53 protein-coding genes (2 of these 53 running past the window's edge) are annotated in these 57,671 nt (G+C 43.1%); 21 read left to right on the forward strand and 32 right to left on the reverse strand.

Annotated features, from left to right (window positions below; all coding sequences use genetic code 11):
- Positions 1–372, reverse strand: partial view of an aspartate kinase gene (locus AAA970_RS10990; protein ID WP_338237144.1) — the beginning only. It extends 888 nt beyond the left edge of the window; 372 of the gene's 1,260 nt are visible here — the first part of the coding sequence; the start codon lies at positions 370–372; the stop codon falls past the left edge of the window.
- A gap of 251 nt (positions 373–623) precedes the next feature.
- Here AAA970_RS10990 and fbp point away from each other — a divergent pair, with 251 nt between their 5' ends.
- Together fbp and AAA970_RS11000 are read left to right on the forward strand one after the other, a co-directional pair.
- The gene (gene fbp / locus AAA970_RS10995; protein WP_053405651.1) at positions 624–1,628 is read left to right on the forward strand and encodes a class 1 fructose-bisphosphatase; all 1,005 of its coding nucleotides are present in this window, start codon (positions 624–626) and stop codon (positions 1,626–1,628) included.
- A gap of 110 nt (positions 1,629–1,738) precedes the next feature.
- Positions 1,739–2,680 (forward strand): cation diffusion facilitator family transporter, encoded by a 942-nt coding sequence (locus AAA970_RS11000; RefSeq protein ID WP_338237145.1) that lies wholly within the window; start codon positions 1,739–1,741, stop codon positions 2,678–2,680.
- Between the two features lie 5 nt (positions 2,681–2,685).
- On the opposite strand, the gene AAA970_RS11005 is transcribed toward AAA970_RS11000, so the two are convergent.
- Entirely contained in the window at positions 2,686–3,054 is a 369-nt protein-coding gene (locus AAA970_RS11005) for a MotA/TolQ/ExbB proton channel family protein (protein ID WP_338237146.1), read from the reverse strand.
- Between the two features lie 226 nt (positions 3,055–3,280).
- Between AAA970_RS11005 and AAA970_RS11010 the strand changes: the two genes are divergently transcribed.
- Together AAA970_RS11010 and AAA970_RS11015 are read left to right on the forward strand one after the other, a co-directional pair.
- Positions 3,281–4,354, forward strand: coding sequence for a sensor histidine kinase (locus AAA970_RS11010; protein ID WP_338237147.1), 1,074 nt, complete (start codon positions 3,281–3,283; stop codon positions 4,352–4,354).
- Positions 4,335–5,045 carry a LytR/AlgR family response regulator transcription factor gene (locus tag AAA970_RS11015; RefSeq protein ID WP_338237148.1) on the forward strand — a complete coding sequence of 237 codons (711 nt, stop codon included), beginning with the start codon at positions 4,335–4,337 and terminating at the stop codon, positions 5,043–5,045. Before AAA970_RS11010 ends, AAA970_RS11015 begins: the two co-directional genes overlap by 20 nt.
- 147 nt (positions 5,046–5,192) lie before the next feature.
- Here AAA970_RS11015 and AAA970_RS11020 read toward each other — a convergent pair whose 3' ends face one another.
- Both AAA970_RS11020 and xerD read right to left on the reverse strand, forming a co-directional pair.
- Positions 5,193–5,573, reverse strand: coding sequence for a MotA/TolQ/ExbB proton channel family protein (locus AAA970_RS11020; protein ID WP_338237149.1), 381 nt, complete (start codon positions 5,571–5,573; stop codon positions 5,193–5,195).
- Positions 5,574–5,743: 170 nt separating this feature from the next.
- Positions 5,744–6,643 (reverse strand): site-specific tyrosine recombinase XerD, encoded by a 900-nt coding sequence (gene xerD / locus AAA970_RS11025; protein WP_053405657.1) that lies wholly within the window; start codon positions 6,641–6,643, stop codon positions 5,744–5,746.
- Positions 6,644–6,739: 96 nt separating this feature from the next.
- On the opposite strand from xerD, the gene aroQ reads away from it, so the two are divergent.
- Both aroQ and AAA970_RS11035 read left to right on the forward strand, forming a co-directional pair.
- Positions 6,740–7,162, forward strand: a complete 423-nt coding sequence (gene aroQ, locus AAA970_RS11030; RefSeq protein ID WP_338237150.1) for a type II 3-dehydroquinate dehydratase — start codon at positions 6,740–6,742, stop codon at positions 7,160–7,162.
- Positions 7,163–7,318: 156 nt separating this feature from the next.
- Positions 7,319–8,374: an aminotransferase class V-fold PLP-dependent enzyme gene (locus AAA970_RS11035; protein WP_338237151.1), complete on the forward strand. Its 1,056-nt coding sequence runs from the start codon at positions 7,319–7,321 to the stop codon at positions 8,372–8,374.
- Here the strand turns inward: AAA970_RS11035 and AAA970_RS11040 are convergent.
- Positions 8,369–9,505, reverse strand: a complete 1,137-nt coding sequence (locus AAA970_RS11040; RefSeq protein ID WP_338237152.1) for an ATP-binding protein — start codon at positions 9,503–9,505, stop codon at positions 8,369–8,371. The genes AAA970_RS11035 and AAA970_RS11040 overlap by 6 nt on opposite strands.
- A gap of 241 nt (positions 9,506–9,746) precedes the next feature.
- Here AAA970_RS11040 and AAA970_RS11045 point away from each other — a divergent pair, with 241 nt between their 5' ends.
- From AAA970_RS11045 to AAA970_RS11065, 5 genes are all read left to right on the forward strand, one after another.
- Positions 9,747–9,938 carry a hypothetical protein gene (locus AAA970_RS11045; protein WP_338237153.1) on the forward strand — a complete coding sequence of 64 codons (192 nt, stop codon included), beginning with the start codon at positions 9,747–9,749 and terminating at the stop codon, positions 9,936–9,938.
- Between the two features lie 511 nt (positions 9,939–10,449).
- Positions 10,450–11,022, forward strand: coding sequence for a MarC family protein (locus AAA970_RS11050; RefSeq protein ID WP_060686925.1), 573 nt, complete (start codon positions 10,450–10,452; stop codon positions 11,020–11,022).
- On the forward strand, positions 11,019–11,492 hold the full coding sequence (gene rnhA, locus AAA970_RS11055; protein WP_053405662.1) for a ribonuclease HI: 474 nt from the start codon (positions 11,019–11,021) through the stop codon (positions 11,490–11,492). The genes AAA970_RS11050 and rnhA overlap by 4 nt, the downstream gene beginning before the upstream one ends.
- A 14-nt stretch (positions 11,493–11,506) precedes the next feature.
- A complete protein-coding gene (locus AAA970_RS11060; RefSeq protein ID WP_338237154.1) occupies positions 11,507–12,214 on the forward strand; it encodes a tRNA1(Val) (adenine(37)-N6)-methyltransferase in 708 nt (235 codons plus the stop codon).
- 262 nt (positions 12,215–12,476) lie between these two features.
- On the forward strand, positions 12,477–13,109 hold the full coding sequence (locus AAA970_RS11065) for a TetR/AcrR family transcriptional regulator (RefSeq protein ID WP_338237155.1): 633 nt from the start codon (positions 12,477–12,479) through the stop codon (positions 13,107–13,109).
- A 53-nt stretch (positions 13,110–13,162) separates the two neighbouring features.
- On the opposite strand, the gene AAA970_RS11070 is transcribed toward AAA970_RS11065, so the two are convergent.
- The 5 genes from AAA970_RS11070 to hemF form a co-directional block, all read right to left on the reverse strand.
- Positions 13,163–14,962 carry a M61 family metallopeptidase gene (locus AAA970_RS11070; protein WP_338237156.1) on the reverse strand — a complete coding sequence of 600 codons (1,800 nt, stop codon included), beginning with the start codon at positions 14,960–14,962 and terminating at the stop codon, positions 13,163–13,165.
- A gap of 540 nt (positions 14,963–15,502) precedes the next feature.
- Entirely contained in the window at positions 15,503–16,039 is a 537-nt protein-coding gene (locus AAA970_RS11075; RefSeq protein WP_338237157.1) for a hypothetical protein, read from the reverse strand.
- 7 nt (positions 16,040–16,046) lie between these two features.
- Positions 16,047–16,697 (reverse strand): protein-L-isoaspartate(D-aspartate) O-methyltransferase, encoded by a 651-nt coding sequence (locus tag AAA970_RS11080; RefSeq protein ID WP_060687511.1) that lies wholly within the window; start codon positions 16,695–16,697, stop codon positions 16,047–16,049.
- Positions 16,681–17,268: a phosphatase PAP2 family protein gene (locus AAA970_RS11085; RefSeq protein WP_338237158.1), complete on the reverse strand. Its 588-nt coding sequence runs from the start codon at positions 17,266–17,268 to the stop codon at positions 16,681–16,683. Before AAA970_RS11085 ends, AAA970_RS11080 begins: the two co-directional genes overlap by 17 nt.
- Positions 17,269–17,270: 2 nt before the next feature.
- A complete protein-coding gene (gene hemF / locus AAA970_RS11090) occupies positions 17,271–18,176 on the reverse strand; it encodes an oxygen-dependent coproporphyrinogen oxidase (RefSeq protein WP_338237159.1) in 906 nt (301 codons plus the stop codon).
- A gap of 107 nt (positions 18,177–18,283) precedes the next feature.
- Here hemF and AAA970_RS11095 point away from each other — a divergent pair, with 107 nt between their 5' ends.
- Positions 18,284–18,808, forward strand: coding sequence for a hypothetical protein (locus AAA970_RS11095; RefSeq protein ID WP_338237160.1), 525 nt, complete (start codon positions 18,284–18,286; stop codon positions 18,806–18,808).
- Here AAA970_RS11095 and AAA970_RS11100 read toward each other — a convergent pair.
- The 3 genes from AAA970_RS11100 to AAA970_RS11110 form a co-directional block, all read right to left on the reverse strand.
- A complete protein-coding gene (locus tag AAA970_RS11100) occupies positions 18,805–19,005 on the reverse strand; it encodes a DUF6728 family protein (RefSeq protein ID WP_338237161.1) in 201 nt (66 codons plus the stop codon). The genes AAA970_RS11095 and AAA970_RS11100 overlap by 4 nt on opposite strands.
- A 106-nt stretch (positions 19,006–19,111) precedes the next feature.
- Positions 19,112–21,097, reverse strand: coding sequence for a (E)-4-hydroxy-3-methylbut-2-enyl-diphosphate synthase (gene ispG, locus AAA970_RS11105; RefSeq protein ID WP_420916726.1), 1,986 nt, complete (start codon positions 21,095–21,097; stop codon positions 19,112–19,114).
- Between the two features lie 156 nt (positions 21,098–21,253).
- Complete coding sequence (locus AAA970_RS11110; protein ID WP_338237162.1) at positions 21,254–21,964, reverse strand: SDR family oxidoreductase; 711 nt, start codon at positions 21,962–21,964, stop codon at positions 21,254–21,256.
- Positions 21,965–22,121: 157 nt separating this feature from the next.
- Here AAA970_RS11110 and AAA970_RS11115 point away from each other — a divergent pair, with 157 nt between their 5' ends.
- The 3 genes from AAA970_RS11115 to AAA970_RS11125 are packed head-to-tail and all read left to right on the forward strand — an operon-like array spanning position 22,122 to position 24,215.
- Positions 22,122–22,850 carry an MlaE family ABC transporter permease gene (locus AAA970_RS11115; RefSeq protein ID WP_053406927.1) on the forward strand — a complete coding sequence of 243 codons (729 nt, stop codon included), beginning with the start codon at positions 22,122–22,124 and terminating at the stop codon, positions 22,848–22,850.
- 10 nt (positions 22,851–22,860) lie between these two features.
- Entirely contained in the window at positions 22,861–23,616 is a 756-nt protein-coding gene (locus AAA970_RS11120; protein WP_338237163.1) for an ABC transporter ATP-binding protein, read from the forward strand.
- A gap of 2 nt (positions 23,617–23,618) precedes the next feature.
- A complete protein-coding gene (locus AAA970_RS11125; RefSeq protein ID WP_338237164.1) occupies positions 23,619–24,215 on the forward strand; it encodes an HAD family hydrolase in 597 nt (198 codons plus the stop codon).
- 52 nt (positions 24,216–24,267) lie between these two features.
- On the opposite strand, the gene AAA970_RS11130 is transcribed toward AAA970_RS11125, so the two are convergent.
- The 17 genes from AAA970_RS11130 to AAA970_RS11210 form a co-directional block, all read right to left on the reverse strand.
- Positions 24,268–27,981 (reverse strand): sensor histidine kinase, encoded by a 3,714-nt coding sequence (locus AAA970_RS11130; protein WP_338237165.1) that lies wholly within the window; start codon positions 27,979–27,981, stop codon positions 24,268–24,270.
- Between the two features lie 182 nt (positions 27,982–28,163).
- A complete protein-coding gene (locus AAA970_RS11135) occupies positions 28,164–28,463 on the reverse strand; it encodes a hypothetical protein (RefSeq protein ID WP_053405676.1) in 300 nt (99 codons plus the stop codon).
- Between the two features lie 6 nt (positions 28,464–28,469).
- On the reverse strand, positions 28,470–29,057 hold the full coding sequence (locus AAA970_RS11140; RefSeq protein WP_338237166.1) for a DUF420 domain-containing protein: 588 nt from the start codon (positions 29,055–29,057) through the stop codon (positions 28,470–28,472).
- A 25-nt stretch (positions 29,058–29,082) separates the two neighbouring features.
- Positions 29,083–29,646 (reverse strand): hypothetical protein, encoded by a 564-nt coding sequence (locus tag AAA970_RS11145; RefSeq protein WP_338237167.1) that lies wholly within the window; start codon positions 29,644–29,646, stop codon positions 29,083–29,085.
- A gap of 58 nt (positions 29,647–29,704) precedes the next feature.
- Positions 29,705–30,028, reverse strand: a complete 324-nt coding sequence (locus AAA970_RS11150; protein WP_338237168.1) for a cytochrome C oxidase subunit IV family protein — start codon at positions 30,026–30,028, stop codon at positions 29,705–29,707.
- A 127-nt stretch (positions 30,029–30,155) separates the two neighbouring features.
- Positions 30,156–30,926: a cytochrome c oxidase subunit 3 gene (locus tag AAA970_RS11155; protein WP_053406928.1), complete on the reverse strand. Its 771-nt coding sequence runs from the start codon at positions 30,924–30,926 to the stop codon at positions 30,156–30,158.
- A 39-nt stretch (positions 30,927–30,965) separates the two neighbouring features.
- Positions 30,966–31,547, reverse strand: coding sequence for a cytochrome c oxidase subunit 3 (locus tag AAA970_RS11160; protein ID WP_338237169.1), 582 nt, complete (start codon positions 31,545–31,547; stop codon positions 30,966–30,968).
- Positions 31,548–31,574: 27 nt separating this feature from the next.
- Positions 31,575–32,468, reverse strand: coding sequence for a heme o synthase (gene cyoE, locus AAA970_RS11165; protein ID WP_338237170.1), 894 nt, complete (start codon positions 32,466–32,468; stop codon positions 31,575–31,577).
- A 61-nt stretch (positions 32,469–32,529) separates the two neighbouring features.
- Positions 32,530–34,389 carry a cytochrome c oxidase subunit I gene (locus AAA970_RS11170; RefSeq protein ID WP_338237171.1) on the reverse strand — a complete coding sequence of 620 codons (1,860 nt, stop codon included), beginning with the start codon at positions 34,387–34,389 and terminating at the stop codon, positions 32,530–32,532.
- A 19-nt stretch (positions 34,390–34,408) separates the two neighbouring features.
- Positions 34,409–35,470, reverse strand: coding sequence for a cytochrome c oxidase subunit II (locus AAA970_RS11175; protein WP_053405682.1), 1,062 nt, complete (start codon positions 35,468–35,470; stop codon positions 34,409–34,411).
- Between the two features lie 448 nt (positions 35,471–35,918).
- Complete coding sequence (locus AAA970_RS11180) at positions 35,919–38,891, reverse strand: M16 family metallopeptidase (protein WP_338237172.1); 2,973 nt, start codon at positions 38,889–38,891, stop codon at positions 35,919–35,921.
- Positions 38,892–39,240: 349 nt separating this feature from the next.
- Positions 39,241–40,566, reverse strand: coding sequence for a quinol:cytochrome C oxidoreductase (locus tag AAA970_RS11185; RefSeq protein WP_338237173.1), 1,326 nt, complete (start codon positions 40,564–40,566; stop codon positions 39,241–39,243).
- 54 nt (positions 40,567–40,620) lie between these two features.
- Positions 40,621–41,247, reverse strand: coding sequence for a c-type cytochrome (locus AAA970_RS11190; RefSeq protein WP_053405686.1), 627 nt, complete (start codon positions 41,245–41,247; stop codon positions 40,621–40,623).
- Positions 41,237–41,800, reverse strand: coding sequence for a DUF3341 domain-containing protein (locus AAA970_RS11195; protein WP_053405687.1), 564 nt, complete (start codon positions 41,798–41,800; stop codon positions 41,237–41,239). Before AAA970_RS11195 ends, AAA970_RS11190 begins: the two co-directional genes overlap by 11 nt.
- Positions 41,801–41,802: 2 nt before the next feature.
- Entirely contained in the window at positions 41,803–43,176 is a 1,374-nt protein-coding gene (gene nrfD / locus AAA970_RS11200; RefSeq protein ID WP_338237174.1) for an NrfD/PsrC family molybdoenzyme membrane anchor subunit, read from the reverse strand.
- A 14-nt stretch (positions 43,177–43,190) separates the two neighbouring features.
- The gene (locus tag AAA970_RS11205; protein WP_338237175.1) at positions 43,191–46,310 is read right to left on the reverse strand and encodes a TAT-variant-translocated molybdopterin oxidoreductase; all 3,120 of its coding nucleotides are present in this window, start codon (positions 46,308–46,310) and stop codon (positions 43,191–43,193) included.
- Between the two features lie 90 nt (positions 46,311–46,400).
- Positions 46,401–47,651, reverse strand: a complete 1,251-nt coding sequence (locus tag AAA970_RS11210; protein WP_420916727.1) for a cytochrome c3 family protein — start codon at positions 47,649–47,651, stop codon at positions 46,401–46,403.
- Between the two features lie 351 nt (positions 47,652–48,002).
- Between AAA970_RS11210 and AAA970_RS11215 the strand changes: the two genes are divergently transcribed.
- The 5 genes from AAA970_RS11215 to AAA970_RS11235 all read left to right on the forward strand — a co-directional run bounded on the left by AAA970_RS11215 (position 48,003) and on the right by AAA970_RS11235 (position 53,754).
- Positions 48,003–48,137: a hypothetical protein gene (locus AAA970_RS11215; protein ID WP_338237177.1), complete on the forward strand. Its 135-nt coding sequence runs from the start codon at positions 48,003–48,005 to the stop codon at positions 48,135–48,137.
- Between the two features lie 399 nt (positions 48,138–48,536).
- Positions 48,537–50,801 (forward strand): aconitate hydratase, encoded by a 2,265-nt coding sequence (locus AAA970_RS11220; protein ID WP_338237178.1) that lies wholly within the window; start codon positions 48,537–48,539, stop codon positions 50,799–50,801.
- A 359-nt stretch (positions 50,802–51,160) separates the two neighbouring features.
- Positions 51,161–51,994: a hypothetical protein gene (locus tag AAA970_RS11225; RefSeq protein ID WP_338237179.1), complete on the forward strand. Its 834-nt coding sequence runs from the start codon at positions 51,161–51,163 to the stop codon at positions 51,992–51,994.
- Positions 51,995–52,230: 236 nt separating this feature from the next.
- Entirely contained in the window at positions 52,231–52,566 is a 336-nt protein-coding gene (locus AAA970_RS11230; protein ID WP_053405692.1) for a hypothetical protein, read from the forward strand.
- Between the two features lie 354 nt (positions 52,567–52,920).
- Positions 52,921–53,754, forward strand: coding sequence for a hypothetical protein (locus tag AAA970_RS11235; protein ID WP_338237180.1), 834 nt, complete (start codon positions 52,921–52,923; stop codon positions 53,752–53,754).
- Positions 53,755–53,953: 199 nt separating this feature from the next.
- Here the strand turns inward: AAA970_RS11235 and AAA970_RS11240 are convergent, their stop codons facing one another.
- Positions 53,954–56,566, reverse strand: a complete 2,613-nt coding sequence (locus tag AAA970_RS11240; protein WP_338237182.1) for a DUF5686 family protein — start codon at positions 56,564–56,566, stop codon at positions 53,954–53,956.
- A gap of 107 nt (positions 56,567–56,673) precedes the next feature.
- Between AAA970_RS11240 and AAA970_RS11245 the strand changes: the two genes are divergently transcribed.
- The gene (locus tag AAA970_RS11245) at positions 56,674–57,528 is read left to right on the forward strand and encodes a SprT-like domain-containing protein (RefSeq protein WP_338237183.1); all 855 of its coding nucleotides are present in this window, start codon (positions 56,674–56,676) and stop codon (positions 57,526–57,528) included.
- Positions 57,529–57,531: 3 nt separating this feature from the next.
- Here AAA970_RS11245 and AAA970_RS11250 read toward each other — a convergent pair whose 3' ends face one another.
- Positions 57,532–57,671: the final stretch of a hypothetical protein gene (locus AAA970_RS11250; protein ID WP_338237184.1), read on the reverse strand. 427 nt of this gene lie beyond the right edge of the window; the window shows 140 of its 567 coding nt (coding positions 428–567); the start codon falls outside the window, past its right edge — the gene reads right to left on this strand; the stop codon is at positions 57,532–57,534.

Below are 57,671 nucleotides of genomic sequence, written 5' to 3' on the forward strand. Positions count from 1 at the left end.
CGTGGAACTTAAAATTTCCCCAAAAGACACCACCGCATCATACATGGCATTAAAGTCTTCCCATGCTGTCTGTAAAATTTCCTCCAATTGGAAGTAAAGGGTGTCCACCACCGCAAAAACCTCATGTTCCGGATCCGCGAAAAGATTCGCCATCATCTCATCATGAAACATTTTTCGCTTTTCCCACTCGGTTTTCCAATCCCCATTTTCCCAGGCAGCAGCCTGCACCACCTCCAAAGCATTAGTGGTTTTTCCCATAGCCGAAACCACCACCAAAAGAGGCTCCTGATGGTAAATTTCAATGATATCAACCATATTCCGGACAGCTTTGGCATCCTTAATGGAAGCCCCTCCAAATTTGAAAACTTTCATGGCTAGACTTTTATAATAATTTTTAATATGTTCAAGGGAGTTTTTGCAGGTTAAAGACCACCTTAGGTGTACATACTTTAATGCAAAAAATTTGTTATATTATTAATACATCAATGCGTATAACGTCGCAAATTTAACAAGCTAAATCGAACGTCAAATATAAACTATCAGGAAATCAGGATTCAACACCTTTGCATTGTAATCAACCCCAAACGTAAATAATAACCATTCATCATTTAAAGCTAAACCAAATGGCATTTAAAAAACTAAACCTGCAAATAGGTGTTCCCCTCGATCGGTTTATTAAGAAAAAACAAGATGATTTCCCCTACGCTACCGGGGAACTCTCCCAATTGCTCCGTGACATTGCCCTGGCCGGAAAAATCGTGAATATGGCGATCGGCAAGTCCGGCTTACTGGGCATTGAAGGGGCCATGGGCAAAGAAAATGTGCAGGGAGAAGAGCAGCAGAAACTGGACATCATTGCCAATCAACGCTTTATTCGCGCACTCAAACATGGCGGTGAGGTTTCGGCCATCATCTCAGAAGAAGAAGCCGGTGTGATTGAGTTCAATAATCCGGACGGAAAATATGTAGTGGCCATTGACCCGCTGGATGGCTCCTCCAATATTGATGTCAATGTTTCTATCGGAACTATTTTCTCCATTTATCGCCGAATCTCCCCCCAGGGATCGGAGATTACCATGGATGATGTGCTGCAAAAAGGAGATAATCAGGTGGCGGCCGGCTATTTATTGTATGGCTCTTCCTCCATGCTGGTGTTTACCACAGGCGCAGGCGTATTCGGCTTTACTTATGAACCTTCTTTAGGGGAATATTTCCTATCCCACAATAACATTGAGACGCCTGAGGACGGCAGCTATTTTTCTGTAAATGAAGGCTCCTTCTTCAGCTTCGAGGAGGGCGTTCAGGAATACATCAATGAATGCAAGCATTCCGGTGTTTCGGCCAGATATATTGGCTCCTTAGTGGCCGATTTCCATCGAAATCTGCTGAAAGGAGGCATTTATATGTATCCGGCTACCTCCAAATATCCCAATGGAAAACTTCGCCTATGCTATGAGTGCAATGCTTTGGCATTCCTGATAGAACAGGCCGGAGGAAAAGCTACAGACGGTCATCAGCGAATTTTAGAAATTCAACCTACAGATCTGCACCAAAGGACGCCTTTGTTTATTGGCTCTCCCGTAATGGTTGAAACTGCCACGGAAAAACTCACCAAAATGGCTGACTAAAATACTCTACAAAAAAGCAAAAGCATCCATATTTGTGGGTGCTTTCGTTTTTCCTGCAACAAGGTAGAAAAACCTTTTTCCTAAATTTCTATCCTAAAACGAAAAACACCATGAGTCATCATCACGGCCATCACCACCATCATCATGCTTTGAACGGAAAAAATCTTTTCCTCACCATTCTGTTGAATATTGGGATCACCGTGGTGCAAATTGTGGTGGCCGTACTTACCGGAAGTCTTGCCCTGCTCACCGATGCGGCGCATAACTTCAGTGATGCCATGTCCATCGTGATCAGCTGGCTGGCCAACCTTTTCAGCAAGAAACAACCGGATCAGCATGCAACTTATGGTTATTACCGGGTAGAAATTTTATCGGCACTGGTAAATGGGATTAGCCTGCTCATTATCGCAGGCGTACTGCTGTATGAAAGTTTAACCACCCTGATCAGCGGCAAAGAAAGCATAGCAGATCCGGAATGGATATTAGCTGCCGCAGCTTTTAGTGTGGTGGCCAATGGGCTGAGTCTGCTTTTATTGCATCATGATGCCAAAGGAAGTTTAAACATAAAGTCAGCTTATTTGCATTTACTGACTGACTTGATGACCTCCATTGCAGTCATCATTGGTGCAGGAGCCATGTGGGCATTTCAGTGGTACTGGGTAGATGCATTAATTGCCACCGCCATTTCCTTTTATCTGCTTTATTCCTGTTACCCTCTACTCAAAAAATGTTACCAGATAATCATGCAGATGAGTCCGCAAAAGGTGGAGCCTTCCTATATCAATGAACTGGCCCGGACGGTAAAAGGGGTAATTAGCCTGCATGATGTACATATGTGGCAATTGAACGAAAATCAGAACATGATGGAAGCACATGTGGTGCTGGATAACAATTATGATCTTGTTACCACGAATGAGATTATTGACAAGCTCAAAAAAACCCTGGACAAAGAATTCAATCTGGCACACATTACCCTCCAACCTGAAGCGAAAGAATGCCCCGCAGGAAAATGCGCCATGCATCCTGAAGGGCATCATCACCATTCGAAGTAAAATCTTTAAGTAGAAAAGGGCGAAATCCGGTAGCCCACTATCAGTAGCTTGGTAATAATGAACCAGAAAAAACCGTACAAAGTGGTATGAGACGAGACCTTTATCCCTCCGGCCAATAATTGCATGGAAACCTCCCCCATTTCAGCGATATACTCCATCGCCTGATACAAACCAATGATTTGCCCCAACAAGCCGATCATTAAAGCTAAAAGCCCTAAATCATTGGTGATCGTTAAATAATATTGCGCACGTTTCGGGTCCGTTCTTTTCCCTAAAGCAATGCCAAAAAACACCAGCATTGCCAAAGCTGCTATTGTCACCATACTCATGAAGAGCCATCCCCCTTCATAAAAGAATTGCATAAACCATTTCATAATGTTTTCTTTTTGTGGTTATTGATTACCCTTCGAAGGTGACAAATTCCGCAAGGAAAAATATCAAAGGTCGGTAAAGCACGAGTATTAGTAGATCAATAAAGGCTTTCTACTTTAAATTAAACTTAAACCAATCACTTTTAAAATAAAAAGTCATTCGTCGACAAAAACCGTTCATTCAACGGTTTTTGGTGATTAATCGCAAAATTTTACCGAAATTTTAAAGGTGAAGTTATTAAGCAAGATATATCGCCCCTCCATTTGGGAGTTTGCCTATTGGTTTTTTGCACTGATCTTTATTGCCATTTTCCTTGGCCATTTTCACCATGAATACCAAAACACCTTCCTTTTCAGCCTAATGCTGATGCCGGTAATGGTGAGCTTCTCCTATTTTCTGGCCAATTTTCTGATCCGAGAACTTTGGCAAAAAGGACTCAGGCGTAAATTTTGGTTATACCTCTTTTATGGTCTGGTCACCGCCACCTGGTTCCAGCTAATGGCCATTATGGTGTTTTTCATTTCACTGGCAGAATTACAATACAAAAATATGAACCCCATGATGGATGACCTTTCCCTGCTATGGGTCATCCAGATCATGATTGCCACCGTTTTCACCGTCATTATCCAATTAAAAAGAGAAAACCAACAACAGAAAGCAATCCAGCGGCTGGAATCAGATGCTTTTGAAATGAAAATGCGGCTGAAAGAACTGGAATTGAACGCCCTCAAAGAGCAAATTCACCCTCATTTCCTTTTTAACACCCTCAATAACCTGTATGGCCTGGCGCTGGAGAAATCCGAAAAATTACCCGAAGCCCTGCTTCGCCTGAGCCAGTTGCTGGATTTCCTAGTTTATCAATCGCAAAAAGAGTATATCCCTCTCGGCACAGAGTTGCAGCTTATTCAGGATTATATCGCTCTGGAAACATTACGTTTTGAAGAAAGGCTGGAGTCCCGTATTGAAATTTCCACCGAAGAAAGTCAATTTCGGATCAGTCCGTTTCTACTTTTCCCCTTAGTGGAGAATGCTTTCAAACACGGCCTGAAACCGGCCTCCGGCTCCACATTCCTTTCCGTAAAAGCGTGGATGGAAAAGGACTCATTCCAGTTCGAAGTCATCAACAGTCTGCCCGCCAAACCGCTGAAAACGAAAAATGGCGGACTGGGATTAATCAATTTAAAGCAGCGTTTGGAGCTTCATTATCCCAAAAACTATCAATTAAGCTATCGAAAAACAGCGGAACAATTTGAAGTAAGCTTGTCCATAAAAATCAAAGAAAATGAACAACAACCAGTATAAATGCCTGATTGTGGATGATGAACCCATTGCCCGAAGGATCATCAAAAATTATCTTGGAAAACAAGCGGACTTTACCATTCAGGGAGAAGCCGGCAGTGCCATGGAAGCTTTTAAAGTGCTGGCCAAAGCACCCGTGGATTTACTTTTTCTGGACATTCAGATGCCGGAAGTGAACGGGCTGGATTTTTTACGCACCCTGGCCAATCCACCGAAAGTCATTCTGGTTACGGCCTTTCGGGAATACGCTTTTGAAGGATTTGAATTAGATGTGGTGGATTATTTACTAAAACCCGTGCCGGAAAGCCGTTTTCTTCTGGCTCTGGATAAATTCCGTAAAATGAAACCGCTTCAAGCTTCCCAATTACAAGACTTTAAACAACATTACCTTTTTATCCGTGCTGACCGGAAGCACCATAAAATTGATTTTCAGGATATTCAATATCTGGAGAGTCAGGGAGATTATGTGGAGATTTTCGGGTCAGCACAGCATTGGAGAACGAAAGCCACGCTTGGAACATTGGCAGAACAATTACCGCCTCATTTTTTAAAGATCCACCGTTCTTTTATTGTCAATATGGAACAGCTGACCGCTTTCAACCGGGAACTGGTGGAAGTGGGCGGTAAGACCCTTCCGGTAAGTAAGCGATTCCGAGAGGAAGTTATTACTTTTTTTGAAGGGCAAAATTCTTAAGCAAAACATCTTTTTTGAAGGAAATCATCCTTTCAAACCATAAAAATAAAGAGGCTGTCTCCTAATTCGAGATAGCCTCTTTTCACTGAAACAACCCTTAGCCCATGATGAAATCCTACATTATGGTTAAGGCTAGCATTATTCCGATCAAGCGCTCCCTAATTGAGGCTTCCGACTTGCCTGAAAAAACACAGCGAATAACAGAGAAAGCACAAAAAAGAAAAGCCCTAATAAAGTAGGATGAGAAGAAACCCGAAGGCCAGCAGCCAAAGTCTGCATGGCCACAGCCCCATGCGCCTCAATAAAAGTCATCGCCTGATAAAGTCCAATCACCTGCCCCAGCAAACCTACCGCTAAAGTAAATCTGCCGGTTTCCCGCATGAGTTTTTCAAAATACCGGGCTTTTTCCTCATTAGCCCGATTAATCAATAACAATATAAAAAAAGCGATTACCGCTAAACCACTCATCAAGACCAAGCTCATAAACTCCCAGCCTCCCATGATAAAAAATCGAACAAACCAATTCATAATTTTAAAAATATTTAGTGAACGGTTCAAAGATTAGGAAAACAACGGATGATAATATTATACATCGATAAACAAATCATTTTCATGGATCAATCATCCTTTTTCAGCTTTTAGCAAATTCATAAGCCATCAAAAAAAGGAAAACCTCCGGCTCTCCTTTTTGCGTCTCTTTAACTTCTCGGATGAAACTCTGTAATGATCTGCTTCAGATAAGTCTGATCCAGATGCGTATAAATCTCGGTGGTGGTAACAGATTCATGGCCCAGCATTTCCTGTACGGCAATTAAATCCGCACCACCTTCAATCAGGTGCGTCGCAAAGCTGTGTCGGAAAGTGTGTGGACTCACCGCCTTTTGCATACCCACCGCTACTGCCAATCTTTTGATAATGGTAAAAATCATTACCCGTGTCAGCTTAGCTCCTCTGCGGTTTAAGAAGACATACTCTTCATTTCCCTGCTTAACTTTAATAGACGGCCTTACTTCCTCTAAATAAAAATCAATATGCTTCAGCGCCGGCTTTCCTATCGGAACCAGGCGATCCTTATTCCCTTTACCATGAATGCGCAGGAAGCCAATGTCCCGATGAATATCGTTCATCTTCAGATTTATCAATTCACTCACCCGCAATCCCGAACTGTAGAGAGTCTCCAAAATAGCCAAATTCCGCGGACCTTCAGCTGTGCTCAAATCAATCGCATCCAATAGCTGATTGATTTCATGAATATTCAACACTTCGGGAGGGTTTCGCTTCAGCTTGATACTGTCAATTCTGGCCGAAGGGTCAATCTCGATCTCGTTTTCAAATCGCAGGTAGCGATAAAAAGCCTTGATACCGGATAGCATCCGCGCTTGCGTATAAGTGGCCATGCCCAGCTCTCCCAGATATTCCAAAAAATCGTGCAATTGAATTTCGGTAAGCTCCGCCGGATTTTCCTTCCAGCCCTTCATTTTGGCAAATTGCTCCAATTTATACATGTCACGGAGGTAAGCCTCCACCGTATTTTCGGACATCCGACGGTCCAATCGAAGGTAATTCTTAAATGCGTCGATATAATATTGCCAATTCATAATGCAAAAATAGTAAAACCATCAAAAATCACTGTCTTTTGGGCAATTTATGGGGCTTGATTATCTTTAGGTTTAAAAAATAAATTCAATCACCCTATGAAAATCCTTATACTCAACGGTCCAAACCTGAATTTACTCGGCGTACGCGAAAAAAGTATTTACGGCTCACAAAGCTTCGAAGACTATTTTAAGCAATTAAAAGCAGAATTTGAAGCAATTGAACTGGAATACTATCAATCCAACCACGAAGGTGCCCTGATTGACAAAATCCACGAAGTCGGATTTTCCTATGATGGAATCGTATTCAATGCCGGAGCATACACCCATACTTCTGTCGCCTTGGCGGACGCCATTTCAGCGGTGAATACCCCGGTAATCGAAGTCCATTTGTCTAATGTGCACAAACGAGAAGCTTTCCGTCATAAAAGTTTCATTTCTCCGGTATGCAAAGGCGTGATTGCCGGCTTCGGCATGGACAGCTACCGTTTGGGTATTCAACATTTTATTCAGACAAAATAAGCGCCAGTTTAAAAGCGCCCTATCCGACTTCATATCCCAATTATTGGAGTTGATTTGGGATGATTTCGCAGCAATAGCATTGCTATTGGCACAAAATAATCCGGCCATCCTTGAAATTTTCGAGCCGAATTTTGAATTTTTAACCACGCCCTAGGCATGATATCATTTTACCCCGGCCCCAGCGCCGTCTATCCGGAAATTCCGCTTTACGTTCAGCAAGCTTATGATGAAGGCATCCTGAGCATGAATCACCGCAGTCCGGAGTTTATTGCCATCAGCAAAGAACTTCAAAAAGTGATAAAGGAAAAGCTGGAAATTCCACAAGACTATATGGTGATGTACTGTTCCTCCGCCACAGAATGCTGGGAGAACATTGCGCAATCTTTTCGATCAAAAAAGAGCCTGCACTTTTACAATGGGGCCTTTGGGGAAAAATGGGCCAACTATCAAAAATTATTGCTGGGGAATGAAAATGTCATAGAAGCACCCTTTGGTATTGAAGAGGCTCCGGCTTTAGAAAAATTTACAAATGCGCAGGCCGATTTACTTTGCCTGACTCAATGCGAAACGAGTAATGCCACTCAGCTTCCTGAAGGAACACTGGAACAAGCGCGCTCCCTATACCCTGAAGCTTTGGTCACTATTGATGCGACCAGCGCCCTGGCGGGTGTCCAACTCCCTATAGCCTTGGGCGACATTTGGTATGCTTCGGTACAAAAGTGCTTTGGGCTACCGGCCGGCATGGCGGTGATAATTTTATCTCCTAAAGCACAACAATTGGCGCTGGCGAATTTCGAAGCCGCGCATTACAATCACTTGGGAAGTATGATCCGCCAAATGGAGGCATTTCAAACCCCTTATACGCCCAATGTCCTCAACATTTATCTTTTGTTAAGGACTCTGCAGGCTGCTCCACCCATTGGAATCACCAGTCAAAGAATCAGGGCGCAATGGCAAAACTGGAAGACCTTTCTGGCCCAAAAAGGATTGAAGCTCTTAATTAAAAATGAGGCGGTACAATCCGAAACGGTGCTCGCTATTCAGGCAAGCCCCCAAAAAGTGACTGAAATAAAACAAAAAGCGAAGGCGCAGGGAATACTGCTGGGCAATGGCTATGGAAAATGGAAAGATGATTGCTTCCGAATTGCCAATTTCCCTGCCATTCCGCCTGAGCATATTCAGAAATTAATCACCTTCCTGGAGCAGCTATAAATCCAGAAAATCAAAATAATTATCCGGATGCACCACCTCAAAATAAGCTTCCGGATAAGCTTTTGCCCATTGCGGAGGCGTTTTAAATTTCTTGGGAGACCATTTGAAATCATAACCGAAAAGCTTCCCTTCTCTTTCCTCTACCCAATCAATCTCCTGCTGATCATAGGTCTTCCAAAAATGATTATTCGAGCGCATTTTTTTATACTCCTGCACCTTCAAGCGCTCTGCAATCATATAGTTTTCCCATAATTGCCCAGCATCATTTCGGGCTTCCAGCGCATTGAAATTTGAAATCACCGCATTCAGAATGCCGTTATCCAAAAAATACCAACGAGCGCTTTTGGTGATCTCCTTCTTCAAATTCCGGCTAAAGCCCTCCACCTTATGCAGGATAAAAACCTGAGCCAGCAGCTCCAGATAACGCTCCACGGTGTTTTTACTGATCCCCAACTGCTTCCCTAATTCATGATAAGATACCTGCTCTCCAATCTGAAAAGCGATTAAGCGCAGCAGATTAAAGATTTTACCGGCGTTTTTAATATTTTCATAAACCAGAATATCATTGAGCAAATAAGCGCTTAACCGCTCATTTAAATATTCCTGCTTTTCCGCATCAGTTTTCATTCTGACTAATTCCGGATAATTCCCATACACGAGGCGTTCACGCAATTTGTCCGGTGTTTCCAAAGGGTGCTCCACCTGCTGATATTCCTTTTCCGACAGAGGGTACAGCATAAATGAAAACTCCCGACCGGTTAACGGCTCTCCTGTTGGCGGGTTGATATCCAGAACTGAAGAAGCCGAAATAAGAATGCGAATATCCGCTATCTCCTCCAACATTAGTTTCAGCTTTAAACCGATCTCCGGAATTTTCTGAGCCTCATCAATTACCAAAAGCTTATTACGCCCCAAAACCTTTCTGTAATGCGCCGCTGACTGCTTAGCTAACAGATCATGAGTGTGTATATCCTCTCCATTCAGATAGAGATATGGGCTTTTTAGCTCCCGAATCAGCTCTTTTACCAACACCGTCTTCCCTACTCTCCGGGCCCCACAAACCACTAACACTTTACCAGGCAACAACTTACGCTTTGCCACCTCCCTCAATTCTCGATGAATAAAACTCATTAAAACAGTCATTAATTTGACTAAATTTAATAAAATTAAGAAATTTATTGAACTAAAAACACCTTAATTAGGTAAATATAAAATCATAAAATCCAAATTATCGTATAGCGAAGGTTAAGGCCTAACTCAAATTATGTACCTATTAATGCGGGAATTCCACTGAAATAGACGCGCATTTCCATATAAAGTCAGATTGGCAATTGAGCACATAATATCCAATAATCAATCATTCTCTTTTTTCTTGACAAAAAATCAAGGCGGTGATCAATTCCGGCAAACTACCGGAATCCAGCAAGGCACTGAAGACTGGAGCGAAAAGCAGAAAGTATGGTGGAAAGCCAGCTATAATGAATCTCTTCGCCCCCCACGACCACACACCCTTTTGCCAATTGATCTGGGGCGGATTGTTGATGTGGAAGATTTCGCGTTATAAAGTCAATACTGTAATAGATTGTAGCCTTACAAATCCAAGGCACTCAAAACAAATTGAACCTCATTTGGGACTGGATCTTTACTGCAATTTATAGTATCATGAAAAAGTCGCGCCCTCAACACTTACTATTGCCTTGTTTTGAGTGACATCCTGATTTTAAAACAAGCCAAAATTGGGTAAAATCCCTCTCTACTCATTCATCTACCGCCCCTAAAAAATGCTAAAAACAGGGCACTAGCCCTTCATCCCCTACCTTTTAGCTAAATCAGGGTAAACAAGCACAATTCCAGTGAATCCACCTTGCTAAAAAAGCATAATGAATGATTGAAAACAGCTTAATTTGGTCAGTTTACTGTCTTAAATTAAATAAAATCAAACATTATAACAGCCGTAACACCAAATCAAATTCAAAACACAAAATTCACGAGCAGGGATAAGAGAATTATCAAAAAAAAAAGATATTTGCAGCTCGAAAACACGCAGACTAAACCACTGAAAAAATTAAGTAGTCATGACCCTATCCTTTAAAGACATCCTATCGGTAACACTCATTTTATTCTCTATCATTGACATCATCGGATCCGTCCCGATCGTCATAGACCTGCGAAGAAAAATGGGCCATATTCAATCTGAGAAAGCTACGCTGGTGGCTGGAGGAATTATGATTCTGTTTCTGTTTTTCGGAGAGGCCCTTTTAGGATTATTTGGAGTTGATGTAGCGTCCTTTGCCGTGGCAGGAGCCATTATTTTACTATTAATGGGAATGGAAATGATCTTGGGTATTGAACTTTTCAAGTCAGAACCAACGGAATCCAACACCTCGGCCATTATTCCAATTGCATTCCCATTATTAGCGGGTGCCGGAACAATGACGACTATTATTTCACTGAAATCAACCTATGAAACGGCCAATATTTTGGTAGGCATTATTGTCAACCTCATCATTGTCTATATCGTCCTAAAATCCTGTGGATGGATACAGAAAAAAATTGGCCCGGGTGGATTATCCATTTTAAGAAAGGTATTTGGAATTATTTTGCTGGCCATTGCCATCAAGCTATTTAAAGAAAATTTAGGACTATGAGTCAAATAACAGTATATACCGACGGCGCATCAAGGGGAAATCCGGGGCCGGGAGGTTACGGAGTAGTTTTAATGTTTGGCCCACACCGAAAGGAGTTGAGTCAGGGATACAGCAAGACGACCAACAACCGCATGGAGCTACTGGCGGTTATCACCGCTTTGGAATCCATGAAAAGAAACGACCTGCCGATTCTGATTCACTCGGATTCCAAATACGTAATTGACTCCATAGAAAAAGGCTGGCTTTGGGGCTGGGTCAAAAAAGGCTTTAAAGGGAAAAAGAATGCCGACCTTTGGCAACGCTTTATTCCTGCATATAATAAGCAGCAGAATGTTAAATTCAAATGGGTAAAAGGGCATGCCGGAATACCTGAAAACGAAAGATGTGATGAGCTCGCCACTTTAGCGGCAGACAATGGTCCTCACCTGACCGATCATGGCTTCGAAGCCGAGGCTAATTCCCTATTTTAAATACCGCTAACTTCATGGCATTTCATTTCAAACAATTTTCAATTGAGCAGGAACGCTGTGGCATGAAAGTCACCACGGACGCCTGTATTCTGGGCGCATTTGCTTACGCCGATCGCCCCCTGAAGATATTGGACATCGGCGCCGGGACCGGCGTACTCAGTTTAATGCAGGCGCAAAAATACCCAAAGGCAAAAATCACGGCAGTTGAAGTAGATGAAAATGCCTTTTCGCAAGCCAAAGAAAACTTCCAGAATTCGCCTTTTAGTGATCGACTCACCATCACCAGAGACACCATCCAGCACTTTGCGGAAACTTCGGATACAAAATTCGACCTTATCATCGTAAATCCGCCTTTTTTTCCGGATCACCTAAAAAGTGCTGACGAAGCCAGAAGGAAGGCTTTCCATAATGATTTATTACCTTTTCATGAACTGGCCCAGGCCATCAGCAGGCTACTCTCCCCTGACGGACTTTGCCACATCCTTCTACCGGCACTTCAATGTGACTGGATTGAGCTGGATATGATCGTAGAAAAACTCTATATCCAAAACAGCTTGGTCATCTACCCCAAACCTTATGCGACAAACCCAAGGCAAATCAATACTTTTGGAAAAAAGGCGGCGAACAACTACAAAAAAGACCGACTATATATAAAAAACGAAACGGATAATTACAGTGAGGAAATGGCCAGCCTACTCCTCCCCTATTATAGAAATATTTAAACAAAATATACCTGACTTCAAGAAACCAAAAACCAGAAATGAATTTAAGTTTCCAAAAAAGTCGTTAGAATTCTATTTTTTTGTATATTAAGCAGTCATAAAACTCAATTGAATTAGAATTCGCAAGGACTCATCCAGGAAACGATATCTGTAGGGTTTCTAACAAAGGAAGTACGGTTTTAGTACTTTACCAAGAAACCACCGTAGACCAACCCTAATCACAGGATGACGCTCCTTTGCATATTAGAACTATCATATGTTAATGGATAAGCAGGCGGCCAATAAGAAAAAAATTCAGGATACGGCTAAGCATTTATTTTTAACCCAAGGCTACACCAAGGTCACCATGGATGACATTGCGCTGAACCTGGGAATGAGTAAAAAAACGCTTTACAAGCACTTTAAAGGTAAATATGAATTGCTTGCAGTAATCATTGAGGATTTTAAATCTCGAATGGGAGATGGCGTCAACAAAATCCTTAATAATGCAGATTTGGAATATCCGGTAAAGCTGAAGCAAATGTTGAAATTCATTGCTGTAGAGCTAAGTGATATCAGCCCAATACTGATTGAAGACCTTCAGCGAAATGTTCCGGATTTGTGGGAAGAAATCAACAATTATAAAAAAGAAGCTGCTTTTAATCGCTTTAGTCGATTAATTGATGAGGGAGTTAAGAATGGACATGTGAGCCCAAACATCAATCAGCCTTTGGTTGTAGCACTTTACGCCTCCGGCATTAGTAACTTAATTAATGCGGACTTTTACAGCAGCATGCCGGAAGAAATGGTGCAGCAAATCCCTTCCTCTCCTTCGGAGATATTTGACCATATGATCAACATTATTTACGAGGGCATTCTTACGGAAGAGACCAAAAAATCATTTCATGTTGTTTAGAAATACCCTAGCGAACAAATAAAAAAGGCCTGGACAACTCCAGGCCTTTTTCATTATTTAGACAACCATTTAGTCTTATTTTTCTGATGACTCTTACTCATCCCTTCCTTAGCCGTTAAAGAAAAAGCATGTGAGTTTTTAGCCCTGGGCGTCACCTGAATATTTTTTATCAAACCATCACGAGCAATTAAAACATCAGTTGGCTTCCCCACTTGAAGTCGCCCTTCCGCTTTGGCAAAATCCCGATAATTCACCCGAACGCCATCAATAGCCAAAATCTCATCATGAACATTCAAACCATCGATCCAGGCGGCCTGATCTCTCAAAACAATACGCACCTTCGCCTTTCCCGCTTCCTCCTTCATAATAAGCCCTAATGAAGGCTGATTATTTTCTTTTGCTGCGCCATCGCTTAAGCTCAAGCCCATGGCTTCAAAGTATGGGGCATAATCAATGTTGGTGGTACCATGGATGATTTCAGCAAAAAACTGATCTAAGTTGGTCTTGGCATATTTCTCCAATACTTTCTGGACATCCGCCTCCGTATAACCTTTTCCATCTTTCTGATACGCCTTCCAAAGGGCTTTCATAGCGTCATCCAAATGGTATTTGCCTTTGGAGCCCGCCACTACCTTCATATCTAATAAAGCCGCCACCAATACTCCCTTGGAATAATAAGAAATCTGAGCATTATACGAGTTTTCATTGGTTCTGTACCCCTTTATCCAGGCATCAAAAGAAGCATCCGCTACGGGTTGAATTTTAGACCCGGGCTGATTTTCCACCCGAGACATCATGGACGTCAATGATTTCAAATACTCTTTTTCAGAATAAATGCCGGCACGCAACAGCAACAACTCATCATAATAAGAAGTGAAGCCCTCTGCCACCCACAACAAAGAAGTGTAATTCTCCTGCTGATAATCAAACGGACCAAGTGCCTCCGGACGAATACGCTTCACATTCCAAAGGTGAAAATACTCATGTGCCACCAGAGAAAGGAATCTTTTATAGCCTCGTTCATTGCCATATTGCCAACGTTCTGCCTGCAAAGTGGTGGATTTTTTATGCTCCAGACCTCCACCCGGATTTTCAATATTATGGACAATAAACAAATACTCCTCATTCGGATTATCTCCAAAAACCGCAGTGGCTGCTTCCACCACTTTTTTCATATCTTCTTTCAGCCGTGGAATATCATAATTAGACTGCCCGAACATTGCTACTCGGTGAGGAACACCTGCTGCCACAAACTCAAACTCCACCTGATTTCCAATTTCAATCGGGCTATCCGCCAACTCATCGTAGTCTTCGGCAGCATACTCAAAGCCCTGTCCTTGTTGTTTTAAGGCAGTAGACACCTTCGACCATCCATTTGCTGGCTCAATTTTCAGTTTTATCGGCAGGTCCTTTTCTCCCTCCACATACATAAAAATGGAGGTTCCATTGATATAACCATGATCCGCATCCAGGAAAGATGTTCTCACTGACAGCTCATAGGCATAAACTTTATAGGAAAAAAACAATTCCTTAATGCCTTTGGTCTCAATTTGCCAGGAGGATTTATCTCGTTTGGAAAAAGAAAGCGGCTTTTGATTACCGTCAAAAGCCTGTTCTCCCTCCACATGACCCGCAAATTCACGCACCAGATAACTACCGGGAGCCCAAACCGGCAATTGCAATACCGTTTGGTCCTGATCTATTCCGGTCACTTTTACCTCAACTTCAAAATAGTGTGTTTGAGGCTGGGACATTTTCAATTCATAAGTAATAGAAGAAGCCGCCATGGAGAACAAGGGCATCAACATACATATCCCCAGCAAAAAAAGGGATGATTTTACAGATTTAAGCATTTAATAGGTATTTGATCTCCGGAAAAGCCACCTCTTCTCAGATTTGATACTCCACCGGGACTTAGAGGTTAAAAATTAATCTAAAGTCAAAAATGAAGAATTAGATAAGAATTTTCAAGAAAAAAGTGACTGGTGGCGAAAACGATTGAATTTCGTCAAAAATAAAGCACTAATGGCAAAGGGAAAGCGAGGGAGCGTCGCCGGCCATGGGAAAAAGCGACCTGTTAAAGTGGAATATGCACTGATAGGGCCAAAAACCCACCCAAGTAACTTATTATAAAGTTCTTTCAGAAGATTTCCTGGTTTATTTTAAATACTCCCAATTAGGGTTGGCTCGCTTTCTCCGCCTTCATCTGCTGCTGAAAAAAAACTAGCAACAGGAAAGTTCTTTCATTTTTCACACCCCCGGCTATACGAGAATTTAAGCGCGCATTATTTTAAACTCCTTTGTCGAGACAGCCAACAATGACGAAATAGTTAGCATAGGCAAAGAGCCATTATGCCCCTGACCGAGGGGAAGAGGGCTCGCCAAAAAAGAAATTATTCTACAGGTAACCCTTTGATCATATTCCAAAGCGCCATTTTAGCCTCCCGATCCTGGTGCATCAGGCTCAAGGAATTAGTAGGACAGACGGTCAGCATTTTTCCTTTACGGGCTACATTCCATTGCAGACCTCTTAATTCCGGCACGTCTGCCTCTGTCAGGCCGAAAGTCAGGATGAATTTAGCCGGGATCTCTGCTCGCACCATCGCCAGATTAATCGCTTGCACCTGAGCAATATTCAGGATGGCCACCTCATTAATTGCGATATTCTTGGCGGAAAGAATGTTTGCCAAAAGCGTTTTATCTGCCTCCGGAAACTGATAATCGGGATAATTGACCATTACCAAAACAGGCGCATCGGTTTTACCTTCTACTGGAAGGCTTGAGCCAGGCAGCTCCTGAATCTCCTCTTCCTCCAACTCCAGCAGATTATTTGCCAGGGCTTCAATGGCCTCCTGATCATGTTCTTCCTCCAAAACATAAATCACCTCCTGCTTCATGAAATCAAGATCCATTAAATTTTGCTCTTCCATATTTTGCTTATTCTGACCAACCATGCTTGCCCTTTAGCGGGACGAAGCTAAAATTACTAAAAACTTCTTTCTCGACTTTAGAGGCGGAAACGCGCGTATAACGATGCATTTCCTGAGATTTGGAATTACCTACAGGAATCACCAATCGCCCCCCAATTTCCAATTGCTCCAACAATAATTGTGGTACTGCCGGCGCACCAGCGGTCACGATAATCCCTTTATAAGGCGCCTCTGCAGCCAAACCTTTCGACCCATCTCCCCAAAACAATTTCGGGCGGTAGCCCATCTGCCCCAGCAAATCCGCAGCGGATAAGTGCAAGGCCTTTACGTATTCGATGGAATAAATGTCTACCCCTAATGCGCACAATACCGCTGCCTGATAGCCCGAACCTGTACCAATCTCCAAAACCTTATCTCCGGGCTTGGTATGCAGCAATTGCGTCATGAAAGCCACCGTATAAGGCTGGGAAATAGTCTGCCCGGAGCCAATAGGAAAGGCCTTATCCTCATAGGCATGACTTAAAAATGCATTTTCGAAAAAATAATGACGCGGGATCCTGCCCATTACGTCGAGCACCTTTTCGTCCTTTATCCCTTTTTGCTTTAAAGTAGCAATCAACTGGCGGCGCATGCCCTGATGTTTATAGCTGTCCTCCATCATACTGTAATTTCCCAAATTTTTTACTTAAAAGCACTCCTATTTCAAAGGAAATCCAAGCGGCGAACAATCCCACCAATGCCCCTCCGATAATATCCAGAGGATAATGCACCCCCACGTAAATTCTGGAGTAGGCTACCAGTGCCGCCCAAAGAAACATCCACTTGGTCCATGGATATAATTTGCCCAGCATTTTCCAAACGATCAGGGCTATGGCGAAGGAATTCGAGGAATGTGAAGAAACAAAGCCATAAGTACCTCCCCGCCCTCCAACGATATGCACCAACCCCTCCAGAAGTGGTTCGTGACTAGGCCGCAGGCGCGCCACCCAGGGCTTTAATAAACCACTGGCAATTTGATCCGCCAAAAGAATGGTTAATCCAATGACAATGACCCATATCCAGCTGTCTTGTCGGTATTTTTTGAACAATAAAAACACCAATAATAAATATAAGGGGATCCAGGTGAATCGGTTCGTAATTATGGCTATTAGCGGATCCATAAAATCCGCATGCCACCCATTGAACCATAAAAATACTTCCCGGTCAAAGGCAAAAATCTGCTCTACCATGTTTATCGCTTGTACTGCAACCAGTTTATTTCTTTTTTCAGTTGCTTCAGTGTTTCGGCTTCTTTACTGCCTTCCTCCGGCTGAAAATCATACATCCAATCGGCTTGCGGCGGCAAACTCATCAGAATACTCTCCGTTCTACCATTGGTTTCCAGCCCAAATTTCGTCCCCCGATCCCAGACCAGGTTAAATTCCACATACCGACCACGGCGCAATCGCTGCCACTGAAGCTCCTGCTCCCCAAAAGGAGTATCCTTTCGGCGATCCAGCAAATTTAGATAAATCGGAGAAAAAAGCTGCCCCACACCCAAAACAAAATCAAACAATTGTGATTTATCCATATCTTCTGTAGCCACCAACCGATCAAAGAATATCCCACCTACTCCTCTGGTTTCATTTCGGTGTGGAATAAAAAAATAATCATCCGCCCACTTTTTAAAATCCGGATATAAGTGATCGGCAAATTGATCGCAGTGTAATTTTAACTGATGATGAAACCAGGCCGCGTCCTCAGGAAAAATATAATGAGGCGTCAGATCTATACCACCTCCAAACCAATAGGTGCCATCAGCCAATTCGAAATAACGGATATTCATATGGATTATCGGCACCCAGGGATTTTGCGGATGAAGCACAATGGATACACCTGTAGCCATAAATGATTGAGGAGCTACTCCTAAATTTTTGGCCGCTCCTGCTGATAACGCCCCTTCGACTGCGGAGAAATTCACCCCGCCTTTTGCGATATGCTTGCCATTGGTCAACACCTTGCTAAGCCCTCCTCCTCCCTCTGGCCTTTCCCACTCATCGGAAGTAAATTTGGCTAAACCATCTGCAGCCTCCAGGGCCAGTACGATATCAGATTGTAAGCCTAAAAAAGCGGTTTTTATTACAGAGGAAGCGCTCATAAAAGTGAATGTTTTGTGGTTTTCATCAATTTAATCGAAAAACTATCATCGCCCTAACTTTTAAATCTGATGGAGATTATGCTAATAACCAATATCCTATTTTAGCCATGAAAATGCTTGCAAGCGTCTCCGATAAACAATTGGAAAAACTGTTGGCAGAACTGTTTTTCAGCCTAAAAATCGAGCAACCGAAACGTTATCGGGAAGAAATCTCCGTTTTTGAAGCCGGTTTTAAGCAATGGCAAAATTTACCTGACGACCGTTATTATACCTCCAAAAAAAGAAATACCGAACTGATCAAAAGCAATCTGGAGGCAAAAATACAGGAGGGGCTAAAAGAATTTACGCTAAGGCATAATCTTTCTTATACATTGCCCTCAATCCTGCCAAAAGGCTACCCCTTGGTACAGCTTTTAGCAAACTTAAAGTCAAAATTAAGGGCCAAACAGGGCAATCTCCAATTTCCCGATGATTTACAATCGCTAATGGAACAACTTTATGATTTATTGGTAGCCATGGAGCTTTCCAAACAGATTCGGGAGGAAACACAAGCCATGCGGGAGAATTTCAAGCTTCAGTTACTGGCTTTCTTTGAAAAAGAGCACCGCCACTTGAAAAAGCGGGCGGGTTAATAGGAAAGTTGGCGAACAATTAAATAAATCACGCCCAGTAAAAACATGATGATGGATATCTTATTCACACCATGCATCATTTTTAAACTGAAGGATTTAGGACGATCCGGATCAGGCTTTCTAAAAAAATAGCCTAGCACTTCGGAGAATTCGAAATAAGCTTTCCAGCCTTTGCGTTTGGGTTGGTCATCAGCCATAGGAGGTATAGTTTTTCAGGTTTTGATTGTTCATCATTTGACAGGAATATTTCCTGGCCAAAAAAAGAAAAAGCAGGGCATCCCAAAGATCCCCTGCATTTTATAATTACGATTCCGCTTCGAACCAGTTATCGTCTTCTTTAATAATAGAGATCAATTCATCTACTGCATGCTCCGAGGGCACATTGCGTTTGACCACTTCCTGTCCACGGTACAGGGTGATTTTCCCAACACCTGAACCGACATAACCGTAATCCGCATCGGCCATCTCTCCCGGGCCATTCACAATACAGCCCATGATGCCGATCTTCACCCCTTTTAGGTGATCTGTTCTTTTACGAATCATGGCCGTGGTTTCCTGCAGGTCAAAAAGCGTACGTCCACAAGAGGGACAGGAAATGTATTCCGTCTTCGTCATACGGGTACGGGCAGCCTGCAAAACCCCAAAAGCTATCTGGTTGTAAGTCGTCAGGCGTTGTAATTTCGCAGCCTTGTCTTCCTGCTTAAAAAGCGGAGAAAGCATGACTCCATCTCCCAATCCGTCAATTAATAATCCACCTACATCCGTAGAAGCATGCACCTGCAAGTCTTCCTCCTCCATTTCCGGATAGGCATGACGAATTACCACTGGTGCTTCAATGCCGTCCTGAATCAATTGGAAAATTAATCTTCTCTGCTCCACCATGGCGTGTGTATTGGAGGTCTCCAGGATCAAAACCATCGGCTGTTTTTTCACAATAGCGGCAATTTCCTGATTCCAGTCCTTTAGAGCAATTCTGAGGAAATTTAGTTCGGCATGAAATTTCACTTCTCCCTGAACTTCTTCAAGCGTGAAAACAGGGTATTGATGTTCCTGATCCTGCTGCTTTTCCCAACAAGCGTAATCCAGTAATTCCTTTAACCCATTCGGAAGCATAAAACCAATCGGATTGGAGCCGGAATATATATAATCAGCACCAAGGTCTCCCATTTTCCATTTATCCAGCTCTGGAAGGTAATGATGGCTAATGGCTTTTAGGTCTTTAAACACCATTTCCGCCTTTACTTCAGAAAAGTCGGCAATAACACGTGGCACCTGATGATCTCCGAAGGCGCCCACCTCCTTTGTCACTCTCCTTTGATAAACATAGGGATTCACGGGGCTTTCAGATATGGATGGAATCGCCTCATGACCTTCCCGGTCATTATATCGATCGATCAGCTTTCGAGCAACCGGCGCTTCTGCCTCCGGAGCTTCCGTCAAAGAAACCCGAACAGTATCTCCCAAGCCATCTTCCAACAGCGTTCCGATCCCTACAGCGGATTTAATCCGGCCATCTTCTCCATCACCGGCTTCGGTAACGCCCAAATGCAATGGGTACGGACGAAGTCCCTCCTCATCCAGACGTTGCACCAATAATCGGTAAGCCTGCACCATGATTCGGGTATTGGAGGCTTTCATGGATAAAACCACATCATGGTAATCCATCTCATCACAAATGCGCAGGAATTCCAAAGCAGACTCCACCATTCCCTGGGGCGTATCACCATAACGGCTCATAATTCGATCAGACAGCGAACCATGGTTCGTTCCAATCCGCATGGCGGTACCATGGGCTTTACAAATTTCCACCAGAGGGGCAAATCGCGATTTGATCCGTTCTAGCTCCGCCTGATATTCTTCCTCAGTATAATCAATCTGCTCAAATCGCTTTTTATCTGCATAATTCCCGGGATTGATCCGCACCTTTTCCACTATCTTTGCGGCAACCTCTGCGGCATTAGGCGTAAAATGAATGTCGGCTACTAAAGGAACATCGTAACCACGCTTCAACAATTCCTCCTTGATCACAGCCAGATTTTCCGCCTCTTTCTTGGAGGGGGCCGTAATTCGGACATATTCACAACCTGCATCCACCATGCGGATGGTTTCTTCAACGACTGCCTGTGTATCCATGGTATCCACGGTGGTCATGGACTGCACCCGGATAGGGTAATCCCCTCCCATGGGTTTGCTACCTATGTTCACTACGGAGGCTTTGCGGCGTTTGTATGCTGTCAGGCTATTACAATATTGGCCTTCCAGTATATTTTTTTCAGACATTAAATCCATATGCTTTGGGAATGGCTCCCGGAAATTATCTCTAATATTTAAATCGGCTTCATCGCCGTAATATTCAATCATCTGTGAAGGGAAATCCTCCACAAAAAACAAAAATACCATTTTCCCTTCATCTTCAGCAAGCCTGAAGGTTAATTCCTTATGAACTTATCCCAAATCTCCCAACTGTGGGCGGATAATCACTTCTTCTAATACGGTGCAAGGTGACAGTTGATAGGCAGACCATACGGTATCTGCCACATCCTGGGCCTTCATAAATCTTTCCTCAGGAATATCCACCCCGTCCCAGGAAGCGGTGAAAGTGGCGCCGGGCATCACGGCAGTCACCTTTACCTGATGCTCCTTCATTTCTTCGCGCAACACCTTGGTCAAGCCCAATTGGGCAAATTTCGAGATAGCATAAGAGCCTCCATTGGTATAGGCGGTAATACTGGCCGTCGAACAAATATTAAAGATATGCCCCTTTTTTCTTAGCTTCATTTCCGGAGCTATGGCCCGACATAAATGATAGGTGGAATACAAATTTGTCTCAATCATTTCTTCCAACACCCCTTCTTCCTCTTCATGAATAAAGCCCGGAATAAACCGACCGGTGTTGTTGACCAAAACCTCCACCCCCTGTGGCAGGCTGTTGATCAAATCCCCAAATTCCTTTACCTCTTCCTTTTTAGACATGTCTACCGGCGCCACATAAATTTTGATCTCCGGAAATTGACTCGTCAAATCAGCTCTCAGGGCCACTAAATCCTCCTGATTTCTACTGCAGGTGGCGATATCAAATCCTTCAGCGGCGAATTTTTCTACAATGGCTTTTCCAATTCCTTTGGTTCCGCCGGTAACTACTGCTAATGGGTTCATAATTTTTATTGTTTAAAGGAAATTCTTAGTTCGATCTTCACGTATAATCGTAAAGGTCTTGGAAAAATTAAAAGTATGCTTAAAAATTTGTCTTAAATTCATTCAATTATCAAAATTGATGCATCTTTGCACCCATACCACTGTATAATATTTCATGATTTCCAATATAGGTAAGTATTGTTTATTCATTAAATCCCTTTTTGTAAACAGGGAACGCTTCCGCATTTACGTAAAATTAATTTTTGAGGAGGCCGTCGAAATTGGTTATAACTCCATCGTGATCGTGGCATTGATTTCCACCTTCATTGGGGCTGTTACCGCCATCCAAACTGCTTACAATATGACCAATCCGCTTATTCCAAATACGGTGATTGGCTTTATTGTGAGAGAGATGACCTTTCTTGAATTAGCCCCTACCATTACCGCCCTGGTTTTTGCCGGAAAGGTAGGATCCAGCATTGCAGGCCAGATTGGTACCATGCGGATCACGGAGCAAATTTCCGCATTAGAGGTGATGGGTATTAATTCTTCCAGTTATTTGGTCTTGCCGAAAATCATTGGCACCATGATCACCTATCCATTATTGGTCATTTTATCGATCACCCTTGGCCTTACCGGTGGATATCTGTCCACCACCATTACCGGAGCATTAACTCCTAATGAATACATTGAAGGATTAAGAATGGAATTTATCCCCTACAATGTCTTCTTTGCCCTGATCAAATCTATCGTATTTGCTTTTATCATTTCCAGTGTCTCGGCTTATGAAGGTTTTTATACCACCGGAGGTGCGCTGGAAGTAGGAAAGTCTTCTACCAAAGCCGTTACTAATAGCTGTCTGATCATCCTGATTGCAGACTTTTTCCTTGCCGAATTATTATTATAAGTTACCCAGCATGATTGAAGTTAAAAATCTACACAAATCCTTTATGGGAAAAACAGTCCTGAACAATATCAATGGGGTATTCCAACAGGGCAGTGTAAATATGATCATTGGCGCTTCGGGTACAGGAAAAAGTGTACTTATGAAATCCATTGTCGGGCTTTATGAGCCGGATTCCGGAGAGGTGCTTTATAACGGAAGAGATTTCTACCGGTGTGATCGTACCGTGAAAAAATCTATTCGTCAGGAAATTGGCATGTTGTTTCAGGGCTCCGCACTTTTTGATTCCAAGACGGTAGAGCAAAATGTTAAGTTTCCCCTTGACATGCTCAGCGATTATAACGAAAGTGAAAAACGCGACCGGGTGAATGACATCCTTAAGCGGGTGGGCCTGGAGAATGCCAATAAGAAAATGCCGTCTGAACTATCAGGTGGAATGCAAAAACGGGTGGGGATAGCTCGTGCCATCATCAATAATTCCCGCTATCTTTTCTGTGATGAACCTAATTCAGGACTTGATCCGCAGACTTCCATTTTGATCGACAATTTGATCAAAGAAATTACAGTAGAGTTCAACACCACCACCATTGTGGTGAGTCATGATATGAACTCGGTAATGGAAATTGGAGATCATATTATGTTCCTGTACAAAGGAGACAAAGTTTGGGAAGGCACAAACACCGAAATCATGGATGCGGAGCCGGAATCCCTTCAGCATTTTATTTTGGCGAACAAATTGCTACGATCACTAAAGGAAACACGGAATTAAACATGAACAAAGAAATCAAAATCCCGGCTCATATTGAAGGCCTGATTTTCGATGTGGATGGCACATTGGCAGACACTATGCCTACCCATTATTTAGCCTGGGTAAAAATTGCGGAACAGAACGGTTTCGAATTTCCGGAAGCCTTATTTTACGAATGGGCAGGGAAGCCAACCACAGAAGTCACCGCCCTGTTAAATGAGCGCTTTGGCTTGTCCATGGACATTGAAACTACTTCAGCGGCAAAAGAAGAAGCTTACCTGGAACTAGCCGATCAGGTGGCGGCTATTCCCCTTACAGTAGACATCGCCAAGGCTTACCATGGCAAACTACCGATGTCAGCAGGAACTGGTAACATTAAACATCTGACCGCACATTCACTGAAAGCCATTGGTCTGGAAGATATCATAACCACCATCGTAACTGTGGAGGACGTAAATCACCCCAAACCGGACCCGGAGACCTTTACCAAATGCGCTGACCTGATGGGCGTTCCTTATGAAAAGTGCCTGGTATTTGAAGATGGTGAACACGGGATAACCGCTGCTAAAGCCCTTGGAATGGAAGTCATAGACGTAAGAGAACACCTGGAAACAGTCTGATCTCTTCAAACAGAAGATTTACAAGGTGTTCCCCTTTTGGAGAGCACCTTTTTTATTTTACCCGCATCAGGCTTACGTAAAAAGTGGTTCCCTTTCCTACTTCTGATTCGAACCATATCTTCCCCCCGGCGTGTTCAATCCCTCTTTTAGCGACTGCCAGCCCTATCCCGGAACCTGAAAATTTGGTACTGAAATTAGGGAGAAAAACCTTGGATTGAATATCCTCCGCTATCCCGATTCCATTATCCTTTATACTAACCTTAATTTGGTCTTCCTCTTCCTCCAGACCAATCTCTATCCGGGGCTCCACATCCGAAGAAACCGCCTGAAAGCCATTTATAATCAAATTAGATAAGGTACGATTAATCAGTTGATGATCTCCCTCCACCCAAATCGAACCATTCACTTCAGGGAAAATCAATACGCCCCTTTCCGGCTCACGATAAAGTTCAATCACCTTATTCAGTTCATCCGTAAAGTCAAAAGGCTCCTTGATCGGCATTGGCATCTTTGCAAACTCAGAAAAAGAAGTGGCAATTTCCGATAGCAAATCCACCTGCCCCAGCAGCATATCAATCGTTTCGGAATTGCGTTGCATTTCCTCGGAATCACTATTGTTCATGACCATTTGCATGTACTGAAGTCGCAGCTTCATCGGTGTTAGGGGATTTTTAATCTCATGTGCCACCTGCTGCGCCATTTCCCGCCAGGCAGACTGTTTCTCAGCCTGCGCCATCTTAATTTTACTCTCCTCCAACTTCTTCAGCATGCGGTTATATTCCTTTACCAAGGATCCAATTTCATCATCAGAACGCCACTTCAAGGGTTGATCCAAAGAAGATAGATTCGTGGAACGAATGCGCTGTGCCAATATCACCAAAGGATAAGTCAGCCAGCGGGAAGCGAAAAAGGCGATGGCCAGAAAAATAATAAAGATAAAAGTGAACAGATTAATAATATTATTAACCCCTTCATTGAGCAAGGGATCGGTGGTCGGGTTCACCGGAAAGAAGGGCACCCCGATTATTCCAATCAGCCTCCCACTATTTTGTGATCTAAGGGACACATAAACCTGCTTATATTCATAATCACCAGCGTACTCATCAAGTACCACTTTCTGGTCCCCTTCATAAGAGAGCGCCCTTAATGCTTTTGGATTAATTCGGTTAGAGAGCAACTGACGCTGGAAAACCATCGGCTGATTCGAGGCGATCAGCTTTCCGTTCACATCATATAAAGCAATGTCGAGCGAGGAGATATTAGCTATCTTATCCACCTCATACACCACATCCGCCTTATCCAGCAGCCTATCCTCATATGCCACCATTACCTCATTCATATTATTCACAATCCCCTCAGACTTTGTCGTATAAGAACTGATCACCGCCCGCCGAGAAGTGTTGATCATCATACTCAGCGTGGTCACCGAAAGCGCCAGCAATGGCACCAGGAAAGCTGAATTAAGGTAAATCTGAATCTTAGCCACAAAGTTCAGCTTTACATTTCGGGACAGGAGATAAAATCCATAACTCACCACCACCATGGAGGCCAGCAGAATCATAATCAGGAAAATGTAGGCAAAATCAGTATACAAGTCATATAACCCATATACTTTATGGGAAACGATACGCACCCGGTTTTCCTTTTCTCGAATCCCAAAATGCCGGAAGCCATTTACCAAAAGCCCGTTTTTATAAAGCTGATGATTTCTCAATAGCTTCAAATCAAAAAACTTAGAGTAGTTAAATTCTCCTGATTGATATTGTAACTGATCGTAATAGTAGTCTGCAAAACTGAATAATGCCGGATTGTAATTTGTGCCCTGCTTTTTTTCATGCATCAGCAATAATGGGAAAACGCTGTTCTCATTCAGGTCCTGCTGCGTTAGTTCCACGATTACATGCCCCATCAGTTTATCCCCCTTATTCAAACTCACCACGGTAGCATAGGTCAGGTTAGACCCAAAAGACCCATCTTTTAAACGGAATACCGCGGGGTAATCCGTCTCAAAGTTTTTTTGATTATATATTGCCCGGGTTTTGGTAAAATTTTCCTTGCGATTACTGTTGATGACCTTCCCCTGTTGATCATAGAAATAGAAAACAGCATTGTACTTATCAAAATACTCCGACAAAAAGCGTTTCTGAAAAAACTGATCATCATACTTACGAAGGCGCTTTTTATTCTGAATTAATCGCCCCAAAAAAGCATCCATGGCCATTTCCTGACCAGCTCGCTGGAGCAAATACTCTCCTATGATGTCATTCTCCACATTCAGATTGTTAATAAAGCGCTCCCTTCCGGACTCGGTATTGTAGGTCTGATATTTCTGGATAGAGATCGTCCCCAGCAGGGAAACCACGATGGTCCCCTGAAACAGAAAGAGCACAGTGGTGTATTTTATCTTTCCAGTTCCCTTGGACAAACCCAACCGTAATACAGAGGAGGCCATGACGATTTCCGTAAAGGCAACGGCCAGGCCGGTACCACTCATCATGTCATTATTGACCAAAGTAATCAACAATCCAATAAACCAAATGCCTAAATAGGGTATACTATTTCGCTCCGGAAATAGCTTTCGGAAAAGTTTGAGAATAACTGACTGGGCTAGCATGAAGGTGAAGGCCGAGAGGGCCACGCACAAATAGCTAAACACCATAAAATTATCCCACAGCAGGCTCACCCCAATCGCAAAACTAGATTGTGAGTGGTAATTGATGGATTCAAAAATATTGAAGACAAAAAAAGCAGACTCAAATGCAATGGCTGTGAGCAAAATCCCAATAGGAAAACGCTTACTATCCGGCTGTCGGAATAGCACCCGAACCAATTTGGAGCGATGGAAAAACAAGAAAATGTAAACCACCAATATACTCAGAAAGGTCAGGTTAAGGATCAAATCCCCCAAGGAGGGATTTAGCGTAGACGAGGCAAACACCTTAGGATTAAAAATCTTCATGGTGTCCATTCCAAAAAAATTCCGCGACCACAAAAGCGGTAATCGCCCGATGATCAGGCTGACAATTAAAAATACCAGTCCGCGGTCAAAATTTGACCGCCGGGCCATATGCACCGCGTTGATCCAACAAAACAAAATATACAGGAAAGCGGAGGCAAAGATGATCACCCAAATGGCCACATAAACCCCTCCCATTTCTCGTTTATAACCCTTTTCAAAATTAACGCTGAACAGGAATTTTTTATTCGGCGCAAAGATGCGATAATTAGAAAACTGAAAGCTTTCAGATAGATCCACCCGTTTATTGGTAAACACTTTCGCATTGAATGTTTTCCCCTTGTAAGTGACGTGCGTTTTTTCCATCACCTTTAACGGTACCACCCCCACTATTTCATAGATCAACGACCCTTTTTCTATCGTCTTCCGGCTCAGGACCGATTCTCGTCTGGCTACCTCACGAAAAAAAAATTGATAGTTACCAGCCACCTCGGGATAAGAAGGCACAAAAGTTTGATCTGACCAGTAAATCAATTTACCATTCAGATAAATGACCACCGGATACTCCGGACTAAAATCTCCTACTTGTTCAGGATTGAAATAACCATCGGATTGTATACGCTGACGCAGATAAAGTAGGTCTTTATCTACCTGACTCAGCTGCCCTTCCAATTTCTTTTGGATCTGATTAGTATAGGCACGAGGATACTGAAACTGAGCCACAAAGCCTTTTTCAAGGAAAAATGCAATGATCACCCCAACAAGGGCCAGCAATAACCACCGGAGTCTGTAAAATTTAATTCGTTGCAAAAACCTCTAATTCTAATCCAAAAATATTCCCAAAATCGGGCATTAGCATGTAAAAATCAATCAAAAGAAATACCAAATTATTCCATTACCTAAGAAAATAACCCAATATTCCTCTTTGATGACCGAAACCGAAATACCACCTGACAAGAAAAAAGGCTTTCCTTTTAAGAAAGCCCTATTGATTAAGTGATATCTTTGGTAGCATCAGCCACAATCTGCTGATTTCTAAGAATGCGCTCCTTCTCCCTTTTGGAATTCCGGTACCATAGATAGCCCACCGTTGAAATCACCAAATAAGGTAAAATAAACAGATATAGAATTCCGGTATTGAGGGAAGCCCCGATACCAATATCTCCATTGGAAACATTATTTTCTACCGTCGCCCGGCACATGGCGCATTGCGCACTGACCGCCATAGGCAGCAGGCTTAACAAAAGCACATTCAGGCTTCTGAAAAAAAGACAGATGATCCGATCTTTCATAGGCTTTTATTGATAATAAGGCAAAATCATAAAATAAACTATCACTCCGGTTACAGATACGACGAACCAGATAGGGAAAGAGAATTTCACAATTTTACGGTGCTTGACCAAATTATTGGACAGGGCATAGAAATAGGAAAGCAATACAAAGGGCAATACAATAATCGCCAGTCCTATATGTAATAAGAGCGTGACCAGGTAAATGTTTCTTACCACCCCAATTTCGGCTAACTCACTCTCCTCTAGCACCCCGTTGTGGTTGGCATCTCCGAATAAAGTGGTTTCCACAGACCCGTGATAGACCACATAGGCCACCAAAAAAAGCGCTCCCAACACAAAAGAAATCAGCATTAATTTTTTATGTGCTTCTACATTACCCTTTTTTATCTGCACCACAGCCAACACCAGGCAAACTGCTGTGGCAGAATTAATCACCGCATTGATATGAGGCACCATCTTTACCCATTCCCCGTCCACACTCACTTTCCATGGACTGAAAAACAAAAGCGCCACTGCAATCGGGATGATTATGGATATTAATGCAATCCCGATCATAAATTTCTTTCCGTTGTCCTGATCTATTACTGTATTCATTTTGTTCGCTATTTGGGTTGTAAATTTAGTCTTGTTGGGTGTACAGAATGCTAACCTCCTGTTTCAGCCGATCGATTTCTACCGGATCTTCATAATTAAAAAAGCCTCTTAAGTCACCTGAGGCATCAATTAACACCATTAAATGATCTGCCTGCTCTTTTTGCTCCAGTGCAAAAGAACACTTAAAAACCCGCCGCAATTGCTCCTCACTACCAGCAATAAGGCCGATGCCTTTATTACTCATCGAGGCTTCCGTCGTCATCATCCAGTAAGCAACTTTCGGATATTTCTTTAAAGATTTTTGCAAGTAAGTAATTTTCGATTCCGCAGCCTCTGCTGAATGCACCGGGGCGTAAGTCAAAATATTGACCTGTCCCTCAAAACTCCCCTGCATCAGGATATCATCTGCCCAACTAAGAGAGGCCACTTTTACCTCCCCACATTCACTGACCATCAGGCTATCCTTGGCATACCTGACCGGAATGTCATATTGGTTATCACCAAAAGCCTGCAAGAAAAGGTAAACGGCCACCGGGAAAATCAGAATAGCCACCAGCAGCAGGGATTGAAACAATTTTTTACGATTCATATAAAAAGAAAAATCAGACCGATGTCAGCCTGATTTTATTGTTTTTTAAGGAACATTCCTAGTTAAAATAGGAGAAGATTGCTGACCCTTCATTGAGCAAGGCGATAATTAACCAAATCACAAAAATACAGGGCAAACCCAGTGACCAGATCAAAACCTTATGCTCATGTTTGAGGTGCATAAATTCGGATACGATGTAAAAGGCCTTCACGAGCGTCATGCCGATAAAGATCGCATTTCGCAACATGCCGCCATCCATCGTGAAGGCTAACAAAAATTCCACTGCCGTGATGATCGCCAAAATACCGGCTACACGCCAGATCTTTTTGATCTTCTCCGGATCCACTGGTTTTACTTCTACCTTTGGAGTTGATACTTCCATAATTAATATTTTTTTACGAGGGGGACGACCGTCGCGAGCCAATTATTTTCCGGATAAAAAAACTCCTCCGGCCTCCCTTATTCGTGTGAATTCTTTTTTATTAAACACTTTTAAGGATAAATCCTCCTTAGATCAGGTAAAAGAAGGTAAATACAAATACCCAAACCAAGTCCACAAAGTGCCAGTACAAGCCTACTTTCTCCACCATTTCATAATGGCCGCGCTTATCATAGGTTCCCACTACCACATTATAAAAAATGATAAAATTCAGGATCACCCCGGACAATACGTGGGTCCCATGGAAGCCAGTAATAAAGAAAAACAAGTCCGCAAAAGCCTGAGGCCCATATTGGTTTTCCGCCAGATTGGCGCCGGTCACGATGGATTTGATCCATTCTCCATCCACCAAACGCTCTACTGTCATCCCGATATCCGTTCCGTGAATAAAGTGAGACCACTCCCAAGCCTGACAACCTAGGAAAGTAACTCCTCCCACGATCGTCCATAGCATCCATTTCTGAACGCCCTCGCGATCCATACGGTGACCAGCCTCTACGGCCAGTACCATCGTTACCGAAGACAAAATCAAAATGAAGGTCATAATACCCACAAACACCAATGGCAAGTGTACTCCGTGAAGGAAAGGGACTGCATCAAATACCAATTCAGGAATTGGCCAATAATCTACGGAAGGCAAAAATGCTTCAGTAGGATTGTGCGGATAAGCGGGATAGCGAAAACGCAACATTCCGTAAGCAATCAGCAAACCGGAAAATGAAAAAGTATCGGATAGTAGGAAAAACCACATCATCAGCTTGCCGTAGCTTGCCTTCATCGGTTCTTTTCCTCCCCCCCAAACTCCGGTAGCGCCAGGAATTAATGTTGAGGTTTGTGACATAGCGGTTATGTAATTTTTATTCGTTTGATATTGATTCGATTAGTTATAGTACGCCAGGAAAGCATACAAATAGATCCACAAGCCACCCAGGAAATGCCAATAAGTGACACACATTTCCATTCTGTCCAACTTACGAGAATGAATTCTCAAGCGGAAAGAAGCGTACAGCATAATGGCCAAAAAGATCAGAGCAGACACTAAGTGCACCACATGCACACCGGTAAACACATAGATAAAGGAACCGGCAGGATGTCCTACAAAGTTCACATTCATGGCTACCAGTGCGTCCCAGGCTTCTAATTGTCCCCAAATAAACAGTCCACCTAAGAGACCTGTTACCACCATCGCAATTCTTAGTGCTGGTAAGTTATCTCGCTTGGCGAAATAATAAGCCAATTGAAGGCTGGCAGAAGAAGCGATGATAATGGCGGTATTTACAATAAAGATCGAAGGAAGACTGATGCCTAATGTTCCGGTCTCAGAGATCTTCACGATATAGGCGGAGGTCAACGCTCCGAAAAGCAATACCACAGAAACCAAAAACAACCAAAGTCCGAACTTTTGGGCGTTCATGGCGAGTGGGGTCTGAGGTTTTTTGGTCATATGAATGGCAGTGTCCATAGTATTATAATTTTTGTCGGTGAGGGATTACAGCAAATCAAAAAGGAAAGCCAGCTGAACGATTGGCAGGTAAAGAAAAGAGCCAAACATAATTTTCAGAGCAGATTTACGATCCTGATTTTTCATTAACTGTATCGTTTGTGCCAAGAATAGCACACCACACACCGTGGTAATCAATGCAGAATTAATTCCGGTCACCCCAAAACGGGCAGGCAAAAGTCCCAAGGGAATTAGAAAAAGGGTATAAGTTATAATCTGAAGACAAGTCTCCATATCCTTCTTTCCATTGACCGGTAAAAGTTTAAAGCCTGCCTTTTTATAGTCTTCATCCGCCACCCAGGCAATGGCCCAGAAGTGAGGGAATTGCCAAAAGAACTGAATACCAAAAAGAATTAATCCTACGATGGTAATCTCTCCTGTGGCTGCAGTCCATCCCAGCAAGGGAGGCAATGCTCCGGGAATGGCACCCACAAATACCGCAATGGGCCCTACTCTTTTCAGCGGAGTATAGACAAAGGCATAAAGAATAAGCGAAACCACTGAAAGCACGACAGTGATCGTATTGGTATACACTACCAATAAAGCTAATCCGGTGGTTCCGACTATACCTGAGAAGAGCAGTGCTTCGAGATCCGAGAGACGGCCCTGCGCCAACGGACGATCGGCTGTTCTCTTCATCAGGCGATCATATTCCTTTTCCTGAATCTGGTTGAGTGTGATTGATGCACCAGATACCAGGAATCCCCCCAAAGACAACATCAGCAATTTCACCCAATCGATCTGTCCTCCTACCGCCATGGCGTAGCCAAAGGCAGAAGAAAAAGCCACCAATAATGACAGTCGGGCTTTCAGCAGCGATGCAAAATCTTTCACAATCGCCCAACCCATAGAACGGGAAGAGATGGAATTGCTTGAAATCATTACTTTAGGGTTATGTGCATTGATAGGGTAAGGAAAATAAAGGAGGGAGACCCTCCCTAATTTATTTTTGTTTTACTTCCTCCATTTGCTCCTTTTCAAAAGGCAAATTGGAGTTTGGTGTTTCTGATAGTGGTACCGTCTGTGGAATGAAATCTTCAAAACCATCCTTATCCGCATTTGGCTTGGAGTAATCATATGGCCAACGATGTACTGCTGGAATGGCACCAGGCCAGTTCCCATGTCCGGGCTCAATAGGTGTTGTCCACTCTAGTGTGTTCGAATTCCATGGATTCTGTGGTGCTCTACGGCCTTTGTACATGGAGTAGAAGAAGTTGAACAAGAAGATTAACTGCGCCACAAAGGTGAAGATTGCTGCTGCAGACACAAAAGCATTCAAGTCCGAGAATCCGCTAAATGCCTGGAAGTTGGTAAAGGAGTAATAGTGTCTTGGGAATCCTGCAATACCGATGTAGTGCATTGGGAAGAACACCATGTACACCCCGATGAAGGTCAGCCAGAAGTGAACATAACCCAATCGGGAGTCCATCATGCGACCAAACATTTTGGGGAACCAGTGGTAAACCCCAGCCATCAATCCGAAGAAAGAAGCAGAACCCATTACTAAGTGGAAGTGAGCCACTACAAAATAAGTATCATGCAACTGAATATCGATCGCTGAGTTCCCCAGGAAAATACCTGTCAAACCACCCGAGATAAACAATGAAACCAAACCAATGGAGAACAATGTCGCCGGGGTAAAAACAATATTACCTCTCCACAGCGTCGCCAGATAGTTAAATACCTTCACGGCGGATGGCACCGCAATAATCAGGGTCAGTAGCGTAAAGATAGTCCCCAGGAAAGGATTCATTCCGGAGACGAACATATGGTGAGCCCAAACGACGAAGGATAAGATGGTAATTCCCAACATAGAACCAATCATCGCACGGTAACCAAAAATCGGTTTACGAGAGTTGGTAGAAATCACTTCTGAAGTAATCCCCAATGCTGGAAGCAATACAATATACACTTCAGGGTGGCCCAGGAACCAGAACAAGTGCTGGTATAGAATAGGAGATCCACCTACCTGCGGCAATGCCTCACCACCAATATAAATTTCTGATAAATAGAAAGCCGTACCAAAACCACGGTCAAAGATCAACAACAATGCTGCGGCCAACAATACCGGAAATGACAACACCCCGATGATGGCGGTTAAGAAGAAGGACCAAATTGTCAATGGCAAACGTGCCAAAGTCATACCAGCCGTTCTCAAATTAATCACCGTTGTAATGTAGTTAATACTTCCTAATAGGGAAGAAACAATGAACAGCGCCATCGCCACCAACCACATCGTCATCCCAGCTCCGGAACCGGATACCGCTTGTGGCAATGCAGATAGCGGAGGATAATTCCACCAACCTGCGGAAGCCGGACCTGTTTCGATAAACAAAGAAACCAGCATTACCACTCCTGATAAGAAAAAGAACCAGTAGGACAGCATATTCATAAAACCGGATGCCATATCTCGGGCACCGATTTGTAATGGAATCAAATAGTTTGAGAAAGTACCCGAAAGGCCGGCAGTCAATACAAAGAAAACCATAATGGTACCGTGCATCGTTACCAAAGCTAAGTAAAACTCCGGATCTAACTTACCCTGTGGGGTAATCCAGTTCCCTAAAATTGGGCGAATCCATTCCAGGTCCATATCCGGAAAACCCAACTGCAGGCGGAAAATCATGGAAAGTGCTCCACCGATAATCGCCCAGAAAATCCCTGTTACCAAAAATTGCTTACCGATCATTTTATGGTCGGTAGAAAAGATATATTTGGTCCAAAAGTTATCGTGATGCTCGTGGTGGTCGTCATGTGCATGGTCTTCCACATGCGCCGCCGTTTGCGTATCTAATGTTGACATCTTAATGGTTCTTTATGGTTTAAAGGGAATTTTCGTTTGCTTCCGCTTCAGTGTCCATGCCGGTTTTCACTAAAGCCAATTCTTTAAGCTCTTCGGGAATACGAGAAAGGTATTCCGGATTTTTAGACAACCAGGATTTCTGCTCTGCCTTCCATTTTTCGTAGTCTTCTTCCGAATCTACTACCACGTTCATTTTCATGGCAAAGTGCCCGCGGCCACAAATCTGGTTACAGGCCAATTCGTAATTGAATTTCGGGTCGTTCAACTCCCTGCGCATCTCCTCCGTAGTTTTGGTGGCAGTGAAATGGAAACGGGTAGGCATTCCCGGCACTGCATCCATTTTCAAACGGAATTGAGGAATAAATACAGAGTGAATCACATCACGGGCGCGAATTTTAAATTCTACCGGGCGGTTCACCGGAATATGCAGCTCTCTTGGGATAAAATCATCAAAAGCGGTTTTGTCGCTGAAATCCATCCCAAACATATTATCAGCATCAATCAGGCGGTAATCATGCTTACCCAACTGACCATCAGCTCCTGGATATCTTACTTTCCAAGCAAACTGGTACCCTAAGATTTCAATCACCTCTGCATTTTCAGGTGCGGGACCCGTCACTTTGTGCCAGGTACTCAATCCTGAAATAATCAGTGCCGCTAAAACAATAGCAGGAACAATCGTCCATAGTGCCTCTAGCTTACCATTATCCGGATAATAGAAGGCGGGCTTCTTTTCGTTGTGTTGATACTTAAAGGAAAAGCCGAAAAGTAATACTTGTGTGATGATAAACACCACGCCTGTCACTCCCATTGTAATCCAAAACAAATTGTCTGTTAAGGCTCCGTGCTCGGAAGCAATTGGGATGGTGTACTCATCAAAGTGTACATAAGAATAGTAGCCGGAAATTGATAAAGTCACCAATAAGAAGACTACCATCAGGGCAGCATTCCATTTATTGGCCGGCGTAATCCGTTTTTTGTCGGTACCTTTGACGACGCCTACCAGCACAAAGATTCTATGTACCAGCACTATGGCCACCAAAACAAATAGCGCCCCGACTAAAATCACAAGGTTCTGCATTGGAAGTGGTTGTTAATTATTTAGGGTTATTAGTTCTTTAGTTTGTTTATTCAACCGCCTGTGTAGACCTGCGGTTGAATAGCGAAAACAATGACTTTTATCATTAATTACTGCGATATTAATTAGATCTTCATTCCAAAGCAAAAAAAACGGGCGAAATATATTCAATTCATAATCTGTAAGAATTAGCCCTGAAATGAGCATTATGATAGATTTGTTTGATGTTTTACAAATAAAAATCCAATCAGATCTTAACCCAATTAAGCTTACTCCCTTCTTTTCCTATCATTATTACAATAACCGTCTCCCGCCTCAAAACATGATGTGCGTCATTATTTCTACTTTATATACTATTCCTAACTCCTTGACGTTGTGTTGATTTCAAACAAAAAAAAGGCCTTCCCTAAGCGGAAAAGGCCTTATCAATTTTTCTTATAGGCGATAGAAATTAAAGCGCCAAATCTTCCTCAAATCCAAAGATCTCCTCCAGCTTCACTTCTTTCACTTTACCATATTTAGACAACACTTTAGGGTCAAGATTTTCCTTTTTACCAATGACGGCAATATTATATGTTTTGCCTTTAATCTTCTCTTCCTGAAATTTGATCACATCCTCCAGGGTCATGGTCTTCACTGCTTCGTATATCTCTTTACGCTGATCATAATCCAAGCCTTTGCGCAGGGCAGATTCATAAGCGCCCAACACTCCTGCCTTAATGATACGCTCCGATTCCAGACTCTTCAATACGGCGACCTTCGCAGCCTCAAAGTTCTTATCCACTTTAGGAGGATTATTGATCAGGTCTGTCATTCCTTCCATCGCATCCGACAATTTATCTGCCTGAGTACCGATATAGGCAAACATTAAATCACGTTTACCCTTTTCATCCCGCGCGGTGTAGGCGGACCAAACCGAGTAAGCCAATGCCTTGGATTCCCTCATAGTCGTAAATACAATGGAACTCATCCCTCCACCAAAGTATTCATTAAACAAGGTCACTGCTGCAGCTTGCTTAGGATCATAAATATCCAATGGGGCAATCATGATGACCTCGGACTGTCTCATATCATAATCCACCCAGAATACAGTCGGTTGATCTGCCGGCAGTACTTTAAATTCTTTTTCTTCTTCCAATGCCACCAAAGCCTCGGGAACCTGATGATACTGGTTCAGCACTTTGGTCAGGTCTTCTACTGAACGAGGGCCATAGTACTCCACTTTATGCTCCTTATCCAGCATATGATGGACTTTATCCACCAATACCGCAGGATCAAGCGCTTTCAATTGATTATTGGATAAATTATGACGCGTCGGGGAATCAGGGCCATAAGTCGCATATGCTCTCAAACCACCAAATAATAAGGCATTTTTATTCTTCTTCTGATTATCCCTTTGCTTCATTACGCCATCGACCATTTTTACCAGCGCCTCCTCATCTGCTTTTGCATTTTTCAAGAGCTTTTCAAATAGTTCCAATGCCGGCTCAAAGTTATCATCCAGACCACTCAGGCTTACATATACTTTGCGGTCTCCTGCATATACCGAATAATCACAGCCTAATTTGTAAAATTCCTTTTTCACTTCTTCCGCGGTCAAATCTTCGGTACCCAAATAAGAAAGATAATTCACCGCCTGGCTCATCATCGGATCATTATTACTTCCCCGATCAATCTGATAAGTTAAATTGAACAACTCATTCTCATCGTTTACTTTATACCATAAAGGAATATCCTGCTTGATAGCCGTAATCGTTAAATCTTTGGAAAAGTCTAAAAATACAGGCTGCAATGGGGCCGCCGGCGTCTCATTGATTCGGGTAAGAAATTCAGAGGCCTTTTCCCGGTTAAGTTCTACCTGAGTAATCTGTGGCTTTTCAACCTTCACCTTATTGGACTTCTCCCCTACTTCTTTATAAACTACCACATAATTGTCTTTGAAGTATTTGTTGGCAAAATCCATAACATCCTGCTTCGTATATGCCTTCATTTGTGTATTATCATCAATGAAGTCTGCCCATGGAATATCGTTGGTAAAGGCTGTTACGAACATCCCTGCACGGGCGGAATTACTTTCCTGCTGAGAAATACTCATTTTGCGGAAATCATTCACGATCGCCTCAATTAACCAATCCTCAAATTCTCCCTTTTTTATTTTCTCTACCTGAGCCAAAAGCAGATCTTTCACTTCCGCCAAAGTCTGACCTTCACGAGGCATACCACCCAATACCTGGGCGGAATAATCATTCCCGCTATTGATATAGGAGTAAGGGTTTAATACTTTTTGACTTTGCTTCAAGTTCAGGTCAATCAAGCCTGCCGATGAATTAGACAAAATCATATCGCATAATTTAGCCAAAACCCTTTCCTCCGACATCTGGCCAGGCAATTTAAAACCGATGGTCACATTGGCTGCTTCAGGACCGGTCACCGTTTTCTCCTGAACAGAAGTTAATGGAGCTGACTCCTGCATTTTATAAGGCTCCAATGGTTTTTGCTCCCACTTTCCGAAATATTGATCTATTTTCTTAATCGTGGCATCATAATTCAAATCACCACTTAAACAAATGGCCACATTATTCGGAATATAATATTTGGCAAAATACTCGCGGATCTTGGTGATGGAAGGATTCTTCAGGTGATCAATCGTTCCAATTACCGTTTGCGTACCATATTTATGATCAGGGAACATGGTAGAGGCCAAAGTCTCATATACCTGCCAACCATCATTATCCAAAGAGCGATTTTTTTCTTCATAAACTGCTTCCAACTCGGTATGGAACAAGCGATTCACGATCATGGAAAAACGCTCAGACTCCACATCCAGCCATTTATCCAATTCATTCGTAGGGATGTCATTGACATATACCGTTCGGTCTTCTGTGGTATAAGCATTGGTTCCGGAAGCGCCTAAAGCCCCTAACATTTTATCATATTCGTTGGCAATCGCATATTTGGAAGCCTCCAGAGAAACCTCATCAATCTTCGCATAATAAGCTTTCCGTGCCGCCTCATCTTCCAGCGTGCGGTAATGCTCGAACATCGCTTCAATACTGTCCAACAATACCTTCTCCTTAGCCCAGTCAGCGGTTCCAAATTTAGAAGTACCCTTGAACATCATATGCTCCAGATAATGCGCCAGGCCGGTGGCATCTGCCGGATCATATTTCCCTCCTGCTTTCACGGCGATATAAGTCTGAATTCTGGGCTTTGCCTGATATTGCGAAAGGTATACTTTCAGTCCGTTATCCAGGGTATAGATTCGGGCTTTCAAGGGATCATCCACGACATATTCATAAGTATAACCATTGGAATCAGTAGCACTTACTGTGGTAAAGGCAGCTTGTTCCTGATCGGCAGGCTTCGCGCAACTCATTACCACAACTGCCAATAACCCAAGCAAAAGGTTGATGTAGTTTTTCATAATTTACATTCTGTAGTTAAGAATCATTTGTAGTTTCAATTGGTATAATAACACTATTTCTTAAAAAATCATAACAATATAACTAATAGCATATCAATGGCTAAGAAGACCAAATCACCCCCACAACAATTGAATAATTCACAGTAAACGAATAATCCCAAAACAAGACCACTTATACCAAAAAGTCTCCGTTCGTAAACGACAAGCATTATTTCAAAGCCCATTCAAAGGACTGAGCTAAAAAATAAAAGCCTGAAAACACCGGCCTTCTCCAAAACGAATTCCCTCAAGACAGAAAAAGCCCCGAACCAAATAGTCCGGGGCTTTCGAGTATGATGCTTCTTATTAATTAAATGTGATGATGCTTCGCTTCTTCCATCATCGGGTGATTCAAGGCTACTAATGGCGACTTCGCCAGGTTCGTCAGGAAGACCCAGATAAAGGCTACGCCGAAGATCAGGAAGAATCCAAGGTCGATGAAGGTCAAACCACCGTTACCTTTCAGGATACCTGGCGCTACCATCAGGTAGAAATCAATCCAGTGTCCGAAGATTACGGCAGGACAGGCAATCTTCAAGAAGATACCATGACGCTTGGAATCGCGCGTCATTAAAAATAAGAATGGAAAGATAAAGTTGATCAAGATGTTGATGAAGAACAATGCTTTATATGGTCCCGTCTGTAGACGCTCTACGAAGTAGATGGTCTCCTCAGGAATGTTCGCATAATAAATCAACAAGAACTGCGAGAACCACAAGTAAGTCCAGAATACAGAGAAAGCGAAAACGTACTTACCCAAATCGTGGATGTGGTTCGCATTTACTTCTTTCAAATATCCATTCTCTTTCAACAAGACCACGGTCATACAGATGAATGCCAAACCGGTTACCCACCAGGAAGCAATCACATACCAACCGTAAAGAGTAGAGAACCAGTGTGGGTCAATGGACATCAACCAGTCCCAAGATGCAGTAACACCAGTTACCGCAAAAAGAATGATATAGATGGCAGACAATTTACGGCCCCTGAACCAGTATTGATCTCCTCCATTTTCATCTTCCGCCAATGCGTTTTTCTTCAATTGGAAGAACATTACCGTCCACAAAGCCACATAGGCCACCATACGACCAATAAAGAATGGTACATTCAAGAATGATCTTTTTCCATCCAAAATGGCGTCATAGGTCGGCGTACCCTTCTCATAAAGGTAATCGTGCGTCCAATGGAAAAGGTCGTGATTGAATACGGTAAATAATACAATGATAATTCCACCACCAATTGGCAACCAGTTACCCATGGCCAATGGAATACGTTGTACAGGAGCAGACCAACCGGCCTGCGCTGCATATTGTACCGCAAAGAAAAGAATACCGGCAGCAGCAATTCCTAAAAAGAATACACCGTTATGCCAAAGGCTGGTCCAAACGCGCTTGGTCCAGGAAAATTCTTCATGATGTCCGCCAGTGGCATGCGCATCTCCGTGTGCAGCCTCCGCATGGGCATCATGTCCAGCTGCATGCTCTACTTTGGGAGCATGGTCGTCATGAGCCGCCTCGTGGTGGCCTCCGCCCATAACGCCGGAAGCCACACCTATGATCAAACAAACCAAACCAGCAATGGCGGCCATGATCAGGGGCTTCTTAACTGCAGCGCTAAAGTCAAATGTTTCAGTCATGATGTTAGCTATTTCTTACGTGGGACCCGAAAGCCCCACGATAGGTTCAAAAAATTATTGATTTTGCAGTTGTTGTACGTAAGCGACAATCTCCCAACGTTCCTTTTGGTTCAATTGAGATCCGTGCGCGCCCATACGTCCTTTTCCATGAGTAATCACATGGAAGATATGTCCTTCAGACACCTCCGCCACACGACCTTTAGAGTAAGATGGTACCCCTTTGAATACCACTCCTACTTTTCCGTCTCCCTGTCCGGTATCACCATGACACTGGATACAGAATTTCTCATACAAGGCCTTTCCATTGGCTACGACTGCTTCCGTTTTTTCAAATGGGCTTTTTACGACCTCCGCAGCATAAGCCAAGCTATCAGCCGGCAAGCGGTAAGGTAAAAATCCATTTTCATCACGTTTTACAGTTCCTGCTACAGGCTCACGCATGTTCATCTCATGCGGGTTGTTCACATTGGAGTTAAAAAACTCCCCTAAACCGTCTTCACGGTTTGACAACCACGAACCTGCTTCCTTATCAGTAATCTGCTTTAGTGGCTCATAAGCTACGGAGTGATACATGTTAGGCGCATACTCCACCCCTTGGTTTTCGCCACCGGCTTTAGTACAACCGAACAATGCGGTTGCTGCCAAAGCACCTACGAATAATGTATTCCAATTAAACCGCATATTCTTCTTGTTCTTTTTCGTTAGTTAAACCGGAGTTCGGATTGTTCACTTCAGAAGCTCCTGCATCTCTAATGATAGCACGAAGGGTTTCTTCATCGAACTTATTTTTATCCAAATCCACAATCATCACGTGCTTGTCATCCGTCTGGCGAACATCATAAACCTCCGGCGTAGCGTAAGGCTTCAAGCCCACCATCACGAAGAAAGTTCCGACCATACCAAAGGCCGACAATAGCACGGTTAATTCGAAAGTTACCGGAATGAAATCAGGTACCGCAATAAAGTCCTTACCACCGATAATCATTGGCCAGTCGATACCCATCATATAGGTCATCATCAAAAGGGCCAGCATCGTTCCGCACATTCCAAAAAGGAAAGCCGCCACTGGTAATTTCGAACGCTTATAACCAAGAGCATGCTCTAAACCATGCACCGGAAATGGGGTAAATACCTCGTAGATATTTGCTCCCGCATCACGTACTTTCTTTACTCCTGAAAGTAGTACGTCCTCATCATCAAAGATGCCGATCAGATAATTATTAGGCTTACTCATGATTATTTCTTATCAGCGATTTCACCAGAAGAAGATTTCAATACAGACTTCACCTCTGCCATGTTCACTACCGGGAAAAACTTCGCAAAAGCAAAGAACAAGGTAAAGAACAATCCGAAAGTGAAGAGGTAAAAGCCAACATCCGCCCAGGTTGGGTAGAACATGGCCCAGGAAGAAGGCAGGAAGTCACGGTGTAGAGAGGTTACGATAATTACGAAACGCTCGAACCACATCCCGATATTCACAATAATGGACAAGATGAAGGTAGCTACCAAAGAGCGACGGATCTTCTTGAACCAGAATAACTGTGGAGAGATCACGTTACAGGTCATCATTGACCAGTATGCCCACCAATAAGGACCGAAGGCACGGTTGATAAAAGCATACTGCTCTGCCTCAACCCCGGAATACCAAGCCACGAAGAACTCCGTGATATACGCACAACCTACAATAGAGCCGGTTGTGATGATCACATAGTTCATGTATTCGATGTGTGTCATGGTGATATAGTCCTCCAATTTGTAAACCTTACGGGTAACCAACATCAAAGTCAATACCATGGCAAAACCAGAGAAGATCGCTCCTGCCACGAAGTAGGGCGGGAAGATGGTGGTGTGCCAACCCGGGATTACAGAGGTCGCAAAGTCAAAGGATACAATGGTGTGTACCGACAATACCAATGGCGTTGCTAAACCTGCCAAAATCAAGGATACCGCCTCATAGTGCATCCAGGCTTTTGCGGAACCGCTCCAGCCCATGGATAATGCGCCATAAACGGCTTTAGAAATAGGATTCTTAGCACGGTCACGGATGGTTCCAAAGTCAGGAATCAAACCGATGTACCAGAATACCAATGATACAGAGAAATAGGTGGAGATCGCGAATACGTCCCACAATAGCGGAGAGTTGAAGTTTACCCACAACGATCCGAAAGTGTTCGGTAATGGCAATGCCCAGATGAAACCAATCCATACACGTCCCATGTGTACTAATGGGAACATGGCCGCACAAATTACGGCAAAGATGGTCATCGCCTCGGCGGCCCGGTTAATGGAGGTTCTCCACTTTTGACGGAACAACAACAGTACGGCGGAAATCAAAGTACCGGCGTGACCGATACCCACCCACCATACGAAGTTGGTGATATCCCACGCCCAACCGACGGTTTTGTTCAGTCCCCACATACCGATACCGTCCCAAAGGGTACGCCATACGGCATATGCTCCGACTAGCAATAGCGCTATGGAGGCAGTGATGGCCAACATCCATATTTTTGTTGGCGCCTGCTCCACGCGCGAGCAAACATCCTCAGTTACATCGTGGATGGTCTTCCCACCGGTAACTAAAGGCTCACGAACAGGTGATGTTACTTGCATATCTTCAGAATATTTTAAGCCTTAACTTCTTTACTATTTTTGTTACGGATCTTGGTCATGTAGTAAACGTTTGGCAAGACGTTGATCTCCTCAAGCACTGCATAAGCACGCTCTTCACCAACCTCTACCGTTTCTACTTTATCCGTACGATCTTTCTTCAGTTTCAACATTTGAGAGATCTGAGACTTTGGATCATTGATATCACCAAATACGATCGCTCCGGTAGAACAGGAAGCCGCACATGCGGTAGTCACCTCTCCATCTTCCAATGGACGACCTTCGCGTTTTGCTTCTAGTTTACCTCCCTGAATACGCTGTACACAGAAAGAACATTTCTCCATTACACCACGTGAACGAACAGTAACATCCGGGTTCAATACCATTTTACCCAAGTCGTTATTCATTGACAAGTTCTTATCGAACTGTGTGTTGTCATGGTACTTGAACCAGTTGAATCGACGAACTTTGTAAGGACAGTTGTTCGCACAGTAACGAGTACCGATACAACGGTTATAAGTCATTTGGTTCAAACCTTCTGAAGAGTGGGTAGTCGCGGCAACCGGACATACCGTCTCACAAGGTGCATTATTACAATGCTGACACATCATCGGCTGGAAAGTCACCTCCGGATTATCGGATGCTTCTTCCAAACCTGAAAGATCATCTGCATCGGCATCAGAAGAATAATAACGGTCGATACGCAACCAGTGCATTTCACGACGCATCAATACCTCTTCCTTACCTACTACAGGAACGTTATTTTCTACATTACAAGAAACCACACAAGTACCACAACCATTACATGCATTCATGTCGATGGCCATCATCCAGTGGTGATTCTCATATTTATGTCCATTCCACAAGGTCACTGCCTTAGGCTTCACTTTGCCCTCTGCAGTCACAATCTCCGGCTGTACACGACCTGCCGATGGATTCTTCTGGTACTCCCCTAGGGTCGTTTCCTGAATCACATTGTGGCGGCCCATATAAGTTTGGTGCGTCTGCGTTTGCGCAATACGGTATTTACCTCTTCCCGCCTTGATGGAAACCCCACCCGCATAGAAGTTCGAGTAGTCACCTACCATCGCTACCAATGGGTTAGCATCCACACCTACGCCATCCGCTACGCGGCCGGCTGCGGTGCGTCCGTATCCCAAAGCCAAACCAACAGACCCTTTCGCCTGTCCTGGCTGTACCATCACCGGCACCTCCATGGTTTGATTACCGATGGTCAACTCTACCATTTGAGAATCTCCTTCAAACATCTCAATGCCCAATTCCTTGGCCATGGATTGAGATACCGTCAGGTAGTTGTCCCAAGTCGCTTTGGTTACTGCATCAGGAAGTTCTTGCAACCATGGGTTGTTGGCCTGAACACCAGTACCGATACCAAATTTGGTATAAAGCGATAACTCTACATCCGCTGACTTGTAGTTCTTCGCAATACGCGCTGCACATACGTCAGGCTTACCTACGAATTCCACAGCAGTGGCTACATTTTTACCTTTAGCAGGCTCAAATACACCATCATGCAAGCATTGATCCCAGAACATGCCGAAATCAATGAATTTCGACTGCTGCTCAAACTGATCGGCTTTCCAGGAATTCTGAAGGAAGGTATAATAATCTGTTTTGTTCTCTGTCCACACCAAGAAAGATTCCGGCATCTGACGAGTAGCGAACAAAGGAGAAATCGTTGGCTGTGCCAAAGCAAAGTGACCGGTAGTAGGTTCCGCATCATTCCACTGCTCTAAGAAGTGGTGATCAGGAGCTACATAAGTCACTGCATCTGTAGTCTCATCCTTACGATCAGAAGTAGCGACGGTCAATTTCGCCTTCTTCAATCCAGCCTTGATCGCTGTTCCGTGAGGATTGTCATATACCGGGTTACAGTTCAAGAAGAATACCCCGGCGTAGGCACCACTATTCAAACCTTTCACAAAACCATTAAAGGCCTTCTCATCACCCTGACGCGTCAGCACAGACTGGTTAAGGTTGATAGTTGTGGTGTAGTTCCCCAACATGTCGTTAATGGCGTTTACCATTACCTGAACATATGGATCATTCACTCCTGCTACTACCAAAGACTTCCCTTTTGCATTCCAAAGGTCTTTGGCCATGGAATCAAAATAAGAAACTTTAACTGCCGGTGCGTTCACGGAAGGACGACCTGCCTTCTTGGCAATGGCATTGTAAAGGTTAGCTATGGCTGCAGGAATTTGAGAGGGCTTCAATGCCGCACGGTAATCCGCATTGGCACCCGTCATGCTCAGGTTAGCCTCTACCTGATAGTGGCGAGACATGGTTGGGTTTTCTTTCGTCACCTTACGCGTCTCTGCATATTGTGTAGCATTCGCGATAGGGTTCACCCAGTTATTCAAGAAATCAGCATCGAAGCTGACAATTACATCTGCTTTGGAGAAGTCATAAGTAGGAACAACTTTAGTTCCGAAGGCCCATTCATTAGCTTGCGCAATGGCTGAAACAGAAACAGGATCGTAAACAAAGGTCTCTACATTTCCATATTTCTCAGCGAAAGCCGCCAATGCTTTATTCGTAGAAGGAGAAATCAAAGAGTGAGACACCAAAGCGATTTTACCGCCTTGAGCAGAAATCTCCTTCAATTTCGACATCACCTCTTTATCCAAGGTTGCCCAGTCTGTATTTTGACCACCTTTCTGAGGAGCAGTGAAACGCTGCTTATCATAAAGGCTCAATACAGAAGTTTCTACCTGAGCAGAAACACCACCTTGAGAGAAAGAAGATAGCTTATTACCTTCTAATTTGATAGGACGCCCCTCTCTTGTTTTTACTACTACAGAAGCAAAATCACCTCCTAGTAAAAAAGAAGAAGCATAATAGTTGGCTTTACCCGGATCTACATCAACAGGCTTATTCAAATAAGGGATCGCTTTTCTTACCGGTGCCTCACAAGCGGCCAATGCTGCTGCGGTCACGGAGAATCCCATCATTTTCAAGAAATCACGGCGAGAAGGCCCTTCGTTATCACCTGCACGTTTGGATTCGTTAATCGGAAGATATTCCGCGAATTCTTTGTCTGCATGCTTCACGAATTCAGGATCATTCTTCAGCTCCTCGATTCCTTTCCAATATCTTTTGTTCGTTTTTTCCATTGTAAAAATAGTAGTTAGTAGTGACATCAATCTGAGGAAAAGAGGTGGCACCTGAGCACCACCGGTCAACTCAATGATTGATACTTCCTACTAGTAATGACATTTAGAACATTCTAATCCACCAATATCTTCAACGCGCATAGGCTCTTTACTATGCTCTGCGTGAAGCTCCACAAGCTTGTCGTAGTACGCATTACCCTTGCTGTTTACTTCTGTCGTTCTGTGACAATCGATACACCAGCCCATGGTCAATGGCGCTTCCTGACGAACCACCTCCATCGTTTCTACCTCACCGTGACATTGCTGACATTCCAAGCCACCAACTTTCACGTGTTGAGAGTGATTGAAGTAAGCCAAATCAGGTAAGTTGTGAACACGTACCCACTCGATTGGCTGATTATTTTCAACTGCCGCGTAGATCTTCGCAATCTCGTCTGAATCTGTTTTAATTGCGGAGTGGCAATTCATACAGATATTGGCAGATGGGATATTGGCATTTTTGGATTTCTCCACACCGGTGTGGCAGTAGTTACAGTCAATGTCATACTGACCAGCGTGAATTTCATGAGAAAAGGCGATGGGTTGCACAGGAGCATAGCCCTGCTGAACACCTACATGAAATAAAGAATCGATCACGGTTTTGGTAATGACCGCAACGAAAAGGATGGTCATGATGGCGATCATCGGCTTAGACTTGAACAAAGCAGCCAAACTAAAGCGTGCAGAAATGATCTCCTGATCTTCCACATCCAAATCTGACTTTTGCTCCAGGTATTTGGTCAATACCCGAACGATCATGGCCAATACGATCAGAATCAACACCAGGATCACCAGGTTGATCACCAAAGCATACATGACGAAATCAGAAACACCCTCTGAGGCACCTGCCTGGGTGGCGGATGCACCATCTGCAGCTGGTTCTTCTGCAGCGGCTACAGGCGTTTTTCCTGACTCCACTTTAATGTAAGCGAGAATGGAATTGATTTCCTCATTGGAGAAATCAAAAGAGGTCATCTCCGTTTTATTGTACTCTTCATAAAGCTTGACGGCGTATTCATCACCGCTTTGGATTACTTTCTGAGAGTTACGAATAAAAGATTGGATCCAGTCCAACGGTCGTCGCTCATGCACATCTTTCAGTGCCGGCCCCACAACCACCTCATGCACCGCGTGGCAAACGGTACAGTTGTCCTCAAACAAGGACTGACCTGCTGAGATGGTGGCCTCGTCCGTAGGAATACCGTCCCCACCGGAAGCGTCTTGCGCAATGGAGGAAGCCATCAGGCTTACCATCAGCATTAGCGTGAGCGCTAAACGAGAAAAAAAAGTTTTAAACAACATCATAGCGATTAATAAGAAGCATTGAGTTTTATGGTCGGAGTCAAAAAAACCCCGGTTAGTCAAATCTAACACGACCTTAATTCATTTCATAATAGGCTATTTTTATGGCCTTTTTGTCTATTTACTGACTGGGATCATAAATCACCCCCATAAAGTTGTATAACAGCCTTTTACAAGCTAATTAAGCGATCAAATTGAAGTTATTTAAAATGATTATAAATTATCATTTCTTAGTCCAGTCCTGTTAAGAACTATGATAAATATCACCTAACAAACTTAACTGATCTAGCTTTTAAAGATATTAAATTAGAATATCACAACACAAACTTTAATATGACCAAATAACGCAATATGAACAATATCATATCTCTGAATGGAGGAGAAAGCACCAAACTAATCTGTTTTTATACTGACTCTAATCCTCAAGCCCGTGTAGTAGCCAAAAACATGAGCTACATCAACCTCATTCACCCCACTGAGACTTAGCTGATTGGACTTGCAGCTATAACAAATTGTAGAGATCTATCGGTTCGGGGGGAGCATCAATCTAGCGCCCAATCATAGTTAAAGGAGATAAACAAACCCTATATTGACCGTCCAAAAATCTATAAAAAAACAACTGTTTTTTTGTTATAAATCACAAACAACTTCCTGCTTTGGCTAATATGTTCCCAATTTTTATTTAAATTCGATTGGCCTAGCTAAAATAATGACTGTTTTCCATGCTAAGGCAGAAATATATTTTGCCTAACCTTAAATAAGATGGAACACCACGGATAATGGCATCTAATTAAAAAATAATTTTTTTGATGGCTAAAATCCCGCCTAAGTTTCAGCACAGGCTGCACACAAAAGAACTTTAACACCTAAAAACCCCGTTATACTATGATTTTTGATTTGGAGATGATCAAGGGACTTTACGCTAAATTTCCAGAGCGTATTGAGGCGGCTAAAAAAGTAGTCGGCAAACCACTTACCCTTGCTGAAAAAATCCTTTACGCACACCTTTGGGACGGAAATGCAACTTCCTCTTATGAAAGAGGCGCTTCATATGTAGACTTTGCTCCGGATCGCATTGCTTGCCAGGATGCCACTGCACAAATGGCCCTTTTACAATTCATGCAAGCCGGAAAAAACAAAGTAGCGGTTCCCACTACCGTTCACTGTGATCACCTTATCCAGGCCAAAGTAGGCGCAGCAACTGATTTGGCTGCTGCGAAATCACAAAGCTCAGAGGTATTCGACTTTTTAGAGTCGGTATCAAACAAGTATGGCATTGGTTTTTGGAAACCAGGAGCAGGTATTATTCACCAGGTAGTGCTAGAGAATTACGCCTTCCCGGGTGGGATGATGATTGGAACCGACTCTCACACGGTGAATGCCGGTGGATTAGGTATGGTTGCTATTGGGGTTGGTGGCGCTGATGCGGTGGATGTAATGGCCGGAATGCCCTGGGAATTAAAATTCCCAAAATTAATCGGGGTTAAACTTACCGGAAAATTAAACGGCTGGACTGCTCCAAAAGACATTATATTAAAGGTAGCCGGAATTCTTACGGTAAAAGGTGGAACCGGTTGTATTGTAGAATATTTCGGCGAAGGCGCCAAATCACTATCCGCTACCGGAAAAGGCACCATCTGTAATATGGGGGCAGAGATTGGAGCGACGACCTCCACCTTTGGTTATGACGAATCCATGGAACGCTATTTACGCGCCACCGGAAGAGCCGAAGTTGCTGAGGCAGCTAATGACATTAAAGAATACCTGACTGCGGATGAAGAGGTTTACGCCAATCCGGAGCAATATTTTGATCAGGTTATTGAAATCGACCTGGATAAACTGGAACCACATTTAAACGGGCCCTTTACGCCAGACCGCGCTACTCCTATCTCTGAAATGGGGGCTGCCGCAGAAGCCAATAGCTGGCCGCTTGATGTGGAATGGGGACTAATCGGTTCCTGTACCAACTCTTCTTATGAGGATTTATCCAGAGCCTCCTCTATTGCCAAACAGGCGGTAGACAAAGGTTTGGTTACTAAAGCGGAATTTGGGATCAACCCGGGCTCTGAGCAGGTACGCTATACCGCTGAGCGTGATGGCTTGTTAAAAATCTTCGAAGATTTGGATGCTAAGATTTTCACCAATGCCTGTGGACCTTGTATTGGACAGTGGGCTCGTGCCGGAGCAGATAAAGAAGAAAAGAATTCTATCATTCACTCCTTCAACCGTAACTTCTCTAAGCGTGCTGATGGTAATCCGAATACGCATGCCTTCGTAGCGTCCCCAGAAATGGTAGCCGCCATTGCGATTTCCGGTCGATTGGATTTCAACCCTATCACGGATACTTTAGTGAATAATAAAGGAGAGGAAGTAAAACTTGACGCACCGGTTGGGGATGAACTTCCTGCAAAAGGCTTCGATGTGGAAGACAACGGATACCAGGCTCCTGCTGAAGATGGTTCGGATGTAGACGTGGTGGTTGCCGAAGACTCCAAACGCCTTCAACTACTGACTCCTTTTACTCCTTACGATGGCAAGGAGATTGAAGGCATGAAATTATTGATCAAGGCCAAGGGCAAATGTACCACTGACCACATCTCAATGGCAGGACCATGGTTGCGTTACCGCGGCCATCTGGACAATATTTCAGACAATTGCCTGATTGGTGCGGTGAATGCTTTCAACGACCAAACCAATGAGGTTAAAAACCAACTAACCGGAGAATATGGTGCTGTTCCGGCTACGCAGCGAGCCTACAAAGCAGCGGGCATTCCTTCTATTGTAGTGGGTGATGAAAACTATGGGGAAGGATCCTCTCGTGAGCATGCGGCTATGGAGCCTCGCCACCTGGGTGTTCGCATTGTTTTGGTGAAGTCTTTTGCCCGAATTCACGAAACCAATCTCAAAAAGCAGGGAATGCTGGGATTGACCTTTGACAATCCGGCAGATTACGATAAAATTCAAGAGAATGACACTTTTGACACTATCGACCTGACCGCTTTCGCTCCCGGAAAACCTTTAACACTGAAGGTCACTCACGAAGACGGCTCCATCGATGAAATCGTATGTAACCATACTTATAATGAGAATCAAATTGAATGGTTTAAAGCAGGATCGGCTCTTAATCTGATTAAGACTCAGAATGGCTAAACCCTTCATAAATAACGCATAACATTGGCGCAATTGGCTATACCAATTGCGCCTTTTTTGTATTTACCCGCCTCTAAAAATGCAAAAAAACAACTTTTATTACATGAGAATATTGCAAATTAAACTTGATTTATCAACTAAATAAGCGATCGAATTCTACTCAGCAATACCTAATAAATATAAAAAACGCAAGTTACAGCCAATAACAGCACACCTATAAGCGTACTTGAACAAGAAAAATACAATCCATTAATTGACAATACATTACAGAGGTAATGTTTTGTGAAAAAGTAGACGATATAGTACTATTTCAAAAGTTCCCTATATTAGAAATACGACATCAACACTATTTATTTAAGATGAAATATTTTTATTTACTGGGATTAATTACCTTTTTTATAAATCCAGTACTACATGCCCAAAAATTTAATGTAAGTGATGTTTACGAGGTAAAGGAATTGTATACCATCCAAAAATATCGCAACAACCCGCCTTTTGGCTACGAGGAAAGTATTCTTTGCCCGGATAGCTTAAAATTTATAGCCGTCTTTGGGCACTTTGAAACCAAAGCTAGTATTAAACCAACCGCTATTCGCCTCATTACTGAACAAGGCGAAGCTACGCCGGTGGGCTGGTGTAACGATAAAGGAGATGCTGAATTAAGCCATTGGGGCATGAAAAAGAACCTCATAAAGGGCCAAAATCCCGTGTTCACTATTAGCTCAAATGATAAAGCGATCAAAATCCAGTTTAATGATCAAAGCTATGACCTGCCTGCTGCCAAGACGCAAATTAAGCGGGAATCAGCAACCTTAGACCTTCTGGTAAAAGGCGTATCCACTCAGGAATCTTTGGAAAATGGATATGCCCTTATTCCGGCTGGGGTCAAAAGCGGAAAAGGAATGGGCGTATTCAAAAAACGTTATAGCCCCCAAAGAGGAAAAATCATTTGCCTGGATCTCAATATCAAAACTGTTCCCGAAGGAGCAAACCTCAAAGAATTTGCTGTTTTCAGCGATAGTGCCCACCAAAGCTTTGCCTTAGCCAGTGAAACCTGGGGGCGTATTTCCGACTTCGGAGGGGTGATTGCCGGTGACATTAAATTGTACTTTATCGTAGGGGAAGATTTCACTAATGGCGCCCTACACTATCGGGGTGACAAGGTGGTTGATTTTCTTTTGAACAATATTTAGATTTTCATCCCCAAAATCACAACTCTCACCGTATACAGCCTAAAAACAATAAAATCACTAAGTGTAAGATTATAAAAACTCCTTGATTACACTCCCAAAAGCATCTTAGAATTGATCTAAGATGCTTTTTTATATCAATAAAATTTTCACCGACAAATCTCCTATCAAAAGCCAAAAATTTCCGTTATTATAAATATAGAGACAATTGATTTGCTTACCTTCAAAAAGAGTGTAAGATGGAAATAGAATTTACCCACCATTTAGGCAATTTTATTATGGTCTTATTTTTAGGCCTTCCCGCCTTTGCCCTGGGCGCACTGGGACAGGCACTTTTCCTACATCATTTTGCTCCTGGCACACGCATTCTCCAAATTCTTTCCATTATTTTCAGTAGTCGAATTATTGCGCTACTGTTCACTTTCCTTTTATACAGTCTTCTTTTTAGCCAATTGGAAATGTTAATCGGCAAAGTGCTCATTCCCGCTTTGCTCGCTGAAATCCTGGTATCACCAGCTCTCTTATTATTGAAGGGATATGATATCGGAAAGTTATTTTCAAATAACCATCATTAACCCAAATTATTCACCGCCAAACACACTAAATAAGATTAAGTAATTCACGGTCAAACAAATACAAGTCATCGTATTGGGTTTAAAATAGCCCAAATTCGGGCAAACTTGCTTTCTCCTCATTCATCTGTTTCCTTGGAACTTTCTCCTCATTCATCTGTTTCCTTGGAAAAAACTCGAAATAGGAAAAATCCCTTCATTTTTCCCGCCTTACAGCTAAACGAGGATTTAAGCATAATAATCCGGCTTATTTTTTTTCAACCCCATTAAACCCTGAATAGCTTTTGTGATCTAAGGTTTGAATTCAATAAAACTCCGGCCGGAAAATTAGAATCTTAAACCTACCGTACATTAATCATGAAAGTTATTGCTATTAAAATACTTGGCATCGTTCTTTTAAGCACATTTTTGTTCAGTTGCCAATCTAGTGAAGACAGTCCGGTCTATTCCACTGACTTAAACTCCGCCTCCTTTCAGGATGAAGAAATGGCTGAAGCAATTTTCAATAAGCTGGAAAACACTGCTGAAGAAGCACTCCTTGCTGAAGACAATCTTAGAATTACTGGCAATGGCGCCGCTCTTGATTTAGCCCTGGATGAAAAAAATAAAGTAGTCACCATTGATTATGGAGATGGATGGACCGATAGAAACGGGGATATTCGTAAAGGAAAAATCATTATTCAATATGAAGGAAATCGAAAAGAGCGTTATCGCTCTAAAACCATCCGCCCGGAAAATTTCTCAATAAATGATTTCCAAATAGAAGGTATTCGTAGCAAAAGCTGGGATGGCATTAACAAAAAATTTACGATCAAGCTTACAGCTGGCCAGATCAGCAGTCCGGATGGTTGGAGCATTAGCAGAACTGCCCAGTGGGAAGTGCTGGAGTTTCAAAATGAAGAAGAGGGTTTTGAAAGACACCGTAGCGGGCAAGCCGAAGGCATCAACCGACTAGGGCACCGATATTTAATCAGCATAGAAGAGCCCCTCGTTTACAAATCACTTTGTACCGCTATTTCCTGGCGATTCCCGGTAGCGGGCATCAAACAAAAAACGATTTTCACCTCAGAAACCGCATCAGAAACACGCACTATTGACTATGGAGATGGCAGCTGTGACCGGGAGGCCACCATAACTCAGCCTGATGGGAGCCAGACCACTTTCAGTCAAAAGAAAAAAATTTACCAATAAGAGCGTTTTTAAAAGCACCCCATCCGGCGGCAAATCCGGATTATTGGAAGCGATATTGGATAATTGCTCAATCAAAGCGCTGCTATTCTCTCAAAATAATCCTTTATCGCTTCTGTAATAATCAAATTTTCACTGCGAATTTTGGCTTTTGAACACGCCTTAAGCATAACCGGATGCTTGCCTTCGGGGGAGCATCCTATTACAGCACATCTAACACCAATCGCCAACCACAGGAGGGCTTCTCTCCTGCTTCAAAGCCCATTACTCCTTCTACAGATATTAAACCCAAAATCTGCCTTAAGCCATAAGTCACTTCCATATAATGATTGAGCTGCGGGTTTTTCATATAATGAAAACCAATATTTTCCGAGATTAAGCTTTTATTTAGTAAAGGCAAACGCTTCAACAATAGTCGCTGAGAAGTATAATGAAAATGTCCCTCGACGAAATAATCGTCCATACCATATTTGTAATAGGGCAATAACCTGAAGGCCTCATCCACATTGGAAATCATCAACTCAAAATGACGGGTGTTGGAATAGTATAAATCCGCCAAAGACATTTTTGAGTTATTCAAAAAGGCGCCAGCCTTTACACCGTATTTAAAGGAATCTAAAAATCCCAAATCCACCTGCTGATTGACTCCCAGGGAAAGAAAGTCATAATCAATGTCCGTGGAAAATCCCTTTTTATAGTGAAGCCCAATGGTGGGATACTTAGACCTCACATGCCTTTTCACGCCCTTTTTTGAATAATAATAACGGTGTCGGGGCGTGTAATCCAGTTGAAGCGCTACAATATTCACCTGATGATCAAACATCTCCTCTTCTTCTCGCCCCACCACAAGCGGCTTATTATCGGTGATTTCCGTCCGACTTTTTTCAAAAAGGGTATTGGTGGTAGTATTCTGCAAAGCATGTCGGTTTTGAAATTCATAACCGATCTTCAACATCAAACCATTGACCAACTCATAATCATGATCTATTTTAAAATATTGCTTTTCATAGATTTTCAAATAATTCAAGCCAAAAAACAAAGTGGAAATATCATTCTCGAATTCAAACATGCCCCCTGAAGCATTAAAATCCTGCGTCCATTGCCCCACTGCGATTTGATATTTCCCAAAACGCTGAGGAGCATAATGATGTCGAAACAAAAGGTCTCCTAAAAAGGCTCCACGGGAAAAAGTAAACCCATAGTCGGCCTGAAGGTAAATCCGCGATCCATCCTCATAATTTTTTGTCCAGTCAATTCCGGAAAATAGTTTAATCCCATCCACGGTATTATAGTGGATCCCCTTTAATATACCGTGATAATTCAGCACACTGTTATTATCCGGATATCGATAATTTCCCCCCAGGATTATATCTTTAAGATGAAATTTCATCTGAGCGGCCTTAACAGAATCTTTGTAGGCTGGTGTACTGGTAATGGCTTCCACACTATCTTTCTCCGAAAAGCTCTCCAGTTCTGCGGAAGTCAAAGAGACCGGCCGAATGGTATTCCAATAATCATCATTCTTTTTAGTAGCCAGAGAATCCACTTTTACGCCTGACTTTATTTCCAATGGCGGACGCTCTTCCTCTTTTTTAGCTTCCTTCTCCACCAAACGCTGTAATTTTCGCATCTCTCTATTGCTCAAATTATCCTGCGCCATCAGGTCCTGTATCTTGCTTTCATTTTTATTCAGTTGTGCTTCCTCAGAAGCAGAAGCAACTTCCTCCTGTTCCTTCACCAAGACCGGCTTTGGCAACACCTGTTGAATTTGTGCCTGAATATCCGCATCAGGAACAATTTCATAATCACTTAAAGCCGCCAGATAATTAAAAGACATCTTCACACCGACCACACTCAAGTCTCCCGAAAACTCCAGAGATTTGGGCATCCAGATTTGATCTGTTTCCGGTGCATAAAGCTGCTTCACCCGAATATCTCCAACACTCAGGGCCACCGTTAAATCCGTAGAATGAAGAAACCAGGCATCCTCCACAATAAAAATATGCCCCCGGTAATACTGTTGTCCTTTTTGCTTAGGGATGACCTTGATTTTATTCACCTGCATTCCCCTGTCCTCAAACAAACCCTCGTACTCAAATTTATAATAGCGGAAAGCCATTCGGGAAAGTGGCGATATAAAATCTGCAGTTTGGTCATCATACAAGCTGGCGGTCACAAATTCCATAGGGTCGACCTGATTATCAGCATCCGGAATACTGGTACGATAAGACAACACCTTTTGCTCATAGGTATTGGGCTGACTGAATTTCACCTCCGAAACGGATTCCATCACCAGCTGTTTGTTGATAAAACGCTCCACCTCCTCATCATCCATGGCCATCTTTAATAACTTCGGCACCTTCTTCACAATACCTGAACCCTTGGTATAGGCCTTCACTTCATAAGATTTCACCAGCCTTTTATAATACTGCGCCATGCCAATCGCCTTTCGCATTATATAATAAGCAGGATCCTCCGTATTAGCTCGAATATTTATGCCTGTCAGGGTAATGACCTGCTCCTGCATTTTCACATCCAGCCGTTGATCTCCATTCAACACTACTCCTTTCATCTCCAGTGCATATCCCAAATATTGAAATTGGATGCGATGCTCACCTCCGGCTAGCCATAATTCATAATAGCCCTCTCCGTTGGTATGGGTTCCGGCACGCTCGCCAATCACCCCAATGGTGACATTCGGTAATTTTTCTCCTTCAGGAGTTAAAACATAACCACTAATTTTGTAATCTTGAGCTAAAGAAGGAATGACCATGGCGAAGTAACACAAAACGCCCATGAATAATCGAAACGGCATAAGTAGATTTTGAAAAAGATGAAGAAAGCTGTTGCTACAGGCTGATGATTACTATTTTCGGGAGATTTCCACTTATATCCAATTTTATATTCTAAAAACATAAATCATTGAGCGTAAAAAAACTGACCGATCTAATTCAAAGCTATATTCCTAAAGCAGCCCTTCCGCTGATTGGTCAGCTATGGGAACAATTACCCTTTGGTTTGCACATCAAAAACAAAAGAGAAAGTAAACTGGGGGACTTCCGTAACCATCCTAAATATGGACCAACCATCACCATCAATCACAACCTGAGTCATTCTCAGTTTTTATTAACGCTGGTGCATGAAATTGCCCACCATTACTGTTTTGAGCAATACAACCGAAAAGGGATTCAAATAAAACCCCACGGAGTAGAATGGAAGCAAACCTTCCAACAGCTCATGCAGCCCTTTTTAATCCCGGAGATTTATAGCGAACCCTTATTATCGGTTTTAAAAAATCATATGAAAAACCCTGCGGCCTCTTCCGGGCGCGACCCCGAATTATATAAATTACTTCGTGGACCGGTAAATGAGCAAGAGCGTATGGAAGAAGGTTTTTGGATACTTGAAAATATGGAAATTGGGGACTGCTTTGTTCACCGCAAAAAATGCTACCGAATTATCGATCGAAGAAATTCCAAAGTCATCGCCCGAAATATTCAAAATGCAAAAGTTTACAATTTCATTGCAGGCGCTGAGGTCTTCAAAATAGAAGACCAGGAATTATTAGAAAAAATTATAACCAAGGATCAACAGTCATCAGCTCAAATAAAGGCACTCTCAACCGGCCCAAAGGTAGGGGAAATCCCCAATGGAACGGTCTTTTCTTACAACAAGGTCAAATTCCGAAAAATAAAAAACAACCGAACGCGTTGTATTGCGGAAGAAATACACACCGGAAAGCATTATTCCTTTCACATGGAAACCGTTCTGAAGTAAAGATCAGCCCAAACGTTTTCTCACCAATGCTTCCACTTGCCGCATCAGCTGCAATGGAGGCTTGGTCCTCCAATTGTCAATCATTAAATCTTGCCCGATTACGATAAATTCATCCAGGTTAAACTTTTCCCATTCTTCCGTGA

The sequence above is a fragment of the Persicobacter diffluens genome, assembly GCF_036244895.1.
Taxonomy (GTDB): domain Bacteria; phylum Bacteroidota; class Bacteroidia; order Cytophagales; family Cyclobacteriaceae; genus Persicobacter; species Persicobacter diffluens.

Excerpts from the sequence above, each read along its gene's own strand:
- fbp (WP_053405651.1), top strand. The coding sequence starts at position 624 with ATGGCATTTAAAAAACTAAACCTGCAAATAGGTGTTCCCCTCGATCGG.
- AAA970_RS11000 (WP_338237145.1), top strand. The coding sequence starts at position 1,739 with ATGAGTCATCATCACGGCCATCACCACCATCATCATGCTTTGAACGGA.
- AAA970_RS11005 (WP_338237146.1), bottom strand. The coding sequence starts at position 3,054 with ATGAAATGGTTTATGCAATTCTTTTATGAAGGGGGATGGCTCTTCATG.
- AAA970_RS11015 (WP_338237148.1), top strand. The coding sequence starts at position 4,335 with ATGAACAACAACCAGTATAAATGCCTGATTGTGGATGATGAACCCATT.
- AAA970_RS11020 (WP_338237149.1), bottom strand. The coding sequence starts at position 5,573 with ATGAATTGGTTTGTTCGATTTTTTATCATGGGAGGCTGGGAGTTTATG.
- xerD (WP_053405657.1), bottom strand. The coding sequence starts at position 6,643 with ATGAATTGGCAATATTATATCGACGCATTTAAGAATTACCTTCGATTG.
- aroQ (WP_338237150.1), top strand. The coding sequence starts at position 6,740 with ATGAAAATCCTTATACTCAACGGTCCAAACCTGAATTTACTCGGCGTA.
- AAA970_RS11035 (WP_338237151.1), top strand. The coding sequence starts at position 7,319 with ATGATATCATTTTACCCCGGCCCCAGCGCCGTCTATCCGGAAATTCCG.
- AAA970_RS11040 (WP_338237152.1), bottom strand. The coding sequence starts at position 9,505 with ATGAGTTTTATTCATCGAGAATTGAGGGAGGTGGCAAAGCGTAAGTTG.
- AAA970_RS11050 (WP_060686925.1), top strand. The coding sequence starts at position 10,450 with ATGACCCTATCCTTTAAAGACATCCTATCGGTAACACTCATTTTATTC.
- rnhA (WP_053405662.1), top strand. The coding sequence starts at position 11,019 with ATGAGTCAAATAACAGTATATACCGACGGCGCATCAAGGGGAAATCCG.
- AAA970_RS11060 (WP_338237154.1), top strand. The coding sequence starts at position 11,507 with ATGGCATTTCATTTCAAACAATTTTCAATTGAGCAGGAACGCTGTGGC.
- AAA970_RS11065 (WP_338237155.1), top strand. The coding sequence starts at position 12,477 with ATGGATAAGCAGGCGGCCAATAAGAAAAAAATTCAGGATACGGCTAAG.
- AAA970_RS11070 (WP_338237156.1), bottom strand. The coding sequence starts at position 14,962 with ATGCTTAAATCTGTAAAATCATCCCTTTTTTTGCTGGGGATATGTATG.
- AAA970_RS11075 (WP_338237157.1), bottom strand. The coding sequence starts at position 16,039 with ATGGAAGAGCAAAATTTAATGGATCTTGATTTCATGAAGCAGGAGGTG.
- AAA970_RS11080 (WP_060687511.1), bottom strand. The coding sequence starts at position 16,697 with ATGGAGGACAGCTATAAACATCAGGGCATGCGCCGCCAGTTGATTGCT.
- AAA970_RS11085 (WP_338237158.1), bottom strand. The coding sequence starts at position 17,268 with ATGGTAGAGCAGATTTTTGCCTTTGACCGGGAAGTATTTTTATGGTTC.
- hemF (WP_338237159.1), bottom strand. The coding sequence starts at position 18,176 with ATGAGCGCTTCCTCTGTAATAAAAACCGCTTTTTTAGGCTTACAATCT.
- AAA970_RS11095 (WP_338237160.1), top strand. The coding sequence starts at position 18,284 with ATGAAAATGCTTGCAAGCGTCTCCGATAAACAATTGGAAAAACTGTTG.
- AAA970_RS11100 (WP_338237161.1), bottom strand. The coding sequence starts at position 19,005 with ATGGCTGATGACCAACCCAAACGCAAAGGCTGGAAAGCTTATTTCGAA.
- ispG (WP_420916726.1), bottom strand. The coding sequence starts at position 21,097 with ATGGATTTAATGTCTGAAAAAAATATACTGGAAGGCCAATATTGTAAT.
- AAA970_RS11110 (WP_338237162.1), bottom strand. The coding sequence starts at position 21,964 with ATGAACCCATTAGCAGTAGTTACCGGCGGAACCAAAGGAATTGGAAAA.
- AAA970_RS11120 (WP_338237163.1), top strand. The coding sequence starts at position 22,861 with ATGATTGAAGTTAAAAATCTACACAAATCCTTTATGGGAAAAACAGTC.
- AAA970_RS11125 (WP_338237164.1), top strand. The coding sequence starts at position 23,619 with ATGAACAAAGAAATCAAAATCCCGGCTCATATTGAAGGCCTGATTTTC.
- AAA970_RS11135 (WP_053405676.1), bottom strand. The coding sequence starts at position 28,463 with ATGAAAGATCGGATCATCTGTCTTTTTTTCAGAAGCCTGAATGTGCTT.
- AAA970_RS11140 (WP_338237166.1), bottom strand. The coding sequence starts at position 29,057 with ATGAATACAGTAATAGATCAGGACAACGGAAAGAAATTTATGATCGGG.
- AAA970_RS11145 (WP_338237167.1), bottom strand. The coding sequence starts at position 29,646 with ATGAATCGTAAAAAATTGTTTCAATCCCTGCTGCTGGTGGCTATTCTG.
- AAA970_RS11150 (WP_338237168.1), bottom strand. The coding sequence starts at position 30,028 with ATGGAAGTATCAACTCCAAAGGTAGAAGTAAAACCAGTGGATCCGGAG.
- AAA970_RS11155 (WP_053406928.1), bottom strand. The coding sequence starts at position 30,926 with ATGTCACAAACCTCAACATTAATTCCTGGCGCTACCGGAGTTTGGGGG.
- AAA970_RS11160 (WP_338237169.1), bottom strand. The coding sequence starts at position 31,547 with ATGGACACTGCCATTCATATGACCAAAAAACCTCAGACCCCACTCGCC.
- cyoE (WP_338237170.1), bottom strand. The coding sequence starts at position 32,468 with ATGATTTCAAGCAATTCCATCTCTTCCCGTTCTATGGGTTGGGCGATT.
- AAA970_RS11170 (WP_338237171.1), bottom strand. The coding sequence starts at position 34,389 with ATGTCAACATTAGATACGCAAACGGCGGCGCATGTGGAAGACCATGCA.
- AAA970_RS11175 (WP_053405682.1), bottom strand. The coding sequence starts at position 35,470 with ATGCAGAACCTTGTGATTTTAGTCGGGGCGCTATTTGTTTTGGTGGCC.
- AAA970_RS11180 (WP_338237172.1), bottom strand. The coding sequence starts at position 38,891 with ATGAAAAACTACATCAACCTTTTGCTTGGGTTATTGGCAGTTGTGGTA.
- AAA970_RS11185 (WP_338237173.1), bottom strand. The coding sequence starts at position 40,566 with ATGACTGAAACATTTGACTTTAGCGCTGCAGTTAAGAAGCCCCTGATC.
- AAA970_RS11190 (WP_053405686.1), bottom strand. The coding sequence starts at position 41,247 with ATGCGGTTTAATTGGAATACATTATTCGTAGGTGCTTTGGCAGCAACC.
- AAA970_RS11195 (WP_053405687.1), bottom strand. The coding sequence starts at position 41,800 with ATGAGTAAGCCTAATAATTATCTGATCGGCATCTTTGATGATGAGGAC.
- nrfD (WP_338237174.1), bottom strand. The coding sequence starts at position 43,176 with ATGCAAGTAACATCACCTGTTCGTGAGCCTTTAGTTACCGGTGGGAAG.
- AAA970_RS11205 (WP_338237175.1), bottom strand. The coding sequence starts at position 46,310 with ATGGAAAAAACGAACAAAAGATATTGGAAAGGAATCGAGGAGCTGAAG.
- AAA970_RS11210 (WP_420916727.1), bottom strand. The coding sequence starts at position 47,651 with ATGTTGTTTAAAACTTTTTTTTCTCGTTTAGCGCTCACGCTAATGCTG.
- AAA970_RS11215 (WP_338237177.1), top strand. The coding sequence starts at position 48,003 with ATGAACAATATCATATCTCTGAATGGAGGAGAAAGCACCAAACTAATC.
- AAA970_RS11220 (WP_338237178.1), top strand. The coding sequence starts at position 48,537 with ATGATTTTTGATTTGGAGATGATCAAGGGACTTTACGCTAAATTTCCA.
- AAA970_RS11225 (WP_338237179.1), top strand. The coding sequence starts at position 51,161 with ATGAAATATTTTTATTTACTGGGATTAATTACCTTTTTTATAAATCCA.
- AAA970_RS11230 (WP_053405692.1), top strand. The coding sequence starts at position 52,231 with ATGGAAATAGAATTTACCCACCATTTAGGCAATTTTATTATGGTCTTA.
- AAA970_RS11235 (WP_338237180.1), top strand. The coding sequence starts at position 52,921 with ATGAAAGTTATTGCTATTAAAATACTTGGCATCGTTCTTTTAAGCACA.
- AAA970_RS11240 (WP_338237182.1), bottom strand. The coding sequence starts at position 56,566 with ATGCCGTTTCGATTATTCATGGGCGTTTTGTGTTACTTCGCCATGGTC.